Origin of the sequence: Collinsella aerofaciens (assembly GCF_040926265.1) — a bacterium.
GTDB classification, from domain to species: Bacteria; Actinomycetota; Coriobacteriia; order Coriobacteriales; family Coriobacteriaceae; genus Collinsella; species Collinsella aerofaciens_BB.
This window is the reverse complement of record NZ_JBCOIL010000005.1, coordinates 1-57,671: the sequence shown is the minus strand read 5'-3', so window position 1 is coordinate 57,671 and position 57,671 is coordinate 1. Positions and strand designations below refer to the sequence as shown.

Here is a 57,671-nt window from a genome sequence, read left to right as displayed (position 1 = left end):
CACTTACGCGCTCGGGATGTGTCAGCGCCCAGCGGGCGACATCGAGACCGGATTTGCCCTGACCCAAAACGAGCAGGCTAAAGACATCAGCAAGAGGCATGAAAGACCACTATCCCAACTGGAAGAACAGGGCAAGGCCAACGGCACCAAAGGCAGCAGCGATAATCCAAAAACGGATGACGACCTTGGTCTCGGCCCAGCCCTTCTTTTCGAAATGATGATGGATGGGCGCCATAAGGAAGACGCGCTTGTGCGTAAAGTGGAAGTAGACAACCTGAATCATGACCGACAGGGTCTCAACGATAAACAGGCCGCCGATGATGAGGGAGACGACCTCGGTGTTGGTCATGATGGACGTGCAGGCAAACGCGGCGCCCAGGGCAAGCGAGCCGGTATCGCCCATAAAGATGCTCGCCGGATAGCAGTTGAACCACAGAAAGCCCAAGCAGGCACCGGCACACGCGGTGCAGAAGATGGACAGGTTCACGTCTCCGTGCAAAAACGCCATGGCAGCCATGGCGAGCATGGCGATCATGGAGGTGCCGCCAGCAAGACCGTCAAGGCCATCGGTCAGGTTCACGGCATTAGAAAGACCGGCGATCATCAGCCAGCAAAAGACAATGTAGAGCCACGGGAACGAAAGGCCGCAGATGGTGGTCGAAAGCACGCCAAGGTCAATCGTCAGGCCGCCGGGAAAACGAATCTCGGGGGCGACGCCGCACCAGTTAACGGCAAGTACCGTAAAGGTGACACAGATAATGGTTAGGCCGATCATCTTGGCATGAGGCGTCAGACCGAGCGAGCGCCCATGCGTAACGGAGGTCAGGTCGTCGATCAGGCCCAGCACGCCGGTCGCCAGCGTGGCGAGCAGCACGAGCACGAGCTCGGTGGTGAGCTTGCCCATCAGCAGGCAGGTCAGCGAGATCGCGACGAGGATGACAACGCCACCCATGGTGGGCGTTCCCTGCTTAACCAAATGACGCTTGGGGCCGTCGGCACGAACCTGCTGGCCGATACCCTCGACCTTGAGCAGCTTGATCCACCACGGCATGAGCAGCAGCGCAATGGCAGCGGCGATGCCAAGCCCCAAAAAAGCCTGATACGTTGGATACGAGGGATTGCCGAACATGGGCTAGCACACACCTTCCACAAAGCGGTCGAGCTCAACAAAGCGGGAACCCTTGACCAGTACAACATCATGTTTTTCAAGCGCGCCGCCCATGCGGTCGAGCACCTGCTGATAATCGGAGAACACCTGGATGCGGTCCTCGTCCATACCCATCATGCGCGCGGCATCGGCCATAAGCTGGGCCAGCTCACCACCCACGCACGCCAGCATGTCGAGCTTCTTGGCGGCGGCATAGGCGCCCACGAGCTCATGCATGCGAGGAGCCTCATCGCCCATCTCGCCCATCTCGCCCAGGATCGCCATGCGAGACCCCGTGCACGAAAGCGAGCACAGTAGATCGAGACCAGCAGCCATGGATTCGGCGCTGGCGTTATAGGAATCGTCAATGACGCGGGCACCGCTCTTGGCGCGCTTGATCTCCTGGCGGTGACCGGTGATCGTGAGGCCTCTAAAGGCAGCATCGATCTGCTCGGGCGTCACGCCCAGGCGATAGGCAACTGCGGCGGCCTTAACGGCATTTGGGACGGACTGCACGCCGGGGATGGCAAGCATGGTATCGGTCGTCTCACCCTGGCCAAAATCGAGCGTAAAGACCGGACGGCCCTCGTCATCAACACGAATGTCGCGGGCACGGACCTCATCATCGTCCGAGACGCCGGCCAGCATCACATCGATACCAGCAGGCTGGGCGAACGTATCGCGAATGAACGGCGTAAAGTCGTCCTCACCGCCCAAAACCAGCAGCGGCAAGAAGTCGCCGGCGGCGCGCATACCCTGGACAATCTCGGCCTTAGCGCGGGCGATGTTCTCGCGGCTGCCCAAAATGCCGATGTGAGAGGTGCCGATCTTGCTCACGATGGCAAAGTTGGGATTGGCGGACTGGGAAAGGCGCTCGATCTCGTGGAAATGGTTCATGCCCATCTCGAGCACCAGGACCTCGGTATCGGCCGGAGCGGAAAGCACCGTGAGCGGCATGCCGATCAGGTTATTGAAATTGCCCTTGGTGGCCCAGACACGATAGCGCTTGGCGAGCACGGCGGCGAGCACGTCCTTGGTCGTCGTCTTGCCGATGGAACCGGTAATGCCAACGACCAGGCAGCCAAGCTCCAGGCGATACGCGTGCGCCAAACGCAGCAGAAACTCCTCGGGATCATCGGTCAGCAGGATGGCGCATCCTTTGTCCTGCGCCAGCGAGACCAGCTCGGCCTCGGGCTCACGCGTCATCACGACGGCGCCGGCACCCGACTGGACGGCACGGGAAGCAAAATCATTGCCGTCGACGTTTTCACCGGGAAAGGCGACGAAAATCGTCCCTTCCTCGACCTGGCGCGAGTCGATAACGCACCCGCGGCATACCCGATCGGCTTCTCCCGTCACGGTTCGGGCCCCTGTTGCGGCCGCGAGGTTGTTGACGGCGATCTCTATCATTGCAGCTCCCCTGTAAACCTAATAATGCTATCGGCGTATTGTATCCCAGCGCCGCGCATGCGTGGTGCAGGGCATGTGAACACCCTCATATGGGACAACAAACCACGCCCCAAAGATTGTAACCCCCTACTTCGTGTGCGGGATACCCAGCACGTCGAGCGCGTTGGCCATAATGGACTGGAACGGCACCGCAGCGGCATCTGAGCCGCTCGGCGTTCCGTCGAGCGTGATATAGCACAGCACCTTGGGCGATTGTGCCGGTGCAAAGCCCATAAAGGACGACATGTAGTTCTCCTTGAGGTAGCCGCCGTTCTCGTCGGCACGTTCGGCCGTACCGGTCTTACCCGCCACGTCATAGCCGTCAACCGCGCCGCCAACGCCCGTTCCCTCGGACACGACCGTCTGCATGCACGATGTCACCTGGGATGCGGCGTCCTCCGAAATCGCGCGCTCGCCTTCGCCCCAGTCCTTCTCGTCGCCTTTGCTGGACTTATAGAAGTGCGGTGTCATCATCACGCCGCCGTTGGCGATGCCGCCCACGGCACGTGCGATCTCAATCGGCGAGACGGACAGTGCCTGTCCAAAGCTCATCGAGCCCAGCGTGGCGCCGTCATACTGGTCACGCTCCTTGACGATACCCAGGCTCTCTCCCGGAAAATCGACACCCGAGCTGTGACCGATGCCCCACTTGTCCACATAGGCGGCAAAGTCGTCGGCACCGATCTTGCGCCCCACTAGGACAAAGCCCACGTTGGACGAACGGCGCATCATCTCGCGCACATCCATGGTCATGGCATAGTCGCGCTTGTCGGCATCGGTGACGGTATCGTCGCCCACCTTGATGCTCGCCGGCACCTCAAACGACGTACTCGATCGCACGACGCCCAAGTCGAAGCCGGCGCCCGCCACGAGCGTCTTAAAGACCGAGCCGGGCTCGTAGGCGTCGGTGACCAGGCGCAGATTCATATCCTCGGTCTTGGCATTCTCCAGATCGGTCTGGTCGTAGGTCGGGTACGAGCAGGCTGCCAAAATCTCGCCTGTCGTAGGATCGGTGACCAGCGCCGTGCCGTTCTTGGCCTTAGTCTTCTCAACTGCCTCTGCCAGGGCATCCTCGGCCGCACGCTGGATATTGACGTCGAGCGTCGTCACGATATCAACGCCGTCGACCGCAGCCACCTTTTTATAGGCACCGCCCGCAATATAGCTGCCGTCCCTCGCGCGCTCGCGTACGAGAGAACCGTTCGTGCCGGTCAGAAGCTTGTTGTATTGCTTTTCGAGACCCGTCAAGCCATCGTTGTCTACATTCACTACACCCAGCACCTGCGATGCCAGATTGCCGTATGGATATACGCGCTTCATGGCCTGCTCAAAAAGCACGCCGGGCAGGTTCTTCTTCTCCAGCGCCGCAACATCGTCTTCGTCCACCTGGCGCTTGATATACACCCAGGTTCCATCGGACTCAACGAGCTTGCGGCAGGTCTTTTTATCGATTCCAGTTGCCTTGACCAGCGCCGACACCGTCTTGTCAACATCCTCGACAAGCTGCGGGTTCACGGCGATGTTGCGACATTCGACCGACGACGCCAACACGTTGCCGTTGCGGTCGTAGATGGTGCCGCGTTTGGCATAGAGGGTCTGCGCAAGCAGGCGGCGCGCATCGGCACGCTCGCGCAGTTTATCGGCTTCGACAATTTGATAGTCGGCAAGGCGAAAGACGCCCAAGCCCAAGCCAAGCCCGATGAAGCCCATGACGGCTTTGCGGCGAGGCAGAGGTGCGCCTGTGAGCCATTCGGTCGACGAACTCTTGCGCGACCTGGTGTTATGCACTTGAGGGCCGCCCGAGCCGCGAAGTCGCGACGCCGGGTCGTTGCCACGGGACCGCCCGGCGTTGTAAGATTGCCGACCCGTTCCTTGATAACCAGAACGTCCCCGCGACGAGGGACGTCCAGAACCGCGGCCCCCATCGGAACCGCGGCGATAGTCATTTGTCATACTCAGCTACCGTCTTGCTACTGAGCGGTCGCGGTCGCGTTGGCGCCCGCGGCTGCATCCTGCGAAAAGTCAAGTGTAACGCTCTCGCTGGGCTCCACCATGCCATAAGCGCCCGCAAGGTCGCGAATGCGCGTGTCGGCGCCATAGACCGAATGCATGACCTCCAGGTCGGAGCTCTCATCGGTCGCCTTTTCGAGCGTGTTGGTAAGCTCGGCGTTGCTGTTGAGCACCTGGGCCGTAACGCCGGCGAGTGCCACGCGGGCGACGCCGATCGTCATGAAGATAGCCGCAATGATGCAAAACGTTTTAAGAACGCTCATGAAAACCGGGCTTACCGCCTGGTTTGCCTGACGGCCCGCGCCCGTGTAGACATCAAAGCGCGGCGTGCGCTGCTCACGGGGAGCAACGGGGACCTGCGGCGTCTCACGATAGGCGGGCATGGCGTTCATATCATAGGCGAGTGCTGCGCTTGAAGTGTTGTAGCCCATGATATGCCGCCTCCCATCCCGAGTACGTTGGTAGTGTGTTTAAACTTCGTTTATGGTGCGAGCGGGAGGTCCAATATCGCGCGGTCGCGCCTACAGACGCTGCGCCACGCGGATTTTGGCTGATCTCGCCCGAGGGTTGCGCTCAACCTCATCAGGCTGGGCAACCAAGGGTTTGCGGGTGATGACCTTGAGTATCGGCACGTTGCCGCACACGCACACCGGAATCTCCGGCGGACACGTGCACCCCTGGCTCATCTCCTTAAAGTGGTTCTTTACGATACGGTCCTCGAGCGAGTGATACGAGATGACGCAGATACGTCCGCCCGGGTTGAGCCACCTGGTGGCGGCATCAAGCCCTCGTTCGAGCACATCGAGCTCGTGATTGACCTCGATGCGAATGGCCTGGAAACTTTTCTTGGCCGGGTGTCCGCCATGCCGACGAGCGGCAGCCGGGATACCCGCCTTGATGATCTCGACAAATTGGCCGGTGGTTTCGATCGGTTCTTGCTCGCGGCGGCGCACGATCTCGCGCGCGATCTGCGAGGCAAACTTCTCTTCGCCGTAGACGCGTAGAATCCGGGCGAGGTCGTGTTCGTTATAGGTGTTGATGACCTCAGCTGCGTTTAAGGTGTTATTACCCGGATCCATCCGCATGTCCAATGGGGCGTCCTCGTTATACGAAAAGCCCCTGCCAGGGATATCGAGTTGCGGTGACGAAACGCCCAAATCGAACAGGAAGCCATCGACCCCGGGCACCTCGGCCGAGCAAAGCAGCTCGTCCAAGTCGCCGAAGTTGCCCTTCAGCAGCTGGTGCGGAACTCCGGGAACCTCGCGGTCCAGACGGGCGCCAGCGGCCTCGAGGGCCATGTCGTCCTGATCGACGCCGAGCAAAAGGCCCGTCTCCCCCACCTGCGCGGCCATCTTTACCGAATGGCCGGCACCGCCAAGGGTGCAATCGCAGACAACGGAGCCGCTCTTTAGCCGCAGCGACTCAAGCACTTCGCCGAGCATGACAGGTTCATGCCGATATTCTTGTGTCAAGATCCCACGCTCCATCCGTTACCCGTGCCTTGCCCTTACGAGAAGAAGAGGTCCAGCAGGGCCTCATCGTCATCGTCCTCATCGGCCGCGGCGCGATCCCAAACCTCAAGGTGGTCGTAGTTGCCCACAACCGTGACCTCGCGGTCGAGGTTCGCCTGCTTGCGGAGAGACTCGGAAAGACCGATACGACCGGCGCTGTCCACGTCCATCGACGTGGTGCGCTTGTTGATCGCCCTCATGAGCTTCTGGTCATTAATGTCACGCGGGTTAAAACCCTCGTGGCCCTCACGACCCGCGAAGAGTCCTTCGACCCACTTATCGAAGGCCTCGGCAGAGAACACGTACAGAGCATCGACATCCAGGGCTTTAAACACGCGAACGTGCTCTCCAAGCTCCTCGCGAAGGGGTGCAGGCAGGGATAGACGACCTTTTGCATCGAGATTGCGCTCGTATGCACCAGTCATTCCCATGTGCGCCCTCCCCTCGGTTACTCAGATGGCACGTACGCGGGGAACCACCCCGCCTGTCGACGTCATTAATAATATGGGGAACCGCCCCATTTTTCAACAACTTTCCCCACCCCTTCCCCCACCCCGCCCCACTACTCCACCCACCATATATTGCAAAACACCCCCAAGCATATGTTCGAAAACACAATATGTTGTGTTTACAGCAACGGCGGGATGCCACCTGTGGCATCCCGCCGTTCAACCTCAACCTTCAAGTTGACCTTGAGGCGATTTTTGCGTCCCTTTATATACCGTTCACATCGCCCCCCCAAACTCCCCCACCCAAGGCACGTGCGGCCCACTACCGCGACGCCAAGTGGCGAAAAATGGGACGGGCCCCAGATTGCCCATGCGCGCGCAAAAGCACGCCGCGGCAATCTGGGGCCCGTCCCCAAGTACCTATAAATATGCAGGCCAGCGATGTGTTAACGATGTGCTAGCGGATGCGCCGCCAGATAGACCTCGGTCAGTTGCGTTCGGTCGACATGCGTGTAGACCTGCGTGGTCGATATATCGGCATGGCCCAAAATCTCCTGCAGCACACGCAGGTCGGCGCCGCCCGCAAGCATATGGGTGGCAAAGGAGTGGCGCAAGGTATGGGGATGGAGCCCCACCAGCCCCACCTGACGCCCATACCGCTCGCATATCGCATGCACGGCCTGGCGCGACAGGCGACGTCCGTTCTTATTTAAAAAGACCGCCGAGGTCTCGGTTCCGCGGGCATGGGCCGCCAAGCGAGAACGTCCCTCAGTTACATAGAGCGCCAGAGCTCGCGCCGCGCTTCCCACCAGCGGGGACAGGCGTTCCTTTGAGCCCTTACCGCGAACGAGTACAAAGCCATCGTCAATATGGATATCGCCCACATCGAGCCCCACCAACTCGCTCACACGCAAACCGCATCCGTAGAGCACTTCCAAGATGGCATGGTCGCGCAAGCCCATCTCGCCCTCGGGGAAGTCTTGATCGAGCAGAGCCGAGACATCCTCCACCGATAGATACTCCGGCAAACGCTCAGCCTTTTTAGGCAGGCGCAACGCCGCCGTTGGATTTTGGGCTACAGCCCCATCGCGCACCAAAAAGGCATGCAGGCCCTTCACGGCTGCAAGCGCACGCTCCACCGAGGCATCGGAATAGCCCCCATCGCGACGGTCGGCGACAAAGCCCTCCACGACCTGACGAGTCACCTCTTCAAAAGACACAATACCCGCCCGCTCCAGATAGGCGCAGTACGTCGTCAGGTCACGACGATAGGCCGCAATCGTGTTGCGCGCCAAACCCCGCTCGACCGCGAGGTAATCGAGATACTCCCCCGCCGCCACGGCGAGCGACGAGGAAGTAGCTTCGGTATGTTCCTTATTCGCCGGCACCCTTAGTCCGTAGCGAGGTTCATGGGCGTCACCTGCAGACGGTCGACACCCTCGTGCTGGCCGATCGAAGCGCGTACGAACTCGCGGAACAGCGGCTGCGGGTTGGTCGGGCGGCTCTTGAACTCGGGATGAGCCTGGGTTGCCACATACCACGGATGCACGTCGCGCGGCAGCTCGACCATCTCGACCAGGCGCTCGTCAGGCGACAGACCCGAGATAACCAAACCGGCGTCCTCGAGCTGGTCGCGGAAGGCGTTGTTGAACTCAAAGCGGTGACGGTGACGCTCGTAGACGAGTTCCTCGCCATATGCCTCGCGAGCAAGGGTATCGGCGGCGAGCTTGCACGGATAGGCGCCCAGGCGCATGGTGCCGCCCTTCTCGGTCACGTCCTCCTGCGAGCTCATCAGATCGATGACACTATACGGGCCATCCGGATCGAACTCAGAGGAGCTGGCGCCGGCAAGGCCGACGACATTGCGCGCAAATTCGCACACGGCCACCTGCATACCCAGGCAAATGCCCAGATACGGAATCTTGTGCTCACGGGCAAACTCGGCCGCGAGGATCTTGCCCTCCAGGGCGCGCTTGCCAAAGCCGCCGGGGACCAGGATGCCCGAGGCGTCGCCCAGAACCTCGGAGACATTCTGCTCGTCGAGGCTCTCGCCGTCGACCAGCTGGACGTCCACATGGCGATCGTAGAAGACGCCCGCATGGTGCAGGGCCTCGATAACCGACAGGTACGCATCGGGCAGCTGCGTGTACTTGCCCACGACGGCGATCTTCACCTTGTCGGCGTGATGGTTGGCGTGATTCTGTTTGCGCAGGAACTCGTTCCACTCGCTCATGTCGCGCTCACGCGGGTCCAGACCCAGGCGCTCGCAAATGCGCAGGTCAAAGTCCTGCTCGGCAAGCAGCTGCGGAACATCGTAAATGCTCGCGCAGTCCTCGTTGGTAAAGACGCAATCGGTGTCGACGTCGCAGAAGCTTGCGATCTTTCCGCGGATAGCGTCATCGATATGGTGGTCGGAGCGCAGCACGATAATATCGGGCTGGATGCCAAAGCTGCGGAGCTCCTTGACGGAATGCTGTGTGGGCTTGGTCTTGACCTCGTGGGCGGCGGCGATATAGGGAACGAGCGACACGTGGATGTAGCAGACGTTCTCGGGGCCGGCCTCCTTGCGGTACTGACGGATGGCCTCGACAAACGGCTGGGACTCGATGTCGCCGATCGTGCCGCCCAGCTCGGTGATGACTACATCGGAGCCGGTCTGCTCCTCGATGCGGCGGAACTTGTCCTTAATGGCATTGGTGACGTGGGGAATCACCTGCACGGTACCGCCCAAAAAGTCGCCGCGACGCTCGCGGGCGATTAGGCTTTTGTAGATGGCACCGGTCGTAAAGTTGGAATCGCTGGTCAGGTTCTCATCAATAAAGCGCTCGTAATGACCCAGGTCCAGGTCGGACTCGTAACCATCCTCGGTAACGAAGACCTCACCATGCTGGAACGGGCTCATGGTACCGGGGTCGACGTTCAGATACGGGTCGGCCTTCTGCATCGTTACTTTGTAGCCACGCGACTTGAGCAGACGGCCCAGCGAGGCCGCGGTGATACCCTTGCCCAGGGACGAAACCACGCCACCGGTTACGAACACATGCTTGGTCATATTGAGTTACCTGCGCTTCCCGTAGAAGTTGTTTATCCACATCTTACGGGTCTTCATTGTAATACTCGCGCCGCGGACCGTTCGCAATTTTTCTCGCGTGCGATTGCATTTCTCAATCTTGAAACAAAACGCCGCCCGGTTTCCCAGGCGGCGTCGCTATGGCAAGGGTTACATGCTGCTATCGATCAACAACCTCGTCCTCAAGCATTTCTTGAACGAGCATGCCGGTACGGACGCCCTCAAGATACCACTCGCCACGTTCGGTGAGGCAAATGCCATTTGCAAGCTGACCGCCGTCGTCGCTATAACGCGAGACGACATCAATCATGCCTTCGGAATCCAAGCGATCGATTGCGGCGCGGGCACGATACGGCGAAACCCCCACGCGCTCGGCAAGCGTTTTGCGCGAGAAACCATACGGCCCGCCATTGTCTTCGGTTTGCTGGTCGATTTCCATCAACACCAGCACCTCAACACGCTTCATATCGTTGACACTCGCACGACCCTTGCCCGCCATAGCAGCCTCCTCAAACCGAGCACGAGCATCTAACGCGCCGTGCGCGACCGACACACCTCACGATGGCAGGTAATATCCATCATGCGGCATCCCGCTAAGGATGAAACAGTTACGGTTATTGTATACCGCTCAAATTGTTTCTAGGCAGGTAAACGGCTATTTTTCGCCGAAATAGGCGCTTTATTGATCAAAAAGCCGTACCGGGCGCCAACCCGATACGGCCAAAATGCAATGCAATTACCGCGGTGCTTCAAACTTAGCGGTGGAAGAAACCGCGGCGCTCAAACTTGGGCTCGCAGCACACGTTGATACCCAGTTTGCGCAGTACCGTCTCGTCCGTCGGCGAGATAATCACGCTAAAGAAGGCATCGCAACCGCGCAGCTGCTCCAGGCCCGAAAGGACGCGAGCGGCCGTCTCACTCGTGGCCGAGGTGATCGACAGCGCCATAAGCGTCTCGTCGGTGTGGAGGCGAGGGTTTTTGCTGCCCAGGAAATGCGTCTTGAGCTTGCTGATGGGCTCGATCGCCTCATCGCTAATGACCTCGAGCTCAAGGTCGACGCCCGAGACATGCTTGAGGGCGTTCATAATGAGCGAACTTGCGGCGCCCAGGCGCGTGGAGGTCTTACCGGTCACCACGGAGCCATCGGGCATGACCATGGCACCCACGGGACCACCCGTCAGCTGCTCCCTGGTGAGGGCCGCCGAGCGCGCCGGTGAGTAGTTCTTATCGATGCCGGCTTTCTTCATAATAATCTTGAGACGGTCGACTTGCTCATCGCCCATGCCGGTACGGCGCACATTTTCGACCGCGGTAAAGTAGCGGCGGACGATCTCCATCTTGGAAGCGTCGCGGCAGGCATCGTCATCGGTGATGGCAAAGCCGACCATATTGACGCCCATGTCCGTAGGACTCTGATAGGGGCTCTTGCCCAGGATCTTTTCCATCAGAGCACGGACCACCGGGAAGGCCTCGACGTCGCGGTTGTAGTTGACCGTGGTCTTGTTGTAGGCCTCCAAGTGGAAGGAGTCGATGATATTGGCATCGTCGAGATCGGCCGTTGCTGCCTCATAGGCGATGTTGACCGGATGCGTGAGGGGCAGATTCCAGACCGGGAAAGTCTCGAACTTGGCGTAGCCGGCGGCGGTGCCGTGCTTGTGCTCGTGATAGAGCTGCGAGAGGCAAGTGGCGAGCTTGCCTGAGCCGGGGCCGGGAGCGGTGACCACGACGAGCGGACGAGTGGTCTCGACAAACTCATTCTTGCCATAGCCGTCGTCGGACACGATCAGGTCGACGTCGTGCGGATACCCCTCGATGGGATAGTGCAGCTTGGCGGGGATACCGAGCGCGTTCAGGCGGTTGCGGAATACATCGGCAGCGGGCTGGCCGGCGTACTGGGTGATGACCACAGCCGCGACGGCAAAGCCGTTGCCGCGGAACAGGTCAACCAGGCGCAGCACATCCTCGTCATAGGTAATGCCGAGGTCACCACGAGCCTTGTTTTTCTCGATGTGGTTCGCGTTGATCGCGATGATAACCTCGACATCGTCGGCGATGCTCTTGAGCATGCGGAACTTGCTGTCCGGTTCAAAACCCGGCAGCACGCGGCTCGCATGATAGTCATCGAACAGCTTACCGCCAAACTCCAAATAGAGCTTGCCGCCAAACTGCGAGATGCGCTCCTTAATGTGAGCAGCCTGCAGCTCGATATACTTCGCGTTGTCGAAACCCTGGCGCATATATGGCTCCCGTCCCGTTTCCATTTATTGTTCTAGGCGATTATAACGGAGCAGACCCTCCCCGATACCCAGACCATCAACAGGCACCAACCAAACACGCCCACCGCAACCACCGGGGACCCAGGATGGCTAATTTGAGGCGGGGAACAAGTCGCTCAGCACCAACGATGGCAGCGCCGCAGGTTGAGCATAAGCCAGCGAAAGCCCGCCAGAGCGAGCAAGGTGACGTGAAAGAGGAGGGCATAGGCCTTTTGGCCATGCCCGACGATTGAACGTCAGATTGCCGCTCTGGCGGGCTTGCAGCGTCGAGCGGTTCCGGCGTTTGGTAAAACGCCGGAACACAAGAGCGCCCCCTCCCGCGCACGGAACGGAAGGGGGCTAAAGGTAGGAGTCTACCGGTGGGTTTACCCCACCGGACAGACGATGACCAGGTGATCCTCTACAGGATCGTCAAGGTTTCCGTGGGGTACCCGTTGGGTACTTAGATCAACACGCAGGCGACGGTCAGGATGATGGCGCAGACGACAGAGAGCGCGACGATGAGCTTAAGGGCAAACTTGAGCCAGGTCGTCCACTCGATCTTGGCCAGGGCGAGACCGCCCATGATGGCGCCGGAGGTCGGGGTGAACAGGTTCACGACACCGATGGCGGCGGAGAAGATCATGACCATGACCTCAGGCGAGAAGCCGAGCTTAACAGCCAACGGTCCCATGATGGGCATGGAGACGGTGGCCATACCGGAGGTCGAGGGGATCAGGAAGGACAGGCCGAAGTAGACCAGGAAGCTCATGGGAGCGAAGATCACGCCGGACAGGCCAGCCAGAGCATTGGCGGCAGCGTCGAGGACGAAGACGTCGAGGCCGGTGTTAGCCATGAGGACGGAGATACCACGGGCGAGGGCGATGACGAGAACAACGGACATCATGTCGGCAGCGCCGGTGATAAAGGTGTTAACGATCTGCTTCTCGGACAGGCCACCGATGATACCGATCAGGACGGCCATAAGGAAGAACCAGGTGGAAGCCTCGTCGAAGTACCACTGGCCAATGGGCAGGCCGGTGATCAGGGCAGACCAGCCCTGGACGACGGCGTTACCGTCGGCGTCGTAGACAGCGCCAGCGTCGAAGAAGTTAGCGACGCCCTCGTTGAGGTCGGCCAGCGGAATGAAGCCGACGATCATGACGACGAAGGTGAAGGCGAAGGCAATCAGAACACCCTTCTGACGACCGGTGAGCTTGACCTCCTTGTGGACCTCGGAAGCAGCCTTGCCGTGAGCCTCTTCGGCATCCTTGAGCTCCTGCATCGACAGGATGGTGGAACCCTTGTCAGCCTTGACCTTCTTGGCGTAGCTCATCACGAAGAAGATGGACATAGCGGTAGTGACAATCCACAGGACGGCACCGAGGCCGATGATGATGGACTGGTTGACCTCAATGCCAACGCCGGTCAGAGCGTCGACGGCAGCGCCGACGGCGAACGGGTTAACCGTGGAGCCCAGGCAGCCGCAGCCAGCGCCGAGCAGGACGGTAGCGGCACCGACCATGGGGTCGAAGCCAGCGGCCATCATGGTAGCGGCGAGCAGGGCGTAGAAGGGAACGGTCTCCTCGCACATACCATAGGTGGTACCACCGAGGGAGAAGATGAGCATCAGCACGGGAATGAGCATAATCTCGTTGCCCTTAAGCTTCTGCACCAGAACGGCGATGCCGTTGTCCAGGGCGCCGGTCTCGGTCATCATACCGAGGAAGCCGCCCAGGATCATAACGAAGAGGCAGACGGGCAGAGCGTCAGCGAAGCCCTTAATCGGGGCGGTGCAGAAATCGCTCAGACGGGCGGCAGTAACCGCGCCGCCGGACGTGCCGGAGACGATAACGGTAATCACTGCGACAATTGCCAGCAGAGCAAGAAGAATGGTGAACGATGAAGGCATACCGCGCTTTTTCTTAGCGGTCTCAGTCATAGTTCTCATCCCCCCTTCATAAATCATTTACTGATCTCGCCAGAAGCGGCTCTTCCGTGCCGTGCCTGCCGCTTGATGCGAGATTATTACCAGATAAAACCGCTCGGGGTGTGCAGCAATACACCCCGAGCGAGATGCTAGATGCTCTTACTTGAGCGTGGCGTACATGACAGCCTTGATGGTGTGCATGCGGTTCTCGGCCTCGTCGAAGACCTTGGAAGCGGGGCTCTCGAAGACCTCGTCGGTGACCTCCTGCTCGGTGATGCCGAACTGCTCGCACTTCTCGGCGCCAATGGTGGTGTTGGTGTCGTGGAAGCTGGGCAGGCAGTGCAGGAAGATGGCACCCGGGTTGGCCATAGCCATGACCTCGGAGGTGACACGATACGGGGTGAGCTGAGCGATGCGCTCGGCCCAGACCTCGTCGGGCTCGCCCATGGAGACCCACACGTCGGTGTAGATAACGTCGGCACCGGTGACGCCGTCCTTGACGTCGGTGGTCAGCTTGATGGTGCAGCCGTTAGCCTCGGCGATGGGCTTGCAGGCCTCGATGACGTCGTCAGCGGGCATGCACTCCTCGGGGCCGCAGGCCACGAAGTTCATGCCGAGCTTGGAGCAGACGACCATGAGGGAGCGAGCGACATTGTTCTTGCAGTCGCCCATGAAGACGAGGGTCTTGCCCTTGATGTCGTAGTTGAAGTTCTCCTGGACGGTCAGGATGTCGGCGAGCATCTGGGTGGGGTGCCACTCGGTGGTCAGGCCGTTCCACACGGGCACGCCGGACTTAGCAGCGAGCTCCTCGACGTCGTCCTGGGCAAAGCCACGGAACTCGATGCCGTCATACATGCGGCCGAGAACGCGGGCAGTGTCCTCGATGGACTCCTTCTTGCCCATCTGCGACGAACCCGGATCGAGGTAGGTGACGCCCATGCCCAGATCCATGCCGCCGACCTCGAAGGCGCAGCGGGTACGAGTAGAGGTCTTCTGGAAGAGCAGAACGATGTTCTTGCCCTCGAGATAGCGGTGCGGAACGCCAGCGCGCTTCATATCCTTGAAGTTCTTGGAGAGCTTGAGCAGGTACTCGATCTCCTCGGTGGTGAGGTCGAGAAGCTTGAGGAAGCTACGGCCGGAAAGGTTAACACCCATGGTTTGATTCCTTTCGAAGAAATGAATTACGTAAGTATTAGTGGTGCCCGTTTAACGGGCGAAGCCGGTGCGGTTGTAGGGGGACCGCACCGGAAACGGAAAGACTTAGAGGTCCTCGCGCCAGAAGGGCATGCTCATGCAGCGCGGGCCGCCGCGGCCGCGGGAGAGCTCGGCGGAGGGCACGACGAGAAGGTCCAGGCCCTCCTTGTACAGCACGTCGTTGGTGACGGTGTTGCGGGCGTAGACGCAGATCTTGCCGGGCTCGACGCACAGGGTGTTGGAGCCGTCGTTCCACTGCTCGCGGGAGGCCGCGATCGGGTCGCCGCCGCCGCAGGGGATCAGCTTGACCTGGTCGACGCCGGTGGCGTCCTCCAGGACGTGCTCGAGGGTGTCCTCGATCAGGCGGATGTTCACGTCGCCCGGGTTCTTGCCGGCGGTCAGCTCGTAGACGCGCAGGGTGCCCATGATGGCGGGATGGATCGTGAACTTATCGACGTCGATCTGGGTGAAGACCGTGTCGAGGTGCATGAAGGCGCGCGAGACCGGGATGTCGAAGGCCAGGATGCGCTCGACCTTGGAGTCGGAGTTCCAGAAGATGTTCTGGGCCATGACGTCGATCGCGGCGGCCTGGGTGCGCTGGGAGATGCCGACGGCGAGGGTCTTCTCGTTGATGTTCAGCACGTCGCCGCCCTCGGTGTGGAACTGGCAGTCGCGGCGGAAGTACAGCGAGACGTCCTTGTAGTCGGGGTGGTACTTGAAGACGTACTTGCCGTACAGGGTCTCGCGGTTGCGGGTGACCGAGTACATGCGGTTGAGGTTGACGCCCTCGCCGACGACCGCGAACGGGTCGCGGGTGAAGTAGAGGTTGGGCATCGGGTCGATGATCAGGTCGGACTCGGACTCGGAGTTGACCAGGGAGTCGAGGGTCGTGGACGCCGTGAGGGGCATGTCGATCTCGGACTTGGTCATGCCGGCCATGGTCTTCTTGACGAACTCGAGGTTGTCCTCGATGGAGTCCAGCTTCTCGCGGACGATCTGCGGCATGTGCTGGCCGCGGATGCCGGCCTCGGCGATGTACTGGTCGGTGAACTCGGCGCGGGCGCCGGGGACCTGGTCGAACACCTCGGCGACGAGGTTCTCGAGATAGAGGACCTCCACGCCCTGGTCCCTCAGGATCTGGGCGAAGGTGTCGTGCTCCTGCTGCGCGACCTCCAGGAACGGGACGTCGTCGAACAGGAGTCGCTCGAGCTCGTCGGGCGGCAGGTTGAGGAGCTCGTCGCCGGGACGGTGCAGGCAGACCTTCCTGAGCTTGCCGATCTCGGAAGGCACGTGCAGACCTTTCGTCATGGCCTCCTACCTTTCTTTCGGGCCCTTGTCAGGGCCGATTCGTTAGCGCCTCTCCGTGTGAGGCGTTATTGCTGACGACATATTTATATCCAAAATCAGCTCATACTTCCACCTTGCCCCCGAACGGTTTTTTATAGGGGGTGAACGGCATACACATATACTTCACGCATGGCACACTTCATCTTAATAAAGCGTATTTACGTGCTTAAACGCGTTTTAATCCTAAAATCAAATGGAACTAAACTTTGTTAAACCATCCTCAAATTGCATATTTCCAATAAAGCTATGAATAGAATTAGCGGTTCACACCGCGTCTCAACCATTTTCATTTTTATTCAGAAAAAAGTTTGTCCTATTCATTTCTGATAAATAAATTACCGTTTACCAGACGCTTGATACCGTTCACCGGAAACTCAGTATAAGGCCCAGCGGATACCGCCTCGCTTTACGGCCCCATTTGTAACAACTTGACTTCTCGGTATAGAAAAACGGACCCGCTTCCCCTAGGGAAACGGGTCCGTTTTCGATTATCTTCGGCTAATTTGGATAAGGCCCCCGAAGACCATCGGAATCCTAGCGATCGAACTCCGCCAGTGCCTCGCCCAAAAGCCTCAGGCCCTCGCGCAGAACGTCCTCGCTCGCGCAGTAGCCCAGGCGTGCGCCGCAGGGAAGCTCAAAACGGCTACCGGGGACCAGCAGCACTCCCCTCTCGGACAGCAGGCGCCTGCAGAACTCCTCGTCATCCTCGGGAATATCCAGCTGGATAAACGAGGTGGACACGCCCTGCGGGGCCGTCCAGGAAACGTGATGCTGCGTATCGATCCAAGCCTGCGCGATATCGCGGTTGCCAAACACGATCTTGCGATTGCGCTCGAGAATCTTATCCTTGTGCTCAAGCACATAGGTCGCCAGAGCATCGTTGAACACGCCGCCGCAGATCATGGTGTAATCGCGATAGGTACGGATGCGGTTGGACACCTCTTTGTCGGCCAGGACCCAGCCCACGCGGGCCGCAGGTGTCGAATAGGTCTTCGACAACGAGTTGGTGACAATGGCCCTCTCGTACACGTCGACCATCGACATAAAGGACTCAGTGTTTTCGAGCGGCAGATATACCTCGTCGCACAGCACGTAGGCGCCCACCGAGCGGGCGATCTCGGCAATCTGGCCGAGCATATCGGCATCGAGCACCGTACCGATGGGGTTAGATTCGTTGTTTATGCAGATAAGCTTGGTGTTGGGACGCACCAAGCGCTTGAGTTCCTCGATATCGGGCTTCCAGCCGAGTTCCTCGCGAAGCTCCCAATACTCGACCTCGGCGCCCAGCGTGCGCGGAATCTCGTAGAGCGGCGCGTAGGTGGGCCACTCGGCGATAACATGGTCGCCGGGCTCGACCACAGCCATGATGGCGTTGAGGTTAGCGCCCGTGCAGCCATTGGTCTGCAGAATGTGATCGGGATTGACCTCCCGACGATACAGCTTGGCAACCTCGGCCTTAAACTCCGGCGAGCCCTCGATCCAGCCGTAGTTCATCTTCTCGCGGTCCAGGCGCTCGTAGAACGTGGCGCCGTCCTGTTCATCGAGCGCGCGCAGCTCGCCCATGGTGAGCGACGAGATCGTCGACTGGGCGATGTCCCACGTGGCGCTCTTCTCCCAAACGTTGAGCCATTCCTCAACGCCAATCGTCTTGATGTCCATGGCCAAGCTCCTTACAAAAGCAGTCATCCAATCGTGTTGACGTTCCTCATACAAGATTGGGGCGGTGCGAAAACCCGCACCGCCCCAATGGGAGACATCTAATGGCAGCTAGATGTATGTATTATGACCTGTACGGGTCCTTGAAGACCTTAGAGGTCCTCGCGCCAGAAGGGCATGCTCATGCAGCGCGGGCCGCCGCGGCCGCGGGAGAGCTCGGCGGAGGGCACGACGAGAAGGTCCAGGCCCTCCTTGTACAGCACGTCGTTGGTGACGGTGTTGCGGGCGTAGACGCAGATCTTGCCGGGCTCGACGCACAGGGTGTTGGAGCCGTCGTTCCACTGCTCGCGGGAGGCCGCGATCGGGTCGCCGCCGCCGCAGGGGATCAGCTTGACCTGGTCGACGCCGGTGGCGTCCTCCAGGACGTGCTCGAGGGTGTCCTCGATCAGGCGGATGTTCACGTCGCCCGGGTTCTTGCCGGCGGTCAGCTCGTAGACGCGCAGGGTGCCCATGATGGCGGGATGGATCGTGAACTTATCGACGTCGATCTGGGTGAAGACCGTGTCGAGGTGCATGAAGGCGCGCGAGACCGGGATGTCGAAGGCCAGGATGCGCTCGACCTTGGAGTCGGAGTTCCAGAAGATGTTCTGGGCCATGACGTCGATCGCGGCGGCCTGGGTGCGCTGGGAGATGCCGACGGCGAGGGTCTTCTCGTTGATGTTCAGCACGTCGCCGCCCTCGGTGTGGAACTGGCAGTCGCGGCGGAAGTACAGCGAGACGTCCTTGTAGTCGGGGTGGTACTTGAAGACGTACTTGCCGTACAGGGTCTCGCGGTTGCGGGTGACCGAGTACATGCGGTTGAGGTTGACGCCCTCGCCGACGACCGCGAACGGGTCGCGGGTGAAGTAGAGGTTGGGCATCGGGTCGATGATCAGGTCGGACTCGGACTCGGAGTTGACCAGGGAGTCGAGGGTCGTGGACGCCGTGAGGGGCATGTCGATCTCGGACTTGGTCATGCCGGCCATGGTCTTCTTGACGAACTCGAGGTTGTCCTCGATGGAGTCCAGCTTCTCGCGGACGATCTGCGGCATGTGCTGGCCGCGGATGCCGGCCTCGGCGATGTACTGGTCGGTGAACTCGGCGCGGGCGCCGGGGACCTGGTCGAACACCTCGGCGACGAGGTTCTCGAGATAGAGGACCTCCACGCCCTGGTCCCTCAGGATCTGGGCGAAGGTGTCGTGCTCCTGCTGCGCGACCTCCAGGAACGGGACGTCGTCGAACAGGAGTCGCTCGAGCTCGTCGGGCGGCAGGTTGAGGAGCTCGTCGCCGGGACGGTGCAGGCAGACCTTCCTGAGCTTGCCGATCTCGGAAGGCACGTGCAGACCTTTCGTCATGGCCTCCTACCTTTCTTTCGGGCCTTTCGGCCGAATCTCTCAGCGCCCTTCCATAGCGGACGCTGCTTGCTGACAGCTCTAGTTATATCCAAATTCCACCCGCAATTCCACCTCGCCCCCGAACGGTCAACAAAGTGCGATGAACGGTATATCGCATGAGATTCCCCCATAATGTACTTCGGCGTTCTAAAGTAACTTTTCTAAGGTAAACGCTCTTTTTTCCTAAAAACTATTTGCAATTGCATTTCTAAACTTTTGATTCAGAATTGCATAGCTAAATCGGTTTTATGTATATAAATGATGTTTGTTTACGTTTCCGCCTGCATTCAATGATATTCAGCTATCCATCATTCTTATTCACACTTACGTACCAGTTGAGTGAGGATATAGACCGCTTGCAGACGAGCAGGGCGTCAGTCCTATGACTTGTCAGCGTAAGAAGTAGGTAAAGATACCGTTCGCATAATACGTCCGTGCCACAAGTCGACTAAATTGAGACAATAGTGAATAGGGTTAGGCTACCGTCCCCTGCGGGGACTGAACGGACAGATGCATATGCCGAGCAAAATCGAAAAAAAGCAAGCCGCCGCAAAGCTGCGCAAACCGCCGCGCGACTTCTCGTACACGCAGAACCGAGAGCTCAGCTGGCTACGCTTTGACAACCGTGTGCTTGACGAAGCCTTCGATGAGACCGTTCCGCTGTTCGAGCGTCTAAAGTTCGTGTCGATTTTCGAGTCTAACCTCGACGAGTTTCTCATGGTGCGCGTGGGCGGCCTGTCCGATCTGGCAGAGCTCAAAAAGCAACCTGTCGACAACAAGAGCAATATGACCGCCTCCGAACAGGTCGATGCTGTCATGGCCGAAATGCCCGGGCTCCTTACCCGTTGGGAGTCCATCTTTAAGAGCATCGAGGGCAAGCTCGACACCTTGGGCGTTCACCGCGCCCGCATCGATTCGCTTACGCCCGAGGAGCGCACCTTTGTAACCCGCTACTTCCAGGCCTACGTGTCACCGGTCATCTCGCCGCTGGTCATCGATCCTCGCCACCCCTTCCCCAACCTGCGCAATGGCGCGCTCTATCTGGCCTGTGGTCTGGACGGTGCCACCGACGAGGAGAGTCTGCTGGGCCTTATCGAGATTCCCGCCTCGATGAACCGCGTGGTCGAGATCCCCTCGCCCACCGGCACCTACTCCTACATCTTGCTCGAGGACGTCATCCTCGCCTGCCTGGACAGCTGCTTTGGCTCCTATAAGCCGCTGGATCGTGCGCTGATCCGCGTCACCCGCAACGCTGACATCGATCCGGACGGCGAGGGCGTCGAGGAGGAAGAGGACTACCGCCAGCACATGAAGCGCATTCTCAAGAAGCGCCTGCGCCTGCAGCCGGTAGTGCTCGCGGTCTCGGGATCGCTCGAGAAGGCGACGCTCAAGACTATCCGCAAGGCGCTCGAGCTTTCGCGTCGCTCGGTCTTTACCTGCGATATCCCGCTCAACCTGGGCTACGTCTTTGGCATTGAGGGCAAGATTCCCGAGCACCTGCGCAACGAGCTGCTCTTTACGCCGTTTAAGCCGCAGCCCAATCCCACCATCGACATGACCCGCTCCATCCGCGAGCAGGTGCTGCAGCACGACAAGCTGCTCTTCTACCCTTACGAGGCCATGAACCCCTTCCTGGATCTGGTGCACGAGGCCGCCTACGACCCCGAGTGCATCTCGCTGCGCATCACGCTCTACCGCGTGGCCAAGCAGAGCCGCCTGTGCGAGTCGCTGATCGATGCTGCCGAGAACGGCAAAGAGGTCACGGTGCTCATGGAGCTCCGCGCGCGCTTTGACGAGCAGAACAACATCGAATGGGCCGAGCGTCTGGAAGAGGCAGGCTGCACCGTCATCTATGGTTCCGAGGGCTTTAAGTGCCACTCCAAGATCTGCCAGCTCACCTATCGCGAGGGCATGGCGCTCACCCGCCTAACGCTTTTGGGCACCGGCAACTTTAACGAGAAGACGGCCAAACTCTACAGCGACTTTATGCTCATGACCGCCCATCCCGGCATCGGTGAAGACGCCAACCTGTTCTTCCGCAATCTGTCGCTGGGCAACCTGCGCGGCGACTACCGCTTCCTGGGTGTGGCGCCCGTCGGACTGAAACCGCTCATCATGCGCGGGCTTGACCGCGAGATCCAGCGCGCCCTTGCCGGCGAGCCCGCTCGCGTATTCTTTAAGCTCAACTCGCTGACCGACCGCGAGGTTATCGACAAGATCGCCGAGGCATCGTGTGCCGGCGTGCGCGTAGACATGATCATCCGCGGCATCTCGTGCCTCAAGCCGGGCGTTCCGGGCAAGACTGAGAACGTGCATGTCCGCTCCATCGTCGGACGCTTTTTGGAGCACGCGCGCGTCTATGCCTTTGGCGTGGACTCGGACATGATTTACCTGAGCTCGGCAGACATGATGACACGCAACACCGAGCACCGCGTGGAAATCGCCTTCCCTGTGCTCGACCCCACCTGCCGCGCCCTGGTACACGAGTACATGGGCATGCAGCTGCGGGACAACGTGAAGGCCCGCAGCCTCACGAGCGACGGCACCTGGGTCCCCGTGGAGCGTGCAGAGAGTGAGAAACCCTTCAACTCGCAGGAGGCTCTGCTGGAGCGCGCCTATCGCAACGCCGAGGCCGCGCCCGAGCCCGTCATTGAGGCGGAACCTGCCCCCGAGGCCGAGCCGCAGCCAGTAGCACCCAAGGTCCAAGAGGTCCAGGCGACCGTCATTGAGCCCGAGCCTGCACCTGTACCTCGGCCCGAGCCTCAGGTCACCAAGCCCGCACCCGAGACGAGTGCCCGTCGCGATAAGCCCGCTGGCAAGACCAAGGCCATCGAGCGCCATCGCCCCGGCCGCGTGCGCATGGGTCTGGGCCTGATCGGCCTGGGTCTTAAGACGCTCATTACCGGCAAGACGAAATAGTCGTTTGTAGAAGCAGTTTGTAGAAGCGCCCCGCATTTGAGGAAAGCCTCGGATGCGGGGCGCTTTTCCCTGCTACCATGGTGCGAACAACAACGCGAATGACAGGCAGGAATATGAAGCTCACTATAGAATCGATGACCTACGGCGCCGACGGGCTGGCGCACGCCGACAACGGCAAGGCCGTCTTTGTGCAGGGTGCCGTGGCAGGCGACATCGTCGAGGCCGAGGTCGTACAGGACGGCAAGTCGTTCATGCGCGCCCGCACCACCGAGATTCTGGAGCCAAGCCCCGATCGCATTCAGCCTCCCTGCCCCTTCGTGGGCATCTGCGGCGGCTGCTCGTGGGGCAATCTCTCACGCACGGCACAGCTCGCCGCCAAGGAGCAAAACCTGCGCTCCACGCTCGAGCGCATCGGCAAGTTCGCTCCTGAGCAGGTCGATGAGTTGGTACAGCCCATCTGCCACACCAAGGACGACTGGGGCTACCGCAATAAAATCGAGCTCGAACCGACCGTCGTCAACGGTCGCGTGCGCCTTGGCATGCACGGTGTCGACCCCAGCAAAATCGTGACCGTCGATACGTGCCCGCTGTTCGATAAGCGCTTCCCGAAGGCGCTCAAATCGGTCGTCGGCGCGCTCAACTATCTGAGCGGCAGCCACGACCTGGGCCTCGAGCGCGTGGGCATTCGCGCCTCGCGCCGCACCAAGGCGCTCGAGGTCGCTCTCTGGACGCCTACGGGCTCCTTCCCGCGCTCGCAGGTCTCCCGCGTGCTGGCAGACGCCGCACACCCCACGAGCATCGTGCGCGTGATGAGCAAGGGCGAAAAGAAGGCCCGCCGTGTCTCCAAGGTCGAAATGCTCGCCGGAGAGGGCTCATGGACCGAGAATATCGCCGAGGGTCAGATGCGCTTGTCTGCCCCGTCTTTTTTCCAGGTCAACACCAAGGGTGCCGAGATTTTGATCGAGCTTGTCATGGAGGCGCTCGATCCGCAGGAAGACGAGCTTGCCGTGGACCTGTACTGCGGTGCCGGCACCTTTACCCTGCCGCTCGCCCGCCGCTGCGACTTTGTCGCTGCCGTCGAGGCCTACGGCCCCGCCGTGCGCGATCTACGCCGTAACCTGGAAATCAACAAGCTTGATAACGTCGACGTCATTGGCGGAGACGCGGTGCGCGAGTTCCCCGACCAGGACGCCGATGTCCTAGTAGTCGACCCGCCGCGTGCAGGCCTAGCGCCTGAGGCCATCGACCTCATCGCCAGCACAAGCGCTCGCGATGTCGCCTATGTGAGCTGCGACCCGGCCACCCTGGCGCGCGATCTTAAACGCTTTGTCGAGGAAGGCACTTTCTCTCCCATCAAGATCACACCGGTCGACCTATTCCCGCAAACCTTCCACTGCGAGACCGTCGTCCACCTTAGGCGCAACTAGCCACTTAATCATTGCTCAGAAAAATCATTGGGAAATCGAGCGTGGCAAGCGGAGGTCTTCGGGGTATAAGACGGCTAATTGTATGCCGCCTATGAAAGGAACCCTCATGCCCAGCGTTGCCGTTCTCGCCGCCGATGGCTTTGAAACTATTGAATGCTTGACCATGGTCGATGTCATGCGTCGCGGCGGCGTGCGCGCCACACTCGTCTCGATCATGCCCACGCGTGAGGTCGTAAGCTCGCTGCAGATCCCCGTGACCTGCGATGCACTCTTTGATGAGATCAACTTTGACGAGTACGACTGCGTCGTGCTGCCCGGCGGCCTGCCCGGTGCCACCAACCTGCGCGCAGATCAGCGCGTCTGCGACGTGGTCTGCGAGTTCGCCGCGACCAAGCACGTCGCCGCCATCTGCGCCGCCCCGTTTATCCTGGGCGAGCTCGACCTGCTCGAGGGGCGCCATGCCACGTGCTTCCCTGGCTTTGAGAAAAGCTTCCCCGAGGGCGCCTATACCGGCGAGAAGGTTACGCAAGACGGCAACATCATCACCGCCAGCGGCATGGCCCAGTCGCTCCCCTTTGCGCTTGAGCTGCTGCGCACGATCGCCGGCGACAAGGCTGTCGAGAAGGTCGCCGAGGGCATCCAACTATGATTTTGGCTTCGCAATCACCGCGCCGCATCGAGTTGATGCGCGAGGCAGGGTATGACATTCGCGTGATTCCTGCCGATATCGACGAAACGCCGTTTGATGGCGAGGCCCCGCTTACGCTCGTTGAACGTTTAGCACGCGCAAAAGCCGCCGCCGTTGCTGCCGAGTATGCCGAGTCCAATGAGCTGACGGTCGCGGCCGACACCATCGTCACCTTTGACGGCAAGATTCTGGGCAAGCCGGCAACCGAGGACGAGGCGCACACCATGCTCCGTGAGCTTTCGGGCCGCACGCACCAGGTCGCAACCGGCGTCTGCATCGTTAAAGCCGGCGACGCTACAGCCCCGCATGCCGCCGAGAGCCTGTCCTTTGTCGATGTGACCGACGTGATGTTCTACGAGCTCACCGACGAGCAGATCGAGCGCTACGTCGCCTCGGGTGAGCCCATGGACAAGGCCGGCGCCTACGGCATTCAGGGCACAGGCGGACGCATGCTCGTGCACGATATTTCGGGCGACTTCTATAACGTGGTGGGCCTACCCATCGCCCGCGTCGCGCGCGCGATTCAAAAACTCTCGTAATTGCATCTGGCGCTGGGTATTCCCCAGCGCCTACAATTTTGGCGTACCGTACGGATCCCGACCGGGCACAAGGCGCGGCGGAAAACCGATAGGAGTTAAACATGGATACACTGCTCGAGACCATTGACGTCTGCGATGTCGATGGCTTTTGCTTTGGCAACTATACGGACGAGGAGGCCGACACCGGTTGCACCGTAATCGTGGCACCCGAGGGCGCCACCGGCGGTGTTGACGTACGCGGTGGCGCTCCCGCTTCGCGCGAAACCGACCTGCTGCGACCCGAGAACACCGTCGACAAGGTACACGCCGTCTGCCTTTCGGGTGGATCGGCCTTTGGCCTCGAGGCTGCAAGCGGCGTCGCTCGCGAGCTTGAGAGCCGCGGCATCGGCCTTCCCGTCGGCCCCACCCAGGTGCCTATCGTGTGCTCTAGCTGTATCTTCGACCTTGCCTTTGGCGACCCCACCGTTCGCCCCGACATTGAGGCCGGCATCGCCGCCGTGCGCGAAGCGCTCGACCACACCCCCGCCACGCTCGAGCAGGGCAATGTGGGCGCCGGCACCGGCGCCACTGTAGGCAAGCTCATGGGGCCTGCCACCTGCATGAAGGCCGGCCTTGGCGCTGCCGCCGTGGCGCTCGGCCCTGTTAAGGTGGGCGCCGTGGTCTCGGTCAACGCCTGCGGCAACGTTGTCGACCCCTTCACCGGCGAGTGGGTCGCCGGCATGCGCGCCGCAGCCGATAGCGACCAAATCGTCGACATGGAACTCGCAGCCTTTGCCGCCGCCGGATCCATGCAGATGCCGCTCGACCGCACCAACACCACCATCAGCTGCATCGTCACCAACGTGGAACTCACTAAGGCACAAGCCACCAAGGTCTCCCAGATGGCCGCAGACGCCTACGCACACGCCATCCGTCCCACGCACACCACCAACGATGGCGACACCATCTACACCCTCGCCAGCGGCAAACTAGACGCTCAGACAAGCGCCGCCGTTCCCCTAGACCTACTGGGCATGCTCGCCGTAAGGGCCCTACAGACCGCCATCGTAAACGGAGCCAAAACCGCCAAAACCTCCCACGGCATCCCCGGCGCCGCGAAGTAACCCCACTCGACCGTCGGTCGGAGGCGGGCGGGCATTACGTTTGCTGCTCTACAGTCCTATGCAAGACGAAGGCCACATTAAGTGGCCTTCTTTGCATGCGGAACTCGCGACAAACGTAATGCCCGCCCGTCTCCGACCGACTACCAACTAATATTTTTTCAGCCCAGGCCCCTGTGTACCGCGCGTCGAAGATCTTCAAATTCAGGCAGCCTGACAATCGATTCTTATAGCAGAGGCCCCTTGGCCTTTAGTTTGATACAAGTTCCGCACGAGCCGGAAAGCACTTAATGTGCTTTCCGTGCGAGCAGGACTGTTCGCGGTAGCAAACTAAAGGCCAAGGGGCCCAGTCAACCTATCAGCAGCGATTACTCAACAGTTAGTTGAATTTGAAGATCTTAGAGGCAAGACGGTATAGGCCGAGTGTGGTTTTGTCTCCGGCCCGTCCGCGCAGATTGGTGAAGAACCCGACCACGCCGTAGCGGGCACGACGATACATGCGCTCGTCGTAGGCCTTCAAATCATTCCACAGCGTCTTTAGGCGCTCGTCGGCGCAATCTTCCTCGGAAAGCTTAGTGAGCACTGAGCAGATCGCCATCATCATGGTGAAGTAGCCCATCATGTACGAGCGCAGACGAGACGACTCAACATCGCTGTACAGGTGGTACGACTCCATCATGATACGCGTAACACGGAACTGCTGGTCCAGACGCTTGACCATCGTTGCCTCGTTGACGCTCTGGCCCTCGCGACCGATAAAGTAGCGATAGAGGTCGATGTCGGCATAGTACATGGTCTTGCAACGCGGCAGCGGCACGTAGGCGTAGATGTTGTCCACATAGAACGTGTGCGGCGGCATGGGAAGGTTGGACTCGCGCAACACATCCGTGCGATAGCACAGGCTGTGCATGAGTAGGTTCTGGTCCAGGCGGAAATGACCGATCTGATCCCAGGAAAAGATCTTCTTGCGCGGCAGGGCAAATTTGTAGCCAATAGCGGTATGCGTGCCCTCGTAAACCTTCTCGTACACGTAGTTCGAGATAAACAGGTCAACGCGCTGGTCACGCTCTTCAAAGCCACGCAGAATCGACAGCATAGTCGAAAGAGCCGCAGCGTCGAGCCAGTCATCCGAGTCGACAACCTTGTAGTAGGTGCCCTGTGCCTCGCGCAGACCCGAAAGGACGGCAATACCGTGGCCACCGTTCTCCTGGTGTACCGCGCGAATGATACCGGGATAACGTGCCTCCCACTCGTCGGCCTTGGCGGCCGTCTCGTCCTTGGAGCCGTCGTCCACCACGATAATCTCGATATCGGTGGCGTAATTGCTCCCCTCCAAGATGGAGGTGATGCAATGGTCCATATCCTTAGCGGCATTATACGAGGGAATACCGAATGTTATGACTTTATGCATGGCAGGCGATAATCTCATCCGAAAGATCGAGGGCGGAATTGGTCACGGCGTCCATATCATAGTAACGATACTCGGCCAGACGACCCACCGGGTGGAAGTTCGTCAGGTTCTGGACGCGCTCAAGATAGCGCTCATAGAGCTCACGGTTCTCGGGCTCAAGAATAGCGTAGTACGGCGTCTCGCCCGAGCCGGGCGTATAGGCCTTGGAGTACTCCTTCATGATGGTGGTCTTGCCGGGCAGAACCTGACCGGTCATGTTCTTGAACTCGGTGATACGCGTGTAGTCCTCGCTCGTGGTGTAGTTGACGGTGCCCACGGGCTGGAACTGGTCCATATCGAGCGTCTCGAACTTCATATCGAGCGTGCGGTACGGCAACGCACCCAAGTCGAGGTTGAACAGCTCGTCGAGTGGACCGGTGTAGACGATCTCGCCACCATAGACCTTGCCGTCGATCTTGACGGTGGTCTCGTCGATCTCAAAGAGATCGCGGGCGTCCACGTCGCAGAACACGTCGATCAGGTCGTGGTCGAGCATGTGCTCAAAGAGCGCCGTGTAGCCCTCCTGCGGCATGCCCTGGAAGGGAGCTTGCGGGAAGTAGCGGTCATCATCACCCACAAAGACGGGAACGCGGCCGGTGATCGAGGGGTCGATCTGATCGGGCGTCTGGCCCCACTGCTTCATGGTGTAATGCAAAAAGACGTTCTCGTAGACGTAATCGGCGACCTCGGCCAAGTCGGGGTCGTTCTTCTTACGAAGCTCCATAATGGGCACCTTGACATCCTTGCCAAAGGTCTCCACGAGCTTCTGATACAGCTCCTCGCCGCGCTCGTCACCAAAGGCGAGCTTGAGACTCGCATGGTTGAAGGGCACGGGCATAAGGGTACCGTTGATGTTGGCGAGCACCTTGTGCTGATAATCCGTCCACTTGGTAAAGCGCGACAGGAAATTGTGCACGCGCTCGTTAAAGGTGTGATAGATATGCGGACCGTACTCGTGGATCAGGATTCCGGCCTCGTCAGTGCAGTCATAGGCATTGCCCGCAATGTGGCTACGGCGCTCCAAAACGGCAACACGATAGCCGATGGTCTCGGCAAGACGGCGGGCGCAAACGGCACCGGCATATCCAGCACCGACGACAATCATGTCGTACGCGCCGGCGTTAAAGCCTTCAGGCAGGCCTGAGGTAATCTGCATCGATACTCCTTGTCAAAAGCCACGGGCTCATTAGCTGGGCTTTTCTCGAACATTCTTCGAGACATATTTATCAGAGCGATTATAGCGCTAATGCGTCCTATAATGAGCTTGCCACACAAGGAAAGCTCAAGCACAGCGGCGAACATAATTGAAAGGTAGACCCGCTAGCAGCGGGTTTATTCGTGAACAGCCGGGCGCCTGGAGCTTAGCGAAACGCTTGTAAGGAGTAACATGAGCGATTTCCTAAACCGTATGAAGTCTGCCGCCAAGGCCGACCTTAAGACGATCGTCCTGCCCGAGGGCGAGGATCCGCGCACTATCGTCGCGGCCACCAAAATCATCGAGGAGGGCCTGGCAAAGATCGTCATCCTGGGCAACCCCGACGAGATCAACGTTCCCGGCGCCACCGTCATCGACCCGCGCAATGCCGAGAAGCACGAGGAGTACGCGCAGAAGTTTGCCGAGCTCCGCGCCAAGAAGGGCGTCACCATCGAGCAGGCTCGCGCCCAAGTGATGGACGCCACCTACTTTGGCACCATGATGGTCAAGATGGGCGATGCCGACGGCCTGGTCTCCGGCGCCTGCCACTCCACCGCTGACACCTTGCGCCCCGCGCTGCAGATCCTCAAGACCGCCCCGGGCACCAAGCTGGTCTCGGCCTTCTTCGTGATGTGCACCGACACCCCGCAGTTCGGCACCGACGGCACGCTGATCTTCGCCGACTGCGGCCTCAACATCAACCCGTCCTCCGACGAGCTCTCCGAGATCGCCATCGCCTCCGCTCACTCCTGGTCCACCTTCATGGGCAATGTTGAGCCGCACGTGGCCATGCTCTCCTACTCCACCATGGGCTCCGCCGGCGGCGAGGTCGCCAAGAAGGTCCAAGAGGCCGTGAAGTTCTGCAAGGAGAAGGCTCCCGAACTCGCCATCGATGGCGACCTGCAGCTCGACGCCGCTATCGTCCCCACCGTCGCCCAGCTCAAGGCTCCCGGCTCCTCTGTCGCCGGCAAGGCCAACGTGCTCGTATTCCCCGACCTCGAGGCCGGCAACATCGGCTACAAGCTGGTCCAGCGCTTCGCCGGCGCCGACGCCTACGGCCCCATCCTGCAGGGCATCGCCAAGCCGGTCAACGACCTGTCGCGCGGCTGCTCCGCCGATGACATCGTGGGTGTCGTAGCCATCACCGCCGTCCAGGCTCAGATGGCTGAGTAGCGGACATATCCCCTCGGGACCCTACAGGGTAAAGCTCTGAAAACGTCCTCGGACATGCATGAAACCCCCGCTGCGCACTTCGTGCGGCGGGGGTTTCATGCGTCCTGCGGAATATTTTCAGAGCTTTACCCTGTAGGGTCCCTGCCGCCACGTAGCAATCAGGGAATCCGGGGTGGACGGCGGCTTGGCTACGAGCTGGAGCTGATGATCTGAATGGTCTGGTGCCGTTGCTGGGAGCGCAGGCGTTGCTGGTGATGATCACTTTGGGACTGGAATTTCCGCCTGCTAGTAAAAAGGCCTCCGGAGCTGTTGCTCTGGAGGCCTTTCGTTTACTTGCAAATGCGCGCGTTAGTTGTTCTTGGTCAGGCGCTCGACGTCGTGGGCGATCATGTATTCCTCGTCGGTGGGGATGACCATGACCGTGACGGCGGAACCGGCGGCACTGATGACCTGCGGGCCGTTGCCCACGGCCTCGCGGTTCTTGTTGTTGTCGATGCGTACGCCCAGCCACTCAAAGCAATCGCAGAAGGCCTTGCGGATCGACCAGTCGTTCTCGCCGATACCGGCGGTAAAGGTGATGGTGTCCACGCCCGCCATGGAAGCAATCATAGAGCCGGCCTGCTGCATGGCCTTGTAGGCGAACATATCGAAGGCGAGCAGGCAGCGCTCGTCGCCCTCGGAGGCGCGTGTACGGATGTCGCGGGCGTCGTTGGAGATACCCGAAATGGCAAGCAGGCCGGACTGCTTGTTCATCATGTCGTCGACTTCCTGGTAGCTGTAGCCGCCCTCGCGCTGCAGGTAGCATACGGTAGCCGGGTCAATGGAACCGCAGCGGGTGCCCATCATCAGACCGTCAAGCGGTGTGAGGCCCATCGTGGTGTCGCGGCACACGCCGTCCTCGATGGCGGCGAGCGAAGCGCCGTTGCCCAGATGGCACGAAAGCAGACGGTGGCAGCGCGAGCCCAGGATCTCCTTGGCCATCATCCACTCATAGCGGTGGCTCGTGCCGTGGGCACCGTACTTGCGCACGTGGTACTTATCGCACACGTCCTTGGGCAGCGCGTAGGTGTAGGCGACCTCGGGCATGGTCATGTGGAACGAAGTATCGAAGACGGCGACGTTGGGCAGCTCCGGATACTTCTCGCGGCAATACTCGATTGCTGCGGCCTCGCCGTAATTGTGCAGCGGGGCGAGCGGGGCCACCTCGAGAATCTTAGCCATGACCTCGTCGTCGACAACTGCGGAATCATCGAAGTGCCAGCCGCCCTGAACGATACGATGGCCAATGCCATCAATCGTAAAGTCGGTCTTCTCGAGCTCCTCGAGCACGCGAGCGATAGCAGAGCGATGATCGGGGAAAGGGACCTCCTCGGTCTGCTTGGCGCCACCGTTCTCGGAGTGGCCAAAGATGCCCATGTCCGAACCGATACGTTCGCAGTTGCCCTTGGCGAAAACCTCACGGGTATCGGTATCCAAAAGCTGATATTTAAGGCTTGAGCTACCAGCGTTGACAACAAGTACGTTCATGAGACTCCTTTGCAGTGCAATACGGTCGACGCAGACCCCTTAAGGCGGCCGCATGTTAATAAGAAGTTATCACAACTTGATAAATAGCTATCAGTCATATCGCCCAACGAGCGCAAAAGAGGGGCCGAACGGCGCTCGGTCGTCCAGCCCCTCCCCTCTTGCAATTACTTGCCGTTGACGATGCGCTCGACGTCGGAAGCGATCATGAACTCCTCGTCCGTGGGGATGACGAAAATCTTGACCTTGGAATCCTTGGCAGACAGGCACCAAGCGCCGTCACCACGCAGGGCGTTGCGGGCATGATCCATCTTGACGCCCATAAAGGCCAGACGGTCGGCGACGCCGGCACGAACGGCCGGAGCGTGCTCACCGATGCCAGCGGTGAAGACCAGCGTGTCCATGCCGCACATGGAAGTAGCCATCTCGGCAGCCTTGGCGGCAATCTTGTAGACAAACATGTCGAAGGCGAGCTGAGCATCGGGGTCACCAGCGGCGGCGAGCTCCTCAACGTTGCGGCAGTCGTTGGTCTTGCCGCCGGTCACAGCCAAAAGGCCGGACTTCTTGTTCATCATCTCGTCGACCTCGTCGAAGGTGTAGCCGCCCTCGCGCTGCAGGTAGCACACGGTAGCCGGGTCGATGGAGCCGCAGCGGGTGCCCATCATGACACCGTCGAGCGGCGTCAAGCCCATGGTGGTGTCCATGCACTTGCCGTCCTCGATGGCGCACAGGGAAGCGCCGGAACCGATGTGGCACACGACGACCTTGCGAGCCTCGCCGTTGGTCATCTCGGCAACCTTCTTGGAGATGTAGCGGTAGCTGGTGCCGTGGGCGCCGTACTTGCGGATGTGCAGCTTGTCGCAGACGTCCTTGGGCAGGGCGTAGGTCTTGGCGACCTCGGGCATATTGAAGTGGAAAGCAGTGTCGTAGACCGTAACGTTGGGCAGGTCGGGATACTGCTCGAGGCAGTACTCGATAACGTTGGCCTCGGGGTTGTTGTGCAGCGGGGCGAGCGGAGCGACCTCGCGGATCTTGGCGAGGACGTCCTCGTCGACGAGGGAGGAGTCGCCAAAGTACCAACCGCCCTGAACGATGCGGTGGCCAATGCCCTCGATCTTGACGCCGTTGGCCTCGAGGTCCTTCAGAACGACCTCGATGGCGACCTTGTGGTCAGGGAACTCGATGTTCTCGGTCACCTTCTTGGAACCGTTGGCAGCGTGAGTGAAGGTACCGCCGGTAAAGCAGACGCGCTCGCAGGAGCCCTTTGCGGACACCTTGTGGGACTTGGTATCGATGACCTGATACTTAAGCGTCGAAGATCCTGCGTTGACGACCAGAACGTTCATGTGTCTCCCTACTAACAGGCGGTGTGGCGCCGCCAGGTTACATACGCTTCAATAATAAACCCAAACGCCCTCGCGCTCGGGTTTATTGCGTTGATATATAAGTTATCGGTGTTTGAGCTTCCGTTTCATTGTAAGGAAAAAGCGCCCTCAGATGAGGTTCTCGCCCAAGTTCTTGCCGCCAAGGACGTGCATGTGGAAGTGCATGACGGTCTGGCCGGCGTTGACGCCCTTGTTGGAGATGACGCGGAAACCGTCCTCCAAGCCCTTGACCTTGGCGACCTCCTGGATGGCGTGAGCCATGGCGCCCATGGTCTCGGCAGGCACGTTGTCGGCGATGTCGCTGTAGTGCTTCTTGGGGATCACGAGGGTATGGACCGGCGCCTGGGGGTTGAGGTCGTCGAATGCGATGACCTGGTCGTCCTCATAGACAACGGTCGAGGGGATCTCGTGGTTGGCAATTTTGCAGAAGATGCAATCGCACATGGTTGGTTCCTTTCTCACAGACCAAGGTAATTATATTTGGTCGGGATGGTTAGAACGAGAGGTTGTCGTCGGTGTTGGCGGCTTCGCCGTCGGCGAGCACGTCGTTGCCGTCGACGTCCTTAAGAAGCACCGAGACCTTCTGCTCGGCATCGGACAGGCGGGTGCGCAGACTCTTGAGAAGCTCGACGCCGCGGGTATAGCTCTCGAGCGACTCCTCGAGCTCCATATCACCCGACTCCAAGCTGCGGATGATGAGCTCCAGCTCCTGCGAGGCCTGCTTGTACGTAAGCTGCTCGACCGGGGTCTTCTCTGCCATATCTGTTTCCTTTCCCAAAGGTTTATCACTGTAAAACGCGGTCTATTCGACCGTATTGACCGTTGCCGCAACGTTACCGTCTGCCATGCGCACACGAATGGCGTCGCCGGGCTTAAAGGTCTTGGCGCTCGTGGCCACACCATCATCGCTGTACGCGATGGAATAGCCGCGGGCAAGCACCTTGAGCGGCGACAGGGCATCGAGCGAAGCCGCTGCACGGCCCAGGTCGGACGCGGGTTTGCTGAGCATCGTACGTCCCTGATGCTCCAGACGGGAACTCGCAAGCGTGAGCGCATGGCGCTTGCCATCGAGTCCCGAGGTGCTTGCAGCCAGACGCTCGGGCAGGCGTTCAAAGCTGGATCGGAAAGCCCCGACCGAGCGCGTTATGGCACCGGACAAACGATCGGCCGTCAAGGCAAGCTCTGACTCACGACGCTCGACCATAAACGTCGGATCGTTGAGACACGGGCGGCATGCGGCCGCATCGAGCGCGTCGCCCAAGCGAGCCGTATAGGTATCCCAGGAACGACGGCCACGCTGATCGAGCATCTCCAGGTCGACCTGGGCCGACCCAATCATCGATGCCATCGCGGCACCCAGACGCTGATGGCGCGCCTCGAGCACATCGGCCAACTCCGTCATGGCCGGCGCCACCGATTCGGCCGCCGCCGTGGGCGTGGAGGCGCGGCGGTCGCTCACCATGTCGCAAATCGAGGTATCGGGCTCATGGCCAATGCCGGTCACCACGGGCACAGGGCAAGCCGCCACCGCGCGGGCAAGCTCCTCGTCGTTAAAGGTCATGAGGTCCTCGAAGGAACCGCCACCACGCACGAGCAAAATACAGTCGGGCGCCGGCGTAATGGAAGCGGCACGGCGCAGGCCTTCAATAAGCTCGGCCGGCGCACCCTCGCCTTGAACCTTGGCGCCCACGCAAACGAGCTCGACGAGCGGGTTGCGACGACGCAATGTGCGCTTGACGTCGTCGATTACGGCACCCGAAAGCGAGGTAACGACCGCCACGCGTGAGCAGAACACCGGAATGCGACGTTTGCGCGCTTCGTCCATCAGCCCCTCGCGGCGTAGCTTTTCGGCCAGTTGCGCCACTTGTTGACGCAGCAGGCCCTCCCCCGCCAGCGAGAACGAGCGAGCGACAAAGCTCATGCGGCCCGTGGCCTTATAGAGATTGAAGCTGCCCTTAAAGCTCACCTGCATGCCGTCGCGCAGATCGAAAGTGCGCTTGAGATAGGCGCCCTTCCAGATGATGCAGTCGACGGCCGCCGAGTCGTCCTTGATTTGGAAGTAGCAGTGGCCGCTTCGGGCATTGGGACCACGGAAGCCCGTGACCTCGCCCAGGACGCTCAGCTGCGGAATGGCATCGAGCGCACCGGCAGCGATCTCTACCGCCTGACTCACGCTGAGCTCCTTGCGCTCCTGCTCATCCGAACCGTCGAACTCGGCGGAAACGGCATTGCCGGTCAGATTCCAGCCTGCCACGCAGCCTCCTTTCGTTATCGTGCACAAGGGCTTCGGCCCTGCGCAAATTCAAGTCCAACACATAGTACAGCGCCGCGGGGACACAAATCTCCGCGGCGCCTGTCAAGCCAATTTGTTATCGGTTGGAGTTTCTGTTGTAGCGAGCCATAAGATAGAGCAGCTGAATGATCGACGTGAGCGCTGCGGCAACATAGGTAAGCGCGGCTGCCGTCAGGACCTTCTTGGCACCGTTGACCTGCTTGGAGCTCATACCCGACTGCTCGATATACGCCACGGCGCGGCGGCTGGCATCAATCTCGACCGGCAGCGTAACCAACTGGAACAACACACTAAACGAGAAGAAGATCAGCGCGAGGGTCGTGAGTCCCGCGATGTTCATAAACAGACCCATGAGCAACACGATGGTCCAAGTGTTCTGGGTAAAGTTGACGACCGGCACGAGGACTGTGCGTACCTTCATCATGGCATAACCACTTTGACGCTGGGCGGCATGGCCCGCCTCGTGGCAGGCGACGGCAACGCTTGCGACCGACCCGCCCGAACGGTTGGCATCCGAGAGATACAGGTTATTGTCCTGCGGGTTGTAATGGTCGGTGAGCTCGCCGGCGACACCCTTGATACCCACGGCGTTGCAGCCGTTGGCGTCGAGCATGCGGCGAGCGACCGTGGCGCCCGTGTCGCCGTCCGAGCGAACCTTGGACCAGGTTTTGTATGTCGAGTTGATATAGTTCTGTGCGGCAAGGCCAAGCACCGTGCAGACAAGAACAACCAGCAGGTACAGCGGGTCGATGCCAAAGCCGTATCCATAGTAATAAGGCATGCGAATTCCTCCGAATCGAGTTACACGTTGGAGGCATTTTACCCACTCGCCCAGCCAACGAGACACCATCGATGTTTTGGCATTGCAGCTCTAGAACGACGTTTACAGCGTTTGGTAAAACCGCGTAACTATAGAAGCTCGATTTTGCCGTCCTTCACGGTGAGTCCCATATTGCCGGAAAGCAGATCGTCCAGACGCGAGCCCACAAGCTCAAAGCGCCAGCCTTCGCGCAGGGGGCTCTGCTCGGGGTGCTCAATATAGTCGGCCAGGTCATCGCGCGAGGCGATGACCGAGGTCGCCACGCCCGAGCGCTCGGCAACCAGGCGAATGAGCGCATACATCAGGTCCGTCACGCTCTCCAACTCCGGAGAGATCTGGCGATGCCCGCGCACCATGAGCGGCAGGCGATCGTGCGGGCAGCTTGCGCCACGCTTGATGGCCATGAGCGCACCGTCCACGTCGCGCTCCCCCAACTGATCGGTACCGCGAATGCTACGGAACTCCTCAACGCGCACGGGATTGCGCTTGACGAGCGCAAGCAGCGTGTCGTCGGACATGACCCACTTGCGCGGGATGTTACGGCGCTCGGCGCGGTCCTCGCGCCAGGCGGCGAGCTCGCGCGCGATGCCCAGCTGGTGGCGGCTGCACGAGTTGATGCGCTTGACCTTGCGGAATGCCTCGTGACGGTCGGCGCGATAGTGCGACTCGTCAGCCAGCGGGCGTAGCTCGTCGAGCACCCAGTCCACACGGCCCAGCTCGCGCAGGCGACTCATCATCTCGGTATAGGCGACGATCAAGTACTTGACGTCATCAATCGCGTACTCAATCTGCTTATCGGTCAGCGGGCGACGCGACCAGTCGGTCAGCGACTCGGTCTTGGGCAGCGAGACGCCGCAAAACGTCTGAACAAGCGCGCCATACGAAATCTGCTGGCGCTCGCCCAAAAAGGCAGCGGCGACCTGCGTATCGAAAATCGGTCGTGGCAGCACGCCCACGGTATGGAGCATAACCTCCATATCCTGCGAGCAGGCGTGGAAGACCTTAGTCACGCTCTCGTCGGCCATAAGCTCGGCCAGCGGCGATAGGTCGTCGATTACCAGGGGATCGACCGCTACGCTCTCGGCAGGGGTGGCAATCTGAACCAAACACAGACGCGGATGGAACGTGCGCTCGCGCAAAAACTCGGTATCGACGGCAATCGCGTCGAACTCACGGGCGCGCTGGCAAAAGTCGAGTAGAGCCTGATGTGTGGAAATGTACATATCAACCCATCGAATAAGGTTAGGCCCGAAAAACACGGGTAGGATATCGGCATTGCCTTACAACTATACTCGGTTAGTCACAGAACGGGAACGTAAGTATGCGCTGCCTTATCATCCACAACCCGGCATCGGGCCCCAGCTCAGATGAAATCTTCGCATTCACGCACGCCCTCGCGCAGGGCGGCGACGAGGTCGTGATGCGCTTTATTGGCGATGGCATGGAGCCCGAGGACGCCGTGGCAGACGTGCGCGAATTCGATCGCGTGGTCGTTTCGGGCGGCGACGGCACCGTCTCCAACGTGCTCGACCAGATGCGCGGGTGCGGTGTCCCCACGCTCGTCTTCCCCTCCGGTACAGCCTGCCTGTTCTTCAACAACATCGGCAATGCCCCCGAGGCAGCGGCGCTTGCCAAGGCTTGCCGCGCCGGTCGCACGGTCAAAGTCGACATGGGCGAGCTCTTTTGGCTCGACGAGAACGGCAACGAGAAGCGCCACGGCTTCATCATCATCGCCGGCTCGGGCTTCGACGCCGAGATCATGATGAAGGCCGCCCCCACCAAAAACGACATCGGCGAGATCGCCTACTTCCTCTCTGCACTCGCCACGCCCAACCCTACGGTAGCGCACTTTACCATTGAGCATGACGGCATTGTCGAGGAGCTCGACGGCATCTGCTGCATGGCCGGCAATACCTCGGTCATCCAAAACGACATCAACCTGTTCCCCGACTGCCGCATGAACGATGGCATGGTCGACATTGCAGTCATCGAACCCGTGCGCACCGTGCAGCTGCTGCCTACCGTGATCACCGCTGCGCTTGACCCCGCCGGCAAGGTACTCGGGCGCCCGCAGTTCAAGATCATCCAGACCAAGGAAGCCAAAATCACCTGCACCCCGTCGCTGGGCATGCAGTTCGATGGCGAGATTATCTCCAGCAATTCGGGCGTCTTTGGAGCCCGCGCGCTTCCGCAATGCCTCGACCTCATCGTCGACGAATTCTCCCCGCTCGGAAAATAGGAGGACCCCATGAACGACAATCCCCTGATCGGCTTTATTGTCATCGTCTTGGCCATGCTCGTCGGTTACGCCATCAACGTGATTCACCGCCGAAAGAAGTAAATCCACATTGGTATGATATTCATCCAGTTATCGACTCTCCCGCTGTTTATGCAAATCCTAAACAGCGGGAGAGTTTTCTTTTTGAGCACCGTCTAATGCTTTATTCAGCTACAGTAAATGCAGGGTGCCTTTATTTAACTAAAGCCATAAAATGAGTATTATTATCCGTTCATCGTATATTTCCACACGCTCATCGAGTAAAAGCTGTTGTCGAGTGAATACTCTTTACACTTCCTTTAGGCTAGTAGATGTATTTATTAGCTGAAACTCCGTACGGTTTCGCGGGGTTTCAACAGTTGGGAGGGATTATGAGGTTTACTCATCCTGTCAACACGCTCAAGAAGCTCGGCTGCGGCCTTGCGTTTGGAGCAGCGGCCATCATGGCCATGCCGACTTCGGCACTCGCCTGCACCCAGATCTACATGGGCAGCAAGCTCACGGCAGACGGCAACACGTACTACGGCCGTTCCGAGGACTTCGGTCCGCGCTATGTCAAGCACTTTGGCATTGAGCCCGCACACAAGGACGGCAACGAGTACACCTCGGTCGAGTCCGGTTTTGAGTACAAGTCCAAGGGCGCAACCTACCGCTACACCTTCGTTCGCGACAACCCCTCGCAGTGGGAAGATCGCTACGACGCATATTCCGAGGCAGGCATCAACGAGAAGGGCGTCTCCTGCTCTGCCACGCTGAGCACCTCCTATAACGAGAAGGCCGAAGAGGCCGACCCCATCACCGAGGAGACTGGCATTGGCGAATACAGCTATGCCAGCGTCATCCTGGGCGAGAGCGCCACGGCCCGCGAGGGCGTCGAACTCATCGGCAGCCTGATCGACGAGCAGGGCGTCTGCTCCAACGACCAGATCATCATCGCCGACAGCACCGAGACCTGGTTGTTCGCCGCGCTTTCCGGCCATCAGTGGATTGCTATGAAGCTCGCCGATGACATCGCCTCGCTCAACCCCAACATCGGCAACCTCACCTATAACGTCGACCTCGATGACACCGAGAACTGTCTCCATTCCGAAGGCATCGAGTCCATGCCTAAGGAGAAGGGCTTTGCCGAGTACACCGACGGCAAGTTCGACGTCGCCAAGACCTACGGCGAGGAGATTAGCGAGGCCGGTATGCACCAGTGGTCGCGCTATATCCAGGGTCGTGATTACTTCATGGCTCCGCTTGCCGAGGGCACCGACTACGAGATCGTCAAGGACGAGCGCGAAGAGGCTCGCGCCACGACCGGCGCCCTGGTCCACGAGATGCAGCCGCTGTTCTTCCAGCCCGGCAAGTCCGACTGGAACACCTTTGAGATGATTCGTTCCTTCGCCGCTCGCGGCGAGAATGTCGCCGGCCTCAACGCCAACACCGACGGCGCCTATGCCATCGGCTCCAACCGCAACACCGAGATCCACACCTTCCAGATCCGTCAGGGCATGGACCCCGAGATCGCGACCATTCAGTGGGAGATGCTCTCCAACGCCGAATTCTCCGTCGCCATCCCCTTCTACTCCGCACTGCTCACCGAGGTCAGCCCCTACTTCAGCGATCAGGATGTCTCCTTCGATCACTGCGAAGAGGAAGACGTCGTGAACAACGAGGAGCCCAAGAACTCCATCAACTACGTCCTCATGGACATCAACACGCTCGCCTATGAGAACCGCGACCACTGCGCCACCGGCGTCCGCGCCTATCTCGACGCCCTGCAGAAGGAACTCATCGAGCAGAACCTGACCGTCGACGAGGCCATGCAGGCCGAAGAAGGCACCGAGGCCCGTACCGCCCTGGCCAACAAGGCCGGCAAGGCTGCAACCAAGAACACCTATGTTAAGTGCAAGGCCATGCTCGAGGAGATGCGCGACTACCTCAAGGAGGGCGATTTCTCCGAGGAGTTCGTCCCGAGCGACTACGATGCCGACAACGACTGCCTGGTCGAATCCATCACCTACGCCGACGAGGCCCTTTCCGATGAGGACGTGACCGAGCCAGAGGCCGAAGAGGAAGAGGTCACCGAGGAGAAGTCCGAGGGCAACAACATGGCCGCCATGGCCGTTGGCGCCGTCGTCATCATCGGTGTCTGCGTCTACGTGATCTATCGTCGCAAGAAGGCCTAAGACCCTCATGTCCTAGCTGAGCGGGCGGGGCACATGAGTCACCTCGCCCGCTTAACCCGCCTTTTGACCGGCGGGAAACCCGCTTGAAATCTTTTCAAAAAAGATTTCCCCGCACACACTTTGCTGTGCTATAGTGCAGCGCAACAGCAACAAGGTGCGACCGCGCCACGGCATCACGAAAGGAGCCACCAAGATGAAGAACACGATGAAGTCTCTCAACAACTGGTGGTGGCGTGATGCGAATACGATCGGTCGACAGTGAGTCCCTCACGCCTGTTTTTGCGCTCTAGGTGATTGGAAGGCCTCCGGTTTCGACCGGGGGCCTTTTTCTATCTCGAGCCCGATCGCATTCGCATCACGCGCCTCCGCTTTTCCCCTGCGCTTCCCTTCAGAAAGGATTTTCACCATGTCTCAGAACACCACCGCCACCCAGCCCCGCACCGTCCAGACCGCCGACCGCGGCAAACTCGACGTCCGCGCTCTCGTCCTGCTCGCCATCCTGCTCGCCGCCGGCTTCATCCTCAACTTCACCGTCGGCAAGGCCATCTCAGGCATCTCGGGCGGCATGATCAGCCCCGAGTTCATCATCTCGGCCTTCTGCCTCACCATCCTGGTCGTTCGCCCCAACATCGGCCAGGCGCTCGTCATTGGCCTCATCTCGGCTGCCGTGATCCAGATCACCACCACTTCGCCGTTCGTCGATTTTGCCGCCGAGGGCATCGCCGCCATGCTCATGGCCGGCATCGTCAACGCCGCCGGCAAGGACGGTCAGGTCAAGCCCGCCATCGCCATTGTCGCAACCTTCCTGACCACCTTTGTCTCCGGCGTCATCTTCATGGTCATCAAGATGGCCATGCTCGGCGTGGTCGGCGAGCTCGCCGCCGCCATGTTGCCCGTCGTCGCCATGACCGCCGTCTTTAACGCCATTCTGGTCGGCGCCCTCTACCTGCCCATCCAGAAGGCCCTTAGGCTCAACTAACCCGCTCGGCTTTACGAGCCACCCCATCTTGGCGTTCATTCGACGCTCGCGTACCCAAGTACGCTTCGCTCCTCTTTCGCGCCAACCTGGGGCCCCTCGTAAAGCCGTCTCCGTGCTTCACCACCAAAGACCGTCCCAAACAACGAGCTTTTTTGGGACGGTCTTAAACAACTGGTCATTTAAGACTGTCCCCAATGACTATGAAAGGTATCCATGGAAACGATCGTCAACGTCGACGATGTCTCGTTCTCCTATGGCACGCAGACCGAGCAGGCGCTCAGCCACATCTCGCTCAGCGTGAACAAGGGAGATTTCATCGGCATCATCGGACCCTCGGGCGCCGGCAAGTCCACGCTTGCCGCCTGTCTGTCGGGTGCTGTGCCCCACCACTACACCGGCACGTTCTTCGGGTCCGTCATGGTTGACGGCCACGACACCTGCGAGGTCTCGCTGACCGACGTGTCGCAAATCGTCGGCAGTGTGCTGCAGGATATCGACACGCAGATGGTCGCCTCGGTCGTCGAGGACGAGATGCTCTTTGGCCTCGAGAACTTTGCCGTTCCCCACGACCAGATCGAGCAGCGCGTGAGCGAGACGCTCGAGACCGTCGGCATCAGCGACCTGCGCGACCGCGAGATCGCCACCCTCTCGGGCGGACAGAAGCAAAAGGTGGCCATCGCCGCCATCCTCGCCATGCGTCCGCGCGTCTTGGTTCTCGACGAGCCCACCGCGGCACTCGACCCCGCCAGCTCCACGCTGGTCTTCGAGACGCTGCGTGAGGCAAACCGCGCGCTTGGAATCACCATCGTCGTCGTTGAGCAAAAGGTCGCCCTGCTCTCGGAGTACTGCAACCGCGTGCTCGTGCTCAATCATGGCGAAATCGCGCTGCAGGGCGAGCCACACGAGGTCTTCGCGCATACCGACGAGCTCCGTGCCATCGGCGTCGACTGCCCTCGCGTCACGCGTATCTTCAATAGCCTCGAAACTGATGGCCTGGTAAGCGGCACCCCCTGCTTGGATGTCGATGAGGCCGAGCGCCTGATTTCGGGCATCGTCGACCCCGCACACGCGGCTATCGAAGCCCAGGCGCCCGCCGGTTCCCCGCATGCACCGTCGTTGCGTCCTCATGCCAAGGATGCCGAACCCGTACTCACCTTCGACCATGTTGAGTTTGCCTATCCCAACGGCGGCGCCGCCGTACACGACCTTAACCTGACCCTCTACCCCGGTGAGCTCGTGGGCATCGTCGGTCAGAACGGTGCCGGCAAGACCACGCTCACCAAGCTGCTCACGGGCCTGCTCAAGCCCGCCTCGGGCAGCGTGCGCGTCACGGGACTGGATACTGCAACCGTTCCCACGAGCCGCATTGCCCGCGAGGTCGCGACCCTCTTCCAAAACCCCGACCGCCAGATCTGCAAGGATACCGTGCTCGACGAGGTCGCCTTTGGCTTGGAGCTTGCCGGCATCGACCGTGCCGAGGCTCTGCGTCGCGCCCAGCTGGTCATCGACCGCTTTGGTCTGCCCGCCGACGAGGCACCGTTCTCGCTTTCGCGTGGCCAGCGACAAATGGTGGCACTTGCCTCCGTCGTAGTGGTTGAGCCCAAGATCGTCGTGCTCGACGAGCCCACGAGCGGCCTTGACTACCGCGAGTGCATGACCGTCATGGAAACCGTGCGCACCATGGCCGAGCGCGGATGCGCCGTCATCATGGTCTGCCACGACATGGAAGTCGTCTCCGACTTTGCCGAGCGCATCGTAGTAATGGCCGACGGCCGCATCCTCGACCGCGGCCGCACGCACGAGCTGTTCTCGAACATCGATCTCATGCGGCGTGCCTACGTGGAGCCTCCCCAGGTTATTGAACTCTCGCGCCGTCTGGCATCTTCCGTCTCGCCCGCTTTTGCGCAGGTGAGCGAGGTCACCGATGTCGTTCGAATTACCAAGGAGATGGTCCACCGTGGTTAACGTCATCGACTACATGCCGGGCGATACGCTGCTGCATCGCCTGAACCCCGTCGTCAAACTGGGCCTCGCCGCCGCCATCATCGTCGGCATCTTCTTGTCCGACACCTACGTGGCGCTGCTGGGCTTTTTGGCACTCACCCTTGCACTGGGTACCTATGCCGGCGTCGTCGACCGTCTGCTCTCGCTGCTCAAGTTGCTGATTCCGCTCGCGCTTATCATGCTGGTGCTCCAGCTGGCCTTTATGCGCGATGGCAACGTGGTGTGGGGCTTTATCACCGACGCGGGCCTCATCACGGGATCGAAGGCCTGCCTGCGCCTGCTAGGTGTGGCGTTGCCACTCATCCTCATGCTCATGGTGACCAAGCTCAACGACCTTGCCAACGCCTGCGTCGAGGTGCTGCACGTACCGTATCGCTATGCCTTCACCTTTACCACGGCGCTGCGCTTTGTGCCGGTGTTTGGTCAGGAGATGAACGCCATCATGGAGGCGCAGACCGCACGCGGCGTCGAGTACGACACCAAGAACCCCATCAAGAAGCTTAAGCTCATGTTGCCACTGTGCGTGCCGCTGCTCATCTCGAGCGTGGGCAAGACCGATGCCACCGCGCTTGCCGCCGAGCAGCGCGGCTTCTACCTGCGCACACGCGCCAGCTCGTACAAGCGCTATCCCATCAAGGGTCTGGACATCGCCGTGCTCATCGTCAGCATCGCCCTCATCGCCATCGGCTTCCTGTTCTAGTTCACCACCGACAGCAACCGCCCAACGCAAAAGGCCTCGGCTCGCACCAAACGAGCCGAGGCCTTTACTGTTTCTCCAGATAAAACCCACCATAATTAACCTGTCCCTTTTTGGCAGGTCGGAAGCTAGAGGCGGTAGGGAGCGCCGCTGCGGATGATGGATTCGCGCACCAGGACGTCCATGGCGTCGAGGGTGATCTCGGGCATCTCACGGTATTTCTGCAGCACCGAGAGCTCCGTACAGGCCAGGATGACGCGGTCGCAGCCGCTACGGGCGAACTCCCACATCACGCGGTCGAACTTATCCATATCGGGCTCACGTCCGGCCTTCACATCATCGTAGATAAGCGACATCACATCGTTCTGACGTTTCTCGCTGGGATAGACAACCTCAACACCCGCAGCCTTACATTCGCGGCCGTAGACGCCCGCGCCCACGGTTCCGTCGGTGCCCATGATGCCAATCTTGTGCACCGGCTCGGCCGGCATACTCAGGTTGGGGTCGAACTCGCACTCCCCCATCACCGCACCGGCCAGAGCATAGCGCACCGACTCACGCGGCATGTGGATAATCGGCACTGTGGTAAACGACTGGATCTGGTCGTAGAAGTAGTGTGACGTGTTGCAGGGAATGGCAATGTGCGCACAGCCCAGCGACTCGAGTGCCTGGGCACACTCTTTCATGGTCGCCAGCAGCTTGGCATGCTCGCCGGTCTTAATGGCCAGCGTGCGGTCGGGCATGGTCGACTTGGAGAGCACCACCATGTCGATATGTTCCTGATCGCAGGCAGCAGCCGTATGACGCACCACCTGGTCGTAGTAATACGACGTGGCCTCGGCGCCCATGCCGCCGATAACTCCCAGCTTTTCCATCGCCGCCTCCTTGGTGACGCTTGCGCAATTGCGCGTATCGTACCCGCGCCCGCCCGATGCAAACCGGACGGGCGCCGCACTCATCTACTTGTAATACGTCTTGAACAGCTTAAAGTGGCGCAGCTTAGTGTGCCACATGCGCAGCCAGCGGTTAAAGACAAAGTCGCCCTTCATAAACGAAGGGTCGGCGCCCTTGCCTTCCTTGTCCAGGCGATGCACCTTAGCGCGCAGCTCGGGATCCTTGACGTATTTGTCGACGACGCCCATGGGGACGACCATCCACAGAGCCTCGTCCTGCGCCGTCACAAACTCCGGCGCAAACGGGCGGTTGAACACATACTCGTCCACCACATACTTGGCAACGTTAAAGCCGCTGTTGGTAACGTAGTAGTTGCTGCGGCCCTGGCGCGTGTTGAAATCGAAGAACTTAAACGAGCCATCGCGCTCGTCGTACTTAACGTCAAAGTTGGAATAGCCCACAAAGTGAAGGTCCTCGAGCAACTTGCGCACGCCGCCCATGAGCTCGTCATTAGGCTCGGTAATGATACAGGCATGGTTGCCGACACCGTGGGGCTGATGCTCCTCGAGCAGTACGTGACCCAGGCACATCATGCGCACCTTGCCGTTGCGGTCGGAATAGCTGGTGAGCACGCGCATGTACTCGTCGTTACCGGGCACGCGGTCCTGTAAGATCAGGTCGTCGGTGTAGCCACTGGCATACGAGTCGCGAATGACCTGTTCCAGCTCGGCACGGTCGGCAATCTCATAGGCCTTTTTCTGGCCCTCGAACTCGTGCTGCCACCACATGATGCCGTCAGAAGGCTTCAGAATCATCGGGTAAGGAAAATCGATCTGGTCGAGCACTTCGGCAGGCGCCTCACCCTGGGCATTGAGCATCGCCTTGGTAAAGGTAAACGTGTGCGGATAGGGCACGCCATGTTTCTCGCACAGCTCGTAGAAGATCTCCTTCTTCTGGCACTGCTCGAGCATGCTGTAGGGCGCGTAGGGAGCGACGATGTTGTCCGCCAGCTCATGAGCATCCTTGGCCTGAGCCACGAGGGCAACATAGTTGTCGCCACAGCCCACAAGGACAATCGTCTTGTCGGCATGCGCTTGGGCAATGCCGTTGACGGTTTTGAGCATCACGGGCATGGTGTCGATATCCACGTTGGGCGTGTAGTCGATAATCTGGCTGCGGTACGCGGGACCCGTCTGATACTTGCCAAAGACCAGACTCTTGACCTGGTACTCCTCGTAGAAGGCGCGCGCCACCGAATAGGCGTTGATGTCGCCACCGAGCAGCACGGGAATGAACTCGCGCTCTGTAAATTGCAATGCCATGGAAACTTCCTATCATGAACTGCCCACACAATGGGCGGTCTTTGCGCAACTGATTTATTCTAGCGTGCCAAGCCGCCGGCGCCCAAAGCTCCACCGTATCTATGGCAATCGACGTAATCGTCCAGCACGAAGGCCAGCACGAAGACGGCGCTCACCGTTGTATGACAATGGGCAATGAACCTACCATTGTTGTAGGATTCAGCGTATTGACATCCTCGAGCGAAAGGCGCACACGTGCCCCAAGACCATCCGACCGATAATCCCATCCTCAATGCTGCGAAGCGCGAGCTGGTGGAACGTGCGAAAGCGACCGCTCCCCTGTGCACGGCAAACGACGCCTACAACGGACCCGCCCGCATCGTCTCAATCAACACGTCGGCACACAAGGGCACGCGCAAGTCGCCCGTCGCCGATGGACACGACACCGTTATAGAGCAATTTGGTCTCGCCACCGATGCACACGCCGGACATTGGCACCGTCAGGTTTCCTTTTTGGCCGCAGAGTCCATCCAGACGGCGCAGGCTCGCGGACTCGATGTGCGCGAGGGTGACTTTGGAGAAAACTTCACCACCCAGGGCATCAATCTACTCTCGCTCCCTTTGGGCACGCAGCTCAAGCTTGGCAGCGAGGTGCTCGTCGAAATCAGCCAAATCGGCAAGGTCTGCCACACACGCTGTGCTATCTACTATCTCGCTGGCGACTGCATCTTTCCGCACGAGGGCATTTTTGGCGTGGTACTAAAGAGCGGAGAGGTCCATATCGGCGACGATATCCAGGTAGTCAAACTCGGCGACGGCACCTGTTCGTTCACCCCTGCCGAGGCGCTCGAAGAGATTGAGCAGGCTCGTCAGGAGGGCGCGCTGTAGCTGTAAAACCCCACGTTGAGATAGCTTTATAGCCCAAAACTCCTCTCAAACAGACCCCTGTAACGTTAAAGTTGAACTCTATGGTTTCTCAACAATTCATCATAACTGCAGGTCAAAGCCAAAGCCTCAAGTTCAACTTGACCCTTTGGAACCTTTAAGGTTCAAGTTGAGGTCGAAAGCAGTAGTAGAATACCGTTCGAACCATAACCTACGATTGATTGCAGAGGGACTGGATGCAGCATTCGAATCATCGCACCGCAGCGCTCATTGCGTCGAAGCCGGCTCGTATCATCACGAGCGCCGCGCTCGCCGTTGCGCTGACGGCCACGCCGATGCTCTCCCCCGTTGCGGCGTATGCCGCCTCGCAGGCAACGCAGGACCAGCTTTCCGCAGCCCAGCAGAAGATCGAAGCCGCCACGAGCGCCTACAACGACGCCCGCACCAAACTCGATGACCTGCAAAAGCAGATTGACTCCAATGAGGCAAGCATCGAGGAAATCGAGGCTAAGCTTCCCGAGCAGCAGGCCAAGGCAAGCTCCGCCATGCGCGATCTGTACAAGTATCAGAAGGGCACCAATCCCATCGTGAGCTTCCTGGTCAACGCGCAGAGCCTGGGTGAGTTCATCACGACCTGCAAATACACCAACCAGATCACGAGCTCGAGCGTCGACGAGATCGAAGAGCTCAATAACATGCAAACCGAACTCGAGCAGAACAAGGCTGAGCTCCAGCAGGCCAAGTCTCAGCTTGAGGCTGAGCAGAAAAACGCCGAGGATGCGCTGGCGCAGGCCCAGCAGCTCCGCAGCGAGGCACAGGCAAAAGCCGAGCAGGAAAATGCCGCCGAGCTTGCCAAGCTTGAGGCCGATAAGGCCGCTGCCGCCGAGAAGCTCTCGGGCGAGGGCGTAAGCGGCAGCAATTCCAGCAGCCAGGCCACCAACACCAACACCACCATCGACACCACGGTGAACAACGCCAATACCGGTAGCTCCGATTACGATTCGTTCATTAATGAGTGGACGAGCCGCATCGACAATTATCTCGCCGGCTCCCCCATGGCAGGCCAGGGCTATAACTTTGCCGTCGCCGCTTGGAATACCGGTGTCGACCCCCGTTGGTCCCCCGCCATCGCCTGCATCGAGAGCACCAAGGGTGCTTATTGCGCCAATTCTTACAACGCCTGGGGCTGGAGTGCCCGTGGCGGCGGTTGGCGCAGCTTTGGCAGCTGGAGCGAGGGCATCTCCGCTCACGTTGCCTATCTGGGCGCCAACTACGACTCCACCCTTACCCCGGCAGCAGCCAAAAAGTACTGCCCGCCCACGTGGCAGGACTGGTACAACAAAGTCGCCGCTCAGATGAACCGCATCTAAGTGCAACTGCAAAGGGCCCCAATGGGGCCCTTTTCTTTTAGGTAGCGGAGGTATCGACGACGCCGGTCGCATTGGCAACCGCGACTATGACGATCATGCATAGGAGCAGCACACCCAATGCCTTGAGCCAGAGTTTCGCGAGCTTCTTGCCGCGATAGCTGTCGAGCAATGCGAATCGCCGACGAAGACGGCGCTTATCGAGCAGCGCAAAATGCATAAGCACCATAAGGCTATCGACAAAGAAAAAATACTCGATGATGAGAAGCCACGTCGGGTAGCTTTGGTTTGCTCCGGTGGGGTGAAAGACGGCAAAGTGACTTCCGACAAAGAACACAAGCAGCGAGAAGCAGACGAGCGTATTCCAAATGCGCCCCAGAGACTCCGGAACGCGAGAGAGCAGACCACATGCAGCGGAGGCGGCGGGCCTAGGAAGCCCTGCGGGGTTTCGGGGCCCTTGGGGCGTCAACACCGTCTCCGAGGCCGGAGTACGGACAGGCGCAGGAGGCCGCACGGGGCGACTCAGATCGTATGCCGCGCGCGTCGCCCGTCCCAACGCTTCCGCACTCGCAAAACGCTTGACCGGGTCGAGCGCCATCGACATGCAGACGACATCGGCAAGTGGAGTGGGAATGCCGCGCGCCTCGCATTGCTCGCGCATGTCGAGCCCTGGTTTAGGGTCGACTCCCGTCAAGCAGAAGAACAACAGGGCGCCAAGCGCGTAGACGTCGCTGCGCACACTCGTCTGCCCAAACCCATACTGCTCGGGCGGCGCATAGGGTCGCGTGCCAAACTTGACGGTGTCGGCATCGGCGCCATCGCGCCATACGCGCGCGATCCCCAAGTCGATAATCACCAGCGATGAAAATGTCAGGCCGTCATCAGGCGTATAGTTGGCACCTGTCACGATGATATTCGACGGCTTGAGGTCGCGATGGATCACCGGCGCCGACGTCTCCCCCGCTATTGCAAAACCGGCGTGGAGCTCGCCCACGGCATCGCATAGGGCAGGATACAATTCACGCGCATAATCGGGGGTGGCTCCCAGACGGTACACCAGCGCCCTGAGCGTCTCCCCTTCGATGTATTCCATAACCACGTTGAGCTCGTCGCCCACACGACGACAATCGACGATTCTGGGCAGGTGCTCAAAACGCCTGCCTGCCCGCTGAGCGGCAAACAAACGCCCGTATGCCCCGCCGATTTGAGCCGAAGCATCGATGCGTTTACGGACAAAGGGGCCGAGCGAACCACCGCCGGTTCCTTCAAAGTACACAAGCTCGGTTGTTTCAACGGGCGAGCGCTTAAGTACACGCTCCACGCGATAGCTGTCGTCACGATCGAGCGACGCCAGGTGCTCGGCAAGCGCTGCGGTCAACTCATCATCGGAATATGTTGGGGTCTGAGTATCCATAGCCTCCATCATAGCGCAGGGCGCAGACACCCCATGGCATCCGCGCCCCGTTCGTTTGCATCGCTGTTCGACAGCTCCGCCGGCTCAGATATCAACCGCTAACTCACCGTCTCCTCGCCAAAGCGATACAGCTCCTCGTTGACCTTTTGGAGGCTGCACCCGCGATCGATACAAAAGATGATAATCGCATCGCGGCGGTCCTTGCAGTTAAGGACGCTTACCCCGGCAGCCGTCAGCGCACGGTTGGTCTCTTTGAGCGTCAGTGCCATCGCAAAGGCAATCTGCAGCACCTTATTGCGACTCGGATGACGCGCACCGGTAAAGATCTGATAGCCAAAGGTCTCATTGAGATCGGCCATACGAACCACGCGCGAGCGCTCCAAGCCCTTTTCCTGCAGTAGCCGCTTCAGGTAGTCCGAAAGCGATGGGGCGGCAAAGTCGTGTTCTTTGATATAGCCATCGATGTTTGGCGCGTCGAGAAGCTCATTGAGCAACTCCTCGGTCAGCTTTTTATCGGGCATACGGCTTCACCTCCCCCAGTGCATGTAACATGCTAGAAACCACTTACGTCCGAACGCTCCCAGCTAGCAACCTGGTCGGGAGACACTGTACCCAGCGCCTCGAACTTCCAGGAGCCGCCCGCCTTCAGATGATTGGTGTTTGCAAGAGCCGTTCCAACCTGGTTGCCATCGGCATCATACAGAACATACTCAATCTGAATGTAGCTCTTTTCCTTGTCCGTGTTATTGGTCAGCGTGCCCGTGATCTTATAGGCAAACTGATTGGAGGTGTCTTCAGCCTCATCAGCAATGGCATACGGTTCTTGCGGTTCTTTTTGCTCCTCAGCCTGCTGTGTCGTCTCGGCAGGTTTTGCCGAATCGCTCGCAGACGAATCGGTTGAATTGCCACCCATAGAGCCCACGGCACCGACGATAACCAGCACCACGATGACGCCTAGGACAATCTTGCCGATCGGCTTCTTTCCCTCTTTTGCCATTATTCATCCTTCCTACGATCCGGCTACCGCGCCGGCATACAGCACATCGTAGAAAGGATTGAACTTGAATTCATTAGCTGAGAGCTAAGGCTGCAGTAAACGGCCAATGCAGTTATCCAAACGCCGAGCAAACGCACTTTGCGCAACCGTCTGCTGGCAGCGCGTCAACCCACCGTTACGGATTCCCCAGTAAAGGCGCTGATCATCAACAGGACAAAGAACACCAGGTAGCTGGCACTCAGCGGGTACGCAATAATCAGGAAGACGACCCAGCCGACAGTGGTTTTACCGTCGGCACGGCGTTGCTCGTGATTGCGGCAAAGCCAAATCGTCACGCCAATGGCCACAATCAGCAACACGAGTGCCGCTGCTGCCAACCCGGCAAGCGCAAACATTACGCCAATGCTCACAGCGATGACCGGAAGCAGCAGCAAACCGCACCCGCATCCACCCGGACTATATACGGCAGGCTGTCGGCGTCGCCTCATCGTCACGCCACCCCCATCATCTCTGAGCACTACAGCGCAATGGCCTGCTGAACAGGAACGATCTTATCGAGTTCCGGTTCGATCCGCCTTTTCTCGGCCTCGAGATCAAACGCTATCTGGGCGCGCAGCCAATAACCATCCGTCAGGCCAAAATAACGGCAAAGACGGAGGTCGGTGTCGGCCGTCACGCGACGTTTTCCCAAGACAATCTGCCCGATACGCTGAGCCGGAATCCCTGTCTCTTTCGCAAGGCGATATTGAGAAATGCCCATGGGAACAAGAAACTCCTCTTTGAGAAGCTCACCAGGAGTCACCGGCGACAGCAAATCGGCCGAGGTCTCATCACTTGTGATAATCGACGATTTCGACATTCCAAGCCATCTCCTGTCTCCACTCAAAACAGACCCGATAGCGCTCATTACGATGCAATCATAGTATCGCCTTACGTTAGTAACGTCAAACGTTTCTATAGACTTACATCTCTATTATATCGTACGTTTGTTCGTGTTTTCTAGAACAAATAGTCCTTCACGCCTTAGTCAAGCAAAAGCAATCGTTTGTAGACATCGAGACCTTTGAGTAGGATTTCCTCGTCGAAGAGCATGCTATCGGTATGCAGAGCGCTTGTGGCATAGGCGGGGCAGCCATCCGAATCACTCGGGTTGTCTTGGTCCTCTGGCATACCCGTGCCCAGCAGGAAAAACACGCCCGGCAGATGGCGCTGATAGAACGCGAAATCCTCGGCGATCAGCAGCGGCTCGTCCACAAGTTGCAGCTCGGGCAAGGCAGGCGCAATGTGGGCAAACAACTCGGGGTCGTTATCGACTGGCGGATAGCCCTCGGCAAAGTCGAGATCGTACGTACAGCCCGTTGCGGTGCACGCCTCGTCGAGCGCACGGCGTACGCCCTCGCGCGCACGGTCGAACATGGCGTCCGTAAACACACGCAAGCTACCGGCAACATGGGCCTCCCCCGCCACCGCATTGCAGACGGTGCCTGCCTGCAGCAGGCCGAACTTGCCAATGCAGGGCTCATCGGCACCCAACTCGTCCATGAGCTCGCGCTCGGAAACTAAGAACTTGGCCGCTGCCAGCGCGGCATCGTGCGATTCCTCGACTGGAACGCCGTAGGTCTTGGCGATATGGATACTCGTTCCATGGATATGAATGTGCGTCTCGCTTGAGCGCGCCAGCAGCGGACCGGGGCAGCTCGCCAACGTGCCGGCGGGCAGATCGGGCCACACATGAAAGCCAAAAATGCGGTCGGCCCCATAGCGCTCGAACACACCACTCTCGCATACCGTCTTGGCACCACCGGTCGTTTCCTCGGCCGGCTGGAACACAAAGAGAACGTTGCGCCTAATGGCGCCCGGCTGTTCGCGAATCGTACGGTCAACATACGTCGCGGCGGCAAGCGCCATGGCCATGTGTCCGTCATGTCCGCAAGCGTGCATCTTGCCGGGATGGGTTGAGGCAAAGGCCGCTCCCGTCGCCTCCGCGATGGGAAGCGCGTCCATATCGGCGCGAATCGCCGTGGCATGCGCGGCGCCCGTGCCAGCGTCGAAGAAGGCGCAGACGCAGCTCGGACAGGGATGGGTCACCTCGCAGGCAAGCGGGGCGAGCACGCCCTCGATATAGGCGATGGTTTGCGGAAGATCGAAGTCGAGCTCCGGAATGCGATGCAGGTCGCGACGATAGCGACGGAGTTCTTGGAGCTCGGTCATAAAGGATCCTTTCATGGGGCATATCCATTCACACAATATTGTGATGCAGAATTGTGACGCCCTTGTTTCTAGCATATCCCTGCATTTTTTAAACGTTATATACGAATACTCTTGTTTGGTAAAGTGCAACGTGATAGGGTCTTTACCACTTGATAGAGGCGCGGGCACGAAGAGCCGCGGGCGAGCCGGCAGGCTTTGACCCCGTGGGGAGGCGAAACCCGCCGAACTGGGTTTTACGGGCACGAACAACCTGGTGGGCCTGTGGGAAACACCCACAGGACTGTCTGCAGCAATGCGGGAGCGCTATCCGGACATTGGGTCCACGCTATGCGGATTCGATGCGCAGATGGCGCCGTCTGGATAGCGAGGTTTACGGGACATGGCATTGACCCCCAACGAGGCATATGCGGCCAAGCAGCCGTTTGTGGACAAGGAGACACTCGAGCATATCGTCGAGCAGTTCCCCACGCCGTTTCATCTATACGACGAGGCGGGCATCCGCCGCAACATACAAGAAGTGCGCGACGCCTTTGCATGGAACCCGGGCTTTAAGGAATACTTTGCCGTCAAGGCCAACCCCAACCCGGCGCTCATCTCCATTCTCAACGAATACGGCTGCGGCTGCGATTGCTCGAGCTATACCGAGCTCATGATCGCCCGCTCGCTGGGTATCACGGGACACGACATCATGTTCTCGTCCAACGATACGCCGGCTGCCGACTTTGAGCTCGCCGACAAGCTGGGTGCCATCGTCAACTTTGACGACATCAGCCACATCGAGTTCTTTGAGCGTGTTGCGGGACCCATCCCCAAAACGGTCAGCTGCCGCTTTAATCCAGGCGGCCTGTTCCAGCTCTCCAACGGCATCATGGACAACCCAGGCGACTCCAAATATGGCATGACCACCGAGCAGCTCTTCGAGGCCTTCCGCATGCTCAAAGCCAAGGGCGCCGAGGACTTTGGCATCCACGCATTCCTTGCCAGCAACACCGTCACCAACGACTACTACCCCGAGCTCGCGCGTATCCTCTTTGAGCTTGCTGTACGCCTGGAGCGCGAGACCGGCGCACACGTCGCCTTCATCAATCTGTCCGGCGGCGTCGGCATCCCCTACCTGCCCGAGCAGCAGGCCAACGACATTCGCGCCATCGGCGAGGGAGTACACGCGGCATACGACGAGATCCTGGTTCCCGCCGGCATGGGCGATGTGGCCATCTGCACTGAGATGGGCCGCTTTATGATGGGCCCCTACGGCTGCCTGGTCACCAAGGCTATCCACGAGAAGCAGATCTACAAGGACTATATCGGTGTCGATGCAAGCGCCGTCGATTTGATCCGCCCTGCCATGTATGGCGCCTACCACCACATTACGGTGATGGGTCAGCCGGGCGGCGCCGACAAGGCCACGGCGCCCGTCACGAACACCTATGACATCACGGGCAACCTATGCGAGAACAACGACAAGTTCGCTATCGATCGCAAGCTGCCGCATATCGACATGGGTGACCTGCTTGTAATCCACGATACCGGTGCGCATGGCTACTCCATGGGCTACAACTACAACGGACGGCTGCGCTCGGCCGAGGTCCTGCTGCGCCCCGATGGCGCGGCCGACCTCATCCGCCGCGCCGAGCGCCCGGGCGATTACTTTGCCACGCTCGACGTGCTGCCGTGCGGCCGAGAGCTGCTGGCCAAGTCGCGCGCCGAAAGTGCCCGCCGTCGCGCCGAAGACGAGCGCCTGGCAGTCGCAGCTCAATGGAACAAACGCATCCAGATCGCGGAGGCGAAGGAGAAGAACATGGACATCCGCAATCTCGAGGGCTCAATCGTCGCCCTGGTTACGCCGTTTAAAAAGGACGGCAGTGTCGACTTTGACGCGCTCGAGCGCCTTATCGATTTCCACTTGCAAAATGGCACCGACGCCATTCTCACCCTGGGCACCACCGGCGAGAGCGCCACGATGACCGATGACGAGGACAACTCCGTCGTCGCCGCCGTGGTCAAGCATGTTGCAGGACGCGTCCCCGTCATCGCCGGCTCGGGCTCCAACTCCACGCAGACCATGCTCACCAAGTCGCTCACCTATCAGGGCCTGGGCGCCGACGGCCTGTTGCTCATTACCCCCTACTACAACAAGTCCAATGAAGAGGGTATCTATCAGCACTTTAAGACCGTGGCCGATGCCGTGGACATCCCCTGCATCCTGTACAACATCCCCGGCCGCTGCGGCTGCGGCATCAGCGAGCGCAACGTTGCGCGCCTGGCAGCACATCCCAACATCATGGGCATCAAGGAAGCCTCGGGCAACGTCGCCTACGCGGCCAAGATCGCCCACCTGCTGTCAGACGACTTCCGCATGTACTCGGGCGAGGACGCGCTTACCGTGCCGCTCATGAGCCTGGGCGCCGCGGGCACCATCAGCGTGTGGGCAGACGTGCAGCCGCAGCTCGTACACGACATGTGCCGCGCTTATCTGGACGGCGACGTAGCGCGCGCCCGCGATATCCAGATTGCCGGCCAGCCGCTCATCAACGCCCTCTTTAGCGAGGTCAACCCCATCCCCGTTAAGGAAGCGCTCGCCCAGATGGGCATGATCGAGGCAAACTACCGTATGCCGCTGTGCCCCATGGCAGACGACACGCGATCCGCACTTACCGATGCTCTGAAGGGAGCTGGTCTGCTTGATTAAGACCGTCATTATGGGAACGGGCCGCATGGGCTCGCTCATCCGCACCACCGCCGAAAGCATTGTCGATGCCGCCGGGCAGCCCGTTTTTGATATCGTGGCCCAGATTGGCTTCGATTTGAGCGAGCTCGAGAACGCACCGGCTGCCGATGTGATTATCGACTTCTCGAACGTCGTGACCTTCGATGCCGTCGTCGCCTATGTCGAGCGCACGGGCGCCGCACTCGTTTCCGGCACCACGGGCTATTCACCTGAGCAGATGGACCGCCTGCGTGAGCTGGGCCAGAATGCCCGTGTCATGCACTCGGGCAATTACTCCATCGGCATCGCAGCCCTGCGTCATCTAGTGGCCCAGGCCACACGCGAGCTGCCCGGCTTTGACTGCGAGATCGTCGAGACGCACCACAACCAAAAGGTCGACGCCCCGAGCAGCACCGCCAAGCTACTGCTCGACGCCGTCGTCGAAGCTGAACCCGAGGCAGGCTACCACCCCGTCTATGGCCGCGAGGGCATGTGCGGCGCGCGTGGCCCCAAGGAGATCGGAATGCACTCGCTGCGCGGCGGCACCGTCGCCGGCGTGCACGAGGTTAGTTTCTTTGGCCAGGACGAGGAGGTCACGCTCACCCACCGCGCAACGAGCCGTCAGATCTTTGTCAACGGCGCCTTGGCAGCCGCGCAGAAGCTCGTCGTCCGCGAACCCGGCTTCTATACGTTCGACAAGGTCATGTTTGCCTAACCGGGTATCAACCGAATCCACCCAAAGGAGAGATAGCAAATGAGCAACGCAGCCGAGATGGATGCACAAGAGATTATCAACTACATCGCCACCGCGCCCAAAAAGACGCCCGTCAAGCTGTACGTGCGCGAGAAGCCGGGCATGAAGGTTGCCTGGGGCAACGCACATGTCTACGGCGGTCGTCGTGGCAAGACCGTCTTTGGCGACTGGGAGGAACTCAAGGCCATCCTGGACGCCAATGCCGATTCCATCGATTACTACGACGTCGAGAATGACTGCCGCAACTCCGCCGTCCCCATGCTCGACCTTAAGGGCATCAACGCCCGCATTGAGCCGGGCGCGATCATCCGCGACCGCGTCGAGATCGGCGACCGCGCCGTCATCATGATGGGCGCCATCATCAACATCGGCTCCGTTATCGGCGAGGGCTCTATGATTGATATGGGCGCCGTCCTGGGCGGCCGCGCAACCGTGGGCAAGAACTGCCACATCGGCGCCGGCACCGTACTGGCAGGCGTCGTTGAGCCCGCGAGTGCCACGCCCGTCATCATCGAAGATGATGTCATGATCGGCGCTAATGCTGTGGTCCTGGAGGGCGTGCGCGTGGGCAAGGGTGCTGTCGTTGCCGCCGGCGCCGTATGCGTCGAGGACGTCCCCGCCAGCGCCGTCGTGGCCGGTGTCCCCGCCAGCGTCATCAAGATGCGCGATGAGAAGACCGATAGCAAGACCGGTCTCGAAGAGGGCTTACGTCACCTTTAATAGTTACGCGGTTTTGACAAACCGCGTAACAGGTCGACGCTGCAAACGCCCCTAAGCGGCAATCTGACGTTCAATCGTCGGGCATGACCAGAAGGTCAATGCCCTCCTCTTTCACGTCACCTTGCTCGCCTAGGGGCGTTTTCGCTGACGTGTGCTCAACCTGCGGGGTAATGTCAGCAACCAAGCCAAAAACAAAAAAGGCCGAAGCACCATCGGAACTTCGGCCTTCCCTATCTCAGGGTTCCGTCGTATTCAACCATGGCGGATTGCTTTGACAGGCGCCCTACGGCCGTCTTATAGACCTCGGAACGATCGCGCCGCCCTA

The 57,671-nt window shown here is 59.9% G+C and carries 49 protein-coding genes and 1 riboswitch (1 of these 50 running past the window's edge); of the genes, 16 read left to right on the top strand and 33 right to left on the bottom strand.

Features of this window, described 5'->3' with window-relative positions:
* The 16 genes from murD to arcA (AB5767_RS02395) all read right to left on the bottom strand — a co-directional run.
* On the bottom strand, positions 1–100 hold the 5' portion of the coding sequence (murD, locus tag AB5767_RS02470; protein WP_368131416.1) for a UDP-N-acetylmuramoyl-L-alanine--D-glutamate ligase. 1,307 nt of this gene lie to the left of the window's left edge; only the first 100 of its 1,407 coding nucleotides appear in the window; it begins with the start codon at positions 98–100; its stop codon lies beyond the left edge, outside the window.
* Positions 101–109: 9 nt separating this feature from the next.
* On the bottom strand, positions 110–1,129 hold the full coding sequence (gene mraY / locus AB5767_RS02465; protein WP_006234262.1) for a phospho-N-acetylmuramoyl-pentapeptide-transferase: 1,020 nt from the start codon (positions 1,127–1,129) through the stop codon (positions 110–112).
* 3 nt (positions 1,130–1,132) lie between these two features.
* The gene (locus AB5767_RS02460; RefSeq protein ID WP_227790116.1) at positions 1,133–2,557 is read right to left on the bottom strand and encodes a UDP-N-acetylmuramoyl-tripeptide--D-alanyl-D-alanine ligase; all 1,425 of its coding nucleotides are present in this window, start codon (positions 2,555–2,557) and stop codon (positions 1,133–1,135) included.
* Between the two features lie 126 nt (positions 2,558–2,683).
* Complete coding sequence (locus AB5767_RS02455) at positions 2,684–4,384, bottom strand: peptidoglycan D,D-transpeptidase FtsI family protein (RefSeq protein WP_368131415.1); 1,701 nt, start codon at positions 4,382–4,384, stop codon at positions 2,684–2,686.
* A gap of 182 nt (positions 4,385–4,566) precedes the next feature.
* Positions 4,567–5,037 (bottom strand): hypothetical protein, encoded by a 471-nt coding sequence (locus AB5767_RS02450; RefSeq protein ID WP_118273579.1) that lies wholly within the window; start codon positions 5,035–5,037, stop codon positions 4,567–4,569.
* Between the two features lie 90 nt (positions 5,038–5,127).
* Positions 5,128–6,093, bottom strand: a complete 966-nt coding sequence (gene rsmH, locus AB5767_RS02445; RefSeq protein ID WP_006234266.1) for a 16S rRNA (cytosine(1402)-N(4))-methyltransferase RsmH — start codon at positions 6,091–6,093, stop codon at positions 5,128–5,130.
* A gap of 20 nt (positions 6,094–6,113) precedes the next feature.
* A complete protein-coding gene (locus tag AB5767_RS02440) occupies positions 6,114–6,548 on the bottom strand; it encodes a division/cell wall cluster transcriptional repressor MraZ (RefSeq protein ID WP_006234269.1) in 435 nt (144 codons plus the stop codon).
* Between the two features lie 464 nt (positions 6,549–7,012).
* Positions 7,013–7,954 (bottom strand): site-specific tyrosine recombinase XerD, encoded by a 942-nt coding sequence (gene xerD / locus AB5767_RS02435; RefSeq protein WP_368131414.1) that lies wholly within the window; start codon positions 7,952–7,954, stop codon positions 7,013–7,015.
* Positions 7,955–7,956: 2 nt separating this feature from the next.
* Positions 7,957–9,618 carry a CTP synthase gene (gene pyrG / locus AB5767_RS02430; RefSeq protein WP_368131413.1) on the bottom strand — a complete coding sequence of 554 codons (1,662 nt, stop codon included), beginning with the start codon at positions 9,616–9,618 and terminating at the stop codon, positions 7,957–7,959.
* Positions 9,619–9,796: 178 nt separating this feature from the next.
* Positions 9,797–10,135 carry a helix-turn-helix domain-containing protein gene (locus AB5767_RS02425; RefSeq protein WP_368131411.1) on the bottom strand — a complete coding sequence of 113 codons (339 nt, stop codon included), beginning with the start codon at positions 10,133–10,135 and terminating at the stop codon, positions 9,797–9,799.
* Positions 10,136–10,391: 256 nt separating this feature from the next.
* Positions 10,392–11,873 (bottom strand): DUF1846 domain-containing protein, encoded by a 1,482-nt coding sequence (locus AB5767_RS02420; RefSeq protein WP_225093426.1) that lies wholly within the window; start codon positions 11,871–11,873, stop codon positions 10,392–10,394.
* 481 nt (positions 11,874–12,354) lie between these two features.
* A complete protein-coding gene (locus tag AB5767_RS02415) occupies positions 12,355–13,842 on the bottom strand; it encodes a YfcC family protein (RefSeq protein WP_411161277.1) in 1,488 nt (495 codons plus the stop codon).
* A gap of 138 nt (positions 13,843–13,980) precedes the next feature.
* The gene (gene argF, locus AB5767_RS02410) at positions 13,981–14,976 is read right to left on the bottom strand and encodes an ornithine carbamoyltransferase (RefSeq protein ID WP_006234279.1); all 996 of its coding nucleotides are present in this window, start codon (positions 14,974–14,976) and stop codon (positions 13,981–13,983) included.
* 105 nt (positions 14,977–15,081) lie between these two features.
* Positions 15,082–16,323 carry an arginine deiminase gene (gene arcA, locus AB5767_RS02405; protein ID WP_006234281.1) on the bottom strand — a complete coding sequence of 414 codons (1,242 nt, stop codon included), beginning with the start codon at positions 16,321–16,323 and terminating at the stop codon, positions 15,082–15,084.
* A 573-nt stretch (positions 16,324–16,896) separates the two neighbouring features.
* A complete protein-coding gene (locus AB5767_RS02400; RefSeq protein ID WP_368131408.1) occupies positions 16,897–18,021 on the bottom strand; it encodes an aminotransferase in 1,125 nt (374 codons plus the stop codon).
* A 149-nt stretch (positions 18,022–18,170) separates the two neighbouring features.
* The gene (arcA, locus tag AB5767_RS02395) at positions 18,171–19,412 is read right to left on the bottom strand and encodes an arginine deiminase (protein ID WP_006234281.1); all 1,242 of its coding nucleotides are present in this window, start codon (positions 19,410–19,412) and stop codon (positions 18,171–18,173) included.
* 555 nt (positions 19,413–19,967) lie between these two features.
* Between arcA (AB5767_RS02395) and ppk1 the strand changes: the two genes are divergently transcribed.
* The 5 genes from ppk1 (at position 19,968) to AB5767_RS02370 (ending at position 26,127) form a co-directional block, all read left to right on the top strand.
* The gene (ppk1, locus tag AB5767_RS02390; protein WP_368131406.1) at positions 19,968–22,370 is read left to right on the top strand and encodes a polyphosphate kinase 1; all 2,403 of its coding nucleotides are present in this window, start codon (positions 19,968–19,970) and stop codon (positions 22,368–22,370) included.
* A 98-nt stretch (positions 22,371–22,468) separates the two neighbouring features.
* Positions 22,469–23,797 (top strand): 23S rRNA (uracil(1939)-C(5))-methyltransferase RlmD, encoded by a 1,329-nt coding sequence (gene rlmD, locus AB5767_RS02385; protein WP_368131405.1) that lies wholly within the window; start codon positions 22,469–22,471, stop codon positions 23,795–23,797.
* A gap of 106 nt (positions 23,798–23,903) precedes the next feature.
* Positions 23,904–24,446 (top strand): DJ-1 family glyoxalase III, encoded by a 543-nt coding sequence (locus AB5767_RS02380; protein ID WP_022094094.1) that lies wholly within the window; start codon positions 23,904–23,906, stop codon positions 24,444–24,446.
* Complete coding sequence (locus AB5767_RS02375; protein WP_368131404.1) at positions 24,443–25,024, top strand: Maf family protein; 582 nt, start codon at positions 24,443–24,445, stop codon at positions 25,022–25,024. Before AB5767_RS02380 ends, AB5767_RS02375 begins: the two co-directional genes overlap by 4 nt.
* 101 nt (positions 25,025–25,125) lie before the next feature.
* Positions 25,126–26,127, top strand: coding sequence for a P1 family peptidase (locus AB5767_RS02370; RefSeq protein ID WP_368131403.1), 1,002 nt, complete (start codon positions 25,126–25,128; stop codon positions 26,125–26,127).
* Positions 26,128–26,503: 376 nt separating this feature from the next.
* Here the strand turns inward: AB5767_RS02370 and AB5767_RS02365 are convergent, their stop codons facing one another.
* On the bottom strand, positions 26,504–27,535 hold the full coding sequence (locus AB5767_RS02365) for a glycosyltransferase family 2 protein (protein WP_195361191.1): 1,032 nt from the start codon (positions 27,533–27,535) through the stop codon (positions 26,504–26,506).
* On the bottom strand, positions 27,528–28,730 hold the full coding sequence (glf, locus tag AB5767_RS02360; protein WP_195361192.1) for a UDP-galactopyranose mutase: 1,203 nt from the start codon (positions 28,728–28,730) through the stop codon (positions 27,528–27,530). The genes AB5767_RS02365 and glf overlap by 8 nt, the downstream gene beginning before the upstream one ends.
* Before the next feature lie 231 nt (positions 28,731–28,961).
* Here glf and pta point away from each other — a divergent pair, with 231 nt between their 5' ends.
* Entirely contained in the window at positions 28,962–29,942 is a 981-nt protein-coding gene (pta, locus tag AB5767_RS02355) for a phosphate acetyltransferase (RefSeq protein ID WP_006234296.1), read from the top strand.
* Positions 29,943–30,290: 348 nt separating this feature from the next.
* Here the strand turns inward: pta and AB5767_RS02350 are convergent, their stop codons facing one another.
* From AB5767_RS02350 to rnd, 7 genes are all read right to left on the bottom strand, one after another.
* Entirely contained in the window at positions 30,291–31,469 is a 1,179-nt protein-coding gene (locus tag AB5767_RS02350; protein WP_117820680.1) for an acetate/propionate family kinase, read from the bottom strand.
* A 164-nt stretch (positions 31,470–31,633) separates the two neighbouring features.
* Positions 31,634–32,812 (bottom strand): acetate/propionate family kinase, encoded by a 1,179-nt coding sequence (locus tag AB5767_RS02345; RefSeq protein WP_055309796.1) that lies wholly within the window; start codon positions 32,810–32,812, stop codon positions 31,634–31,636.
* 147 nt (positions 32,813–32,959) lie between these two features.
* The gene (locus AB5767_RS02340) at positions 32,960–33,295 is read right to left on the bottom strand and encodes a histidine triad nucleotide-binding protein (protein ID WP_022094103.1); all 336 of its coding nucleotides are present in this window, start codon (positions 33,293–33,295) and stop codon (positions 32,960–32,962) included.
* A 49-nt stretch (positions 33,296–33,344) separates the two neighbouring features.
* Positions 33,345–33,611 (bottom strand): exodeoxyribonuclease VII small subunit, encoded by a 267-nt coding sequence (gene xseB, locus AB5767_RS02335; protein WP_006234311.1) that lies wholly within the window; start codon positions 33,609–33,611, stop codon positions 33,345–33,347.
* Positions 33,612–33,653: 42 nt separating this feature from the next.
* Entirely contained in the window at positions 33,654–35,105 is a 1,452-nt protein-coding gene (gene xseA, locus AB5767_RS02330; protein ID WP_438265964.1) for an exodeoxyribonuclease VII large subunit, read from the bottom strand.
* A 115-nt stretch (positions 35,106–35,220) separates the two neighbouring features.
* Entirely contained in the window at positions 35,221–35,925 is a 705-nt protein-coding gene (locus AB5767_RS02325) for a zinc metallopeptidase (RefSeq protein WP_368132809.1), read from the bottom strand.
* 128 nt (positions 35,926–36,053) lie between these two features.
* Positions 36,054–37,187, bottom strand: coding sequence for a ribonuclease D (rnd, locus tag AB5767_RS02320; protein WP_006234315.1), 1,134 nt, complete (start codon positions 37,185–37,187; stop codon positions 36,054–36,056).
* A gap of 98 nt (positions 37,188–37,285) precedes the next feature.
* Between rnd and AB5767_RS02315 the strand changes: the two genes are divergently transcribed.
* The 5 genes from AB5767_RS02315 to AB5767_RS02295 all read left to right on the top strand — a co-directional run bounded on the left by AB5767_RS02315 (position 37,286) and on the right by AB5767_RS02295 (position 44,099).
* On the top strand, positions 37,286–38,203 hold the full coding sequence (locus AB5767_RS02315) for a diacylglycerol/lipid kinase family protein (RefSeq protein WP_006234316.1): 918 nt from the start codon (positions 37,286–37,288) through the stop codon (positions 38,201–38,203).
* Between the two features lie 410 nt (positions 38,204–38,613).
* Positions 38,614–40,416, top strand: coding sequence for a C69 family dipeptidase (locus AB5767_RS02310; RefSeq protein ID WP_055309790.1), 1,803 nt, complete (start codon positions 38,614–38,616; stop codon positions 40,414–40,416).
* A gap of 406 nt (positions 40,417–40,822) precedes the next feature.
* The gene (locus tag AB5767_RS02305) at positions 40,823–41,395 is read left to right on the top strand and encodes a hypothetical protein (RefSeq protein WP_117745904.1); all 573 of its coding nucleotides are present in this window, start codon (positions 40,823–40,825) and stop codon (positions 41,393–41,395) included.
* A gap of 213 nt (positions 41,396–41,608) precedes the next feature.
* Positions 41,609–43,360: an ABC transporter ATP-binding protein gene (locus AB5767_RS02300; protein ID WP_368131400.1), complete on the top strand. Its 1,752-nt coding sequence runs from the start codon at positions 41,609–41,611 to the stop codon at positions 43,358–43,360.
* Positions 43,353–44,099 (top strand): energy-coupling factor transporter transmembrane component T family protein, encoded by a 747-nt coding sequence (locus AB5767_RS02295; protein WP_117745902.1) that lies wholly within the window; start codon positions 43,353–43,355, stop codon positions 44,097–44,099. Before AB5767_RS02300 ends, AB5767_RS02295 begins: the two co-directional genes overlap by 8 nt.
* A 125-nt stretch (positions 44,100–44,224) precedes the next feature.
* Here the strand turns inward: AB5767_RS02295 and AB5767_RS02290 are convergent, their stop codons facing one another.
* A complete protein-coding gene (locus AB5767_RS02290) occupies positions 44,225–44,971 on the bottom strand; it encodes an aspartate/glutamate racemase family protein (protein WP_270226906.1) in 747 nt (248 codons plus the stop codon).
* A gap of 84 nt (positions 44,972–45,055) precedes the next feature.
* On the bottom strand, positions 45,056–46,312 hold the full coding sequence (locus AB5767_RS02285) for a carboxylate--amine ligase (protein ID WP_117745900.1): 1,257 nt from the start codon (positions 46,310–46,312) through the stop codon (positions 45,056–45,058).
* A gap of 234 nt (positions 46,313–46,546) precedes the next feature.
* On the opposite strand from AB5767_RS02285, the gene AB5767_RS02280 reads away from it, so the two are divergent.
* Positions 46,547–47,179, top strand: a complete 633-nt coding sequence (locus AB5767_RS02280) for an MOSC domain-containing protein (protein ID WP_368131398.1) — start codon at positions 46,547–46,549, stop codon at positions 47,177–47,179.
* Positions 47,180–47,412: 233 nt separating this feature from the next.
* Positions 47,413–48,546: a coiled-coil domain-containing protein gene (locus tag AB5767_RS02275; protein ID WP_368131397.1), complete on the top strand. Its 1,134-nt coding sequence runs from the start codon at positions 47,413–47,415 to the stop codon at positions 48,544–48,546.
* A gap of 37 nt (positions 48,547–48,583) precedes the next feature.
* Here the strand turns inward: AB5767_RS02275 and AB5767_RS02270 are convergent, their stop codons facing one another.
* The 6 genes from AB5767_RS02270 to AB5767_RS02245 form a co-directional block, all read right to left on the bottom strand.
* The gene (locus AB5767_RS02270) at positions 48,584–49,957 is read right to left on the bottom strand and encodes a serine/threonine protein kinase (RefSeq protein ID WP_368131396.1); all 1,374 of its coding nucleotides are present in this window, start codon (positions 49,955–49,957) and stop codon (positions 48,584–48,586) included.
* Between the two features lie 98 nt (positions 49,958–50,055).
* On the bottom strand, positions 50,056–50,478 hold the full coding sequence (locus AB5767_RS02265) for an XRE family transcriptional regulator (RefSeq protein ID WP_225093412.1): 423 nt from the start codon (positions 50,476–50,478) through the stop codon (positions 50,056–50,058).
* Positions 50,479–50,510: 32 nt separating this feature from the next.
* Complete coding sequence (locus tag AB5767_RS02260; RefSeq protein ID WP_215673828.1) at positions 50,511–50,954, bottom strand: FxLYD domain-containing protein; 444 nt, start codon at positions 50,952–50,954, stop codon at positions 50,511–50,513.
* 164 nt (positions 50,955–51,118) lie between these two features.
* Positions 51,119–51,388: a hypothetical protein gene (locus tag AB5767_RS02255; protein ID WP_368131395.1), complete on the bottom strand. Its 270-nt coding sequence runs from the start codon at positions 51,386–51,388 to the stop codon at positions 51,119–51,121.
* 83 nt (positions 51,389–51,471) lie between these two features.
* Complete coding sequence (locus AB5767_RS02250; protein WP_346963477.1) at positions 51,472–51,813, bottom strand: HigA family addiction module antitoxin; 342 nt, start codon at positions 51,811–51,813, stop codon at positions 51,472–51,474.
* Between the two features lie 164 nt (positions 51,814–51,977).
* Positions 51,978–53,165, bottom strand: a complete 1,188-nt coding sequence (locus AB5767_RS02245) for an N-acetyldiaminopimelate deacetylase (RefSeq protein ID WP_368131394.1) — start codon at positions 53,163–53,165, stop codon at positions 51,978–51,980.
* Between the two features lie 145 nt (positions 53,166–53,310).
* Positions 53,311–53,479, top strand: a riboswitch (Lysine riboswitch).
* A 65-nt stretch (positions 53,480–53,544) separates the two neighbouring features.
* Between AB5767_RS02245 and dapA the strand changes: the two genes are divergently transcribed.
* Genes dapA through dapD form a run of 3 tightly spaced genes read left to right on the top strand, consistent with a single transcriptional unit; the run spans position 53,545 to position 57,346 of the window.
* Entirely contained in the window at positions 53,545–55,854 is a 2,310-nt protein-coding gene (gene dapA / locus AB5767_RS02240) for a 4-hydroxy-tetrahydrodipicolinate synthase (RefSeq protein WP_368131393.1), read from the top strand.
* The gene (gene dapB, locus AB5767_RS02235; RefSeq protein ID WP_368131392.1) at positions 55,847–56,587 is read left to right on the top strand and encodes a 4-hydroxy-tetrahydrodipicolinate reductase; all 741 of its coding nucleotides are present in this window, start codon (positions 55,847–55,849) and stop codon (positions 56,585–56,587) included. The genes dapA and dapB overlap by 8 nt, the downstream gene beginning before the upstream one ends.
* 39 nt (positions 56,588–56,626) lie before the next feature.
* Positions 56,627–57,346 (top strand): 2,3,4,5-tetrahydropyridine-2,6-dicarboxylate N-acetyltransferase, encoded by a 720-nt coding sequence (dapD, locus tag AB5767_RS02230; protein ID WP_368131390.1) that lies wholly within the window; start codon positions 56,627–56,629, stop codon positions 57,344–57,346.
* The last annotated feature ends 325 nt before the right edge of the window (positions 57,347–57,671 follow it).

Coding starts and splice junctions, on each gene's coding strand:
- mraY (WP_006234262.1), bottom strand. CDS start 1,129: ATGTTCGGCAATCCCTCGTATCCAACGTATCAGGCTTTTTTGGGGCTT.
- AB5767_RS02460 (WP_227790116.1), bottom strand. CDS start 2,557: ATGATAGAGATCGCCGTCAACAACCTCGCGGCCGCAACAGGGGCCCGA.
- AB5767_RS02450 (WP_118273579.1), bottom strand. CDS start 5,037: ATGGGCTACAACACTTCAAGCGCAGCACTCGCCTATGATATGAACGCC.
- rsmH (WP_006234266.1), bottom strand. CDS start 6,093: ATGGAGCGTGGGATCTTGACACAAGAATATCGGCATGAACCTGTCATG.
- AB5767_RS02440 (WP_006234269.1), bottom strand. CDS start 6,548: ATGGGAATGACTGGTGCATACGAGCGCAATCTCGATGCAAAAGGTCGT.
- pyrG (WP_368131413.1), bottom strand. CDS start 9,618: ATGACCAAGCATGTGTTCGTAACCGGTGGCGTGGTTTCGTCCCTGGGC.
- AB5767_RS02425 (WP_368131411.1), bottom strand. CDS start 10,135: ATGGCGGGCAAGGGTCGTGCGAGTGTCAACGATATGAAGCGTGTTGAG.
- AB5767_RS02420 (WP_225093426.1), bottom strand. CDS start 11,873: ATGCGCCAGGGTTTCGACAACGCGAAGTATATCGAGCTGCAGGCTGCT.
- AB5767_RS02415 (WP_411161277.1), bottom strand. CDS start 13,842: ATGAGAACTATGACTGAGACCGCTAAGAAAAAGCGCGGTATGCCTTCA.
- argF (WP_006234279.1), bottom strand. CDS start 14,976: ATGGGTGTTAACCTTTCCGGCCGTAGCTTCCTCAAGCTTCTCGACCTC.
- arcA (WP_006234281.1), bottom strand. CDS start 16,323: ATGACGAAAGGTCTGCACGTGCCTTCCGAGATCGGCAAGCTCAGGAAG.
- AB5767_RS02400 (WP_368131408.1), bottom strand. CDS start 18,021: ATGGACATCAAGACGATTGGCGTTGAGGAATGGCTCAACGTTTGGGAG.
- arcA (WP_006234281.1), bottom strand. CDS start 19,412: ATGACGAAAGGTCTGCACGTGCCTTCCGAGATCGGCAAGCTCAGGAAG.
- ppk1 (WP_368131406.1), top strand. CDS start 19,968: ATGCCGAGCAAAATCGAAAAAAAGCAAGCCGCCGCAAAGCTGCGCAAA.
- rlmD (WP_368131405.1), top strand. CDS start 22,469: ATGACAGGCAGGAATATGAAGCTCACTATAGAATCGATGACCTACGGC.
- AB5767_RS02380 (WP_022094094.1), top strand. CDS start 23,904: ATGCCCAGCGTTGCCGTTCTCGCCGCCGATGGCTTTGAAACTATTGAA.
- AB5767_RS02375 (WP_368131404.1), top strand. CDS start 24,443: ATGATTTTGGCTTCGCAATCACCGCGCCGCATCGAGTTGATGCGCGAG.
- AB5767_RS02370 (WP_368131403.1), top strand. CDS start 25,126: ATGGATACACTGCTCGAGACCATTGACGTCTGCGATGTCGATGGCTTT.
- AB5767_RS02365 (WP_195361191.1), bottom strand. CDS start 27,535: ATGCATAAAGTCATAACATTCGGTATTCCCTCGTATAATGCCGCTAAG.
- glf (WP_195361192.1), bottom strand. CDS start 28,730: ATGCAGATTACCTCAGGCCTGCCTGAAGGCTTTAACGCCGGCGCGTAC.
- pta (WP_006234296.1), top strand. CDS start 28,962: ATGAGCGATTTCCTAAACCGTATGAAGTCTGCCGCCAAGGCCGACCTT.
- AB5767_RS02350 (WP_117820680.1), bottom strand. CDS start 31,469: ATGAACGTACTTGTTGTCAACGCTGGTAGCTCAAGCCTTAAATATCAG.
- AB5767_RS02345 (WP_055309796.1), bottom strand. CDS start 32,812: ATGAACGTTCTGGTCGTCAACGCAGGATCTTCGACGCTTAAGTATCAG.
- AB5767_RS02340 (WP_022094103.1), bottom strand. CDS start 33,295: ATGTGCGATTGCATCTTCTGCAAAATTGCCAACCACGAGATCCCCTCG.
- xseB (WP_006234311.1), bottom strand. CDS start 33,611: ATGGCAGAGAAGACCCCGGTCGAGCAGCTTACGTACAAGCAGGCCTCG.
- AB5767_RS02325 (WP_368132809.1), bottom strand. CDS start 35,925: ATGCCTTATTACTATGGATACGGCTTTGGCATCGACCCGCTGTACCTG.
- rnd (WP_006234315.1), bottom strand. CDS start 37,187: ATGTACATTTCCACACATCAGGCTCTACTCGACTTTTGCCAGCGCGCC.
- AB5767_RS02315 (WP_006234316.1), top strand. CDS start 37,286: ATGCGCTGCCTTATCATCCACAACCCGGCATCGGGCCCCAGCTCAGAT.
- AB5767_RS02310 (WP_055309790.1), top strand. CDS start 38,614: ATGAGGTTTACTCATCCTGTCAACACGCTCAAGAAGCTCGGCTGCGGC.
- AB5767_RS02305 (WP_117745904.1), top strand. CDS start 40,823: ATGTCTCAGAACACCACCGCCACCCAGCCCCGCACCGTCCAGACCGCC.
- AB5767_RS02300 (WP_368131400.1), top strand. CDS start 41,609: ATGGAAACGATCGTCAACGTCGACGATGTCTCGTTCTCCTATGGCACG.
- AB5767_RS02290 (WP_270226906.1), bottom strand. CDS start 44,971: ATGGAAAAGCTGGGAGTTATCGGCGGCATGGGCGCCGAGGCCACGTCG.
- AB5767_RS02285 (WP_117745900.1), bottom strand. CDS start 46,312: ATGGCATTGCAATTTACAGAGCGCGAGTTCATTCCCGTGCTGCTCGGT.
- AB5767_RS02275 (WP_368131397.1), top strand. CDS start 47,413: ATGCAGCATTCGAATCATCGCACCGCAGCGCTCATTGCGTCGAAGCCG.
- AB5767_RS02270 (WP_368131396.1), bottom strand. CDS start 49,957: ATGGATACTCAGACCCCAACATATTCCGATGATGAGTTGACCGCAGCG.
- AB5767_RS02265 (WP_225093412.1), bottom strand. CDS start 50,478: ATGCCCGATAAAAAGCTGACCGAGGAGTTGCTCAATGAGCTTCTCGAC.
- AB5767_RS02260 (WP_215673828.1), bottom strand. CDS start 50,954: ATGGCAAAAGAGGGAAAGAAGCCGATCGGCAAGATTGTCCTAGGCGTC.
- AB5767_RS02250 (WP_346963477.1), bottom strand. CDS start 51,813: ATGTCGAAATCGTCGATTATCACAAGTGATGAGACCTCGGCCGATTTG.
- AB5767_RS02245 (WP_368131394.1), bottom strand. CDS start 53,165: ATGACCGAGCTCCAAGAACTCCGTCGCTATCGTCGCGACCTGCATCGC.
- dapA (WP_368131393.1), top strand. CDS start 53,545: ATGGCATTGACCCCCAACGAGGCATATGCGGCCAAGCAGCCGTTTGTG.
- dapD (WP_368131390.1), top strand. CDS start 56,627: ATGAGCAACGCAGCCGAGATGGATGCACAAGAGATTATCAACTACATC.